Source organism: Paenibacillus sp. J14 (genome assembly GCF_000518465.1).
GTDB classification, from domain to species: domain Bacteria; phylum Bacillota; class Bacilli; order Paenibacillales; family Paenibacillaceae; genus Fontibacillus; species Fontibacillus barengoltzii.
On record NZ_JADQ01000011.1, the window covers coordinates 57,672 to 115,342 of the forward strand.

The 57,671-nt window shown below is 49.7% G+C and carries 48 protein-coding genes and 1 riboswitch (1 of these 49 only partly in view); of the genes, 3 read left to right on the forward strand and 45 right to left on the reverse strand.

Annotated elements, in window-relative coordinates; translation table 11 throughout:
• Positions 1-578: 578 nt before the first annotated feature.
• The 26 genes from M891_RS0105705 to M891_RS0105835 all read right to left on the reverse strand — a co-directional run bounded on the left by M891_RS0105705 (position 579) and on the right by M891_RS0105835 (position 38,743).
• On the reverse strand, positions 579-998 hold the full coding sequence (locus tag M891_RS0105705; RefSeq protein ID WP_028538150.1) for a hypothetical protein: 420 nt from the start codon (positions 996-998) through the stop codon (positions 579-581).
• A 343-nt stretch (positions 999-1,341) separates the two neighbouring features.
• Positions 1,342-2,070: a response regulator gene (locus tag M891_RS0105715; protein ID WP_028538151.1), complete on the reverse strand. Its 729-nt coding sequence runs from the start codon at positions 2,068-2,070 to the stop codon at positions 1,342-1,344.
• Positions 2,063-3,235, reverse strand: a complete 1,173-nt coding sequence (locus M891_RS0105720) for a sensor histidine kinase (protein WP_028538152.1) — start codon at positions 3,233-3,235, stop codon at positions 2,063-2,065. The genes M891_RS0105715 and M891_RS0105720 overlap by 8 nt, the downstream gene beginning before the upstream one ends.
• A gap of 47 nt (positions 3,236-3,282) precedes the next feature.
• Positions 3,283-6,075, reverse strand: coding sequence for a stalk domain-containing protein (locus M891_RS0105725; protein WP_084628825.1), 2,793 nt, complete (start codon positions 6,073-6,075; stop codon positions 3,283-3,285).
• Between the two features lie 647 nt (positions 6,076-6,722).
• Positions 6,723-10,028, reverse strand: coding sequence for a SwmB domain-containing protein (locus M891_RS23400; protein ID WP_051416854.1), 3,306 nt, complete (start codon positions 10,026-10,028; stop codon positions 6,723-6,725).
• A gap of 171 nt (positions 10,029-10,199) precedes the next feature.
• Positions 10,200-11,402, reverse strand: coding sequence for a methionine adenosyltransferase (gene metK, locus M891_RS0105735; RefSeq protein ID WP_028538154.1), 1,203 nt, complete (start codon positions 11,400-11,402; stop codon positions 10,200-10,202).
• A gap of 175 nt (positions 11,403-11,577) precedes the next feature.
• A complete protein-coding gene (locus M891_RS0105740; RefSeq protein WP_028538155.1) occupies positions 11,578-11,850 on the reverse strand; it encodes an alpha/beta-type small acid-soluble spore protein in 273 nt (90 codons plus the stop codon).
• A gap of 128 nt (positions 11,851-11,978) precedes the next feature.
• The gene (locus tag M891_RS0105745) at positions 11,979-12,485 is read right to left on the reverse strand and encodes a hypothetical protein (RefSeq protein ID WP_016314147.1); all 507 of its coding nucleotides are present in this window, start codon (positions 12,483-12,485) and stop codon (positions 11,979-11,981) included.
• Positions 12,486-12,583: 98 nt separating this feature from the next.
• The gene (locus M891_RS0105750; protein ID WP_232228295.1) at positions 12,584-15,100 is read right to left on the reverse strand and encodes a hypothetical protein; all 2,517 of its coding nucleotides are present in this window, start codon (positions 15,098-15,100) and stop codon (positions 12,584-12,586) included.
• A gap of 150 nt (positions 15,101-15,250) precedes the next feature.
• A complete protein-coding gene (locus tag M891_RS0105755) occupies positions 15,251-18,343 on the reverse strand; it encodes an S-layer homology domain-containing protein (protein ID WP_028538157.1) in 3,093 nt (1,030 codons plus the stop codon).
• 507 nt (positions 18,344-18,850) lie between these two features.
• A complete protein-coding gene (locus tag M891_RS0105760; protein ID WP_028538158.1) occupies positions 18,851-19,192 on the reverse strand; it encodes a hypothetical protein in 342 nt (113 codons plus the stop codon).
• Between the two features lie 140 nt (positions 19,193-19,332).
• Positions 19,333-23,298: an S-layer homology domain-containing protein gene (locus M891_RS0105765; RefSeq protein ID WP_028538159.1), complete on the reverse strand. Its 3,966-nt coding sequence runs from the start codon at positions 23,296-23,298 to the stop codon at positions 19,333-19,335.
• Positions 23,299-23,957: 659 nt separating this feature from the next.
• The gene (locus M891_RS0105770) at positions 23,958-25,079 is read right to left on the reverse strand and encodes a glycosyltransferase family 4 protein (RefSeq protein WP_028538160.1); all 1,122 of its coding nucleotides are present in this window, start codon (positions 25,077-25,079) and stop codon (positions 23,958-23,960) included.
• A 112-nt stretch (positions 25,080-25,191) separates the two neighbouring features.
• Entirely contained in the window at positions 25,192-25,953 is a 762-nt protein-coding gene (locus M891_RS0105775) for a WecB/TagA/CpsF family glycosyltransferase (RefSeq protein ID WP_028538161.1), read from the reverse strand.
• A 14-nt stretch (positions 25,954-25,967) separates the two neighbouring features.
• The gene (csaB, locus tag M891_RS0105780) at positions 25,968-27,113 is read right to left on the reverse strand and encodes a polysaccharide pyruvyl transferase CsaB (RefSeq protein ID WP_028538162.1); all 1,146 of its coding nucleotides are present in this window, start codon (positions 27,111-27,113) and stop codon (positions 25,968-25,970) included.
• Positions 27,086-29,104 (reverse strand): DUF5693 family protein, encoded by a 2,019-nt coding sequence (locus M891_RS0105785; RefSeq protein ID WP_028538163.1) that lies wholly within the window; start codon positions 29,102-29,104, stop codon positions 27,086-27,088. The genes csaB and M891_RS0105785 overlap by 28 nt, the downstream gene beginning before the upstream one ends.
• A 65-nt stretch (positions 29,105-29,169) precedes the next feature.
• Positions 29,170-30,888 carry a phospho-sugar mutase gene (locus M891_RS0105790; protein ID WP_028538164.1) on the reverse strand — a complete coding sequence of 573 codons (1,719 nt, stop codon included), beginning with the start codon at positions 30,886-30,888 and terminating at the stop codon, positions 29,170-29,172.
• A 40-nt stretch (positions 30,889-30,928) separates the two neighbouring features.
• Positions 30,929-31,351 (reverse strand): 3-hydroxyacyl-ACP dehydratase FabZ, encoded by a 423-nt coding sequence (gene fabZ, locus M891_RS0105795; RefSeq protein ID WP_016314156.1) that lies wholly within the window; start codon positions 31,349-31,351, stop codon positions 30,929-30,931.
• Between the two features lie 322 nt (positions 31,352-31,673).
• Positions 31,674-31,874, reverse strand: coding sequence for a DNA-directed RNA polymerase subunit beta (locus tag M891_RS0105800; RefSeq protein WP_028538165.1), 201 nt, complete (start codon positions 31,872-31,874; stop codon positions 31,674-31,676).
• 12 nt (positions 31,875-31,886) lie between these two features.
• Positions 31,887-32,708, reverse strand: a complete 822-nt coding sequence (locus M891_RS0105805) for a flagellar hook-basal body protein (protein ID WP_028538166.1) — start codon at positions 32,706-32,708, stop codon at positions 31,887-31,889.
• Positions 32,709-32,746: 38 nt separating this feature from the next.
• Positions 32,747-33,649 (reverse strand): flagellar hook-basal body protein, encoded by a 903-nt coding sequence (locus M891_RS0105810; RefSeq protein ID WP_016314159.1) that lies wholly within the window; start codon positions 33,647-33,649, stop codon positions 32,747-32,749.
• Positions 33,650-33,726: 77 nt separating this feature from the next.
• The gene (locus M891_RS0105815) at positions 33,727-34,725 is read right to left on the reverse strand and encodes a rod shape-determining protein (protein ID WP_016314160.1); all 999 of its coding nucleotides are present in this window, start codon (positions 34,723-34,725) and stop codon (positions 33,727-33,729) included.
• 246 nt (positions 34,726-34,971) lie between these two features.
• The gene (gene spoIIID, locus M891_RS0105820) at positions 34,972-35,256 is read right to left on the reverse strand and encodes a sporulation transcriptional regulator SpoIIID (RefSeq protein WP_016314161.1); all 285 of its coding nucleotides are present in this window, start codon (positions 35,254-35,256) and stop codon (positions 34,972-34,974) included.
• A 517-nt stretch (positions 35,257-35,773) separates the two neighbouring features.
• Complete coding sequence (locus M891_RS0105825) at positions 35,774-36,520, reverse strand: M23 family metallopeptidase (RefSeq protein ID WP_009223750.1); 747 nt, start codon at positions 36,518-36,520, stop codon at positions 35,774-35,776.
• 100 nt (positions 36,521-36,620) lie between these two features.
• Positions 36,621-37,673 (reverse strand): stage II sporulation protein D, encoded by a 1,053-nt coding sequence (gene spoIID, locus M891_RS23405; protein WP_232228296.1) that lies wholly within the window; start codon positions 37,671-37,673, stop codon positions 36,621-36,623.
• A gap of 695 nt (positions 37,674-38,368) precedes the next feature.
• Positions 38,369-38,743: a winged helix-turn-helix transcriptional regulator gene (locus M891_RS0105835; RefSeq protein WP_028538167.1), complete on the reverse strand. Its 375-nt coding sequence runs from the start codon at positions 38,741-38,743 to the stop codon at positions 38,369-38,371.
• 113 nt (positions 38,744-38,856) lie between these two features.
• On the opposite strand from M891_RS0105835, the gene M891_RS0105840 reads away from it, so the two are divergent.
• The gene (locus M891_RS0105840; protein ID WP_028538168.1) at positions 38,857-39,891 is read left to right on the forward strand and encodes a zinc-binding alcohol dehydrogenase family protein; all 1,035 of its coding nucleotides are present in this window, start codon (positions 38,857-38,859) and stop codon (positions 39,889-39,891) included.
• Positions 39,892-39,944: 53 nt separating this feature from the next.
• Here the strand turns inward: M891_RS0105840 and murA are convergent, their stop codons facing one another.
• The 14 genes from murA to upp form a co-directional block, all read right to left on the reverse strand.
• On the reverse strand, positions 39,945-41,288 hold the full coding sequence (murA, locus tag M891_RS0105845) for a UDP-N-acetylglucosamine 1-carboxyvinyltransferase (RefSeq protein ID WP_036699475.1): 1,344 nt from the start codon (positions 41,286-41,288) through the stop codon (positions 39,945-39,947).
• 312 nt (positions 41,289-41,600) lie between these two features.
• Positions 41,601-41,852 carry a DUF1146 family protein gene (locus M891_RS0105850; protein ID WP_016314167.1) on the reverse strand — a complete coding sequence of 84 codons (252 nt, stop codon included), beginning with the start codon at positions 41,850-41,852 and terminating at the stop codon, positions 41,601-41,603.
• 288 nt (positions 41,853-42,140) lie between these two features.
• Positions 42,141-42,557 (reverse strand): F0F1 ATP synthase subunit epsilon, encoded by a 417-nt coding sequence (locus M891_RS0105860; RefSeq protein ID WP_016314168.1) that lies wholly within the window; start codon positions 42,555-42,557, stop codon positions 42,141-42,143.
• 60 nt (positions 42,558-42,617) lie between these two features.
• Positions 42,618-44,009 (reverse strand): F0F1 ATP synthase subunit beta, encoded by a 1,392-nt coding sequence (atpD, locus tag M891_RS0105865; protein WP_016314169.1) that lies wholly within the window; start codon positions 44,007-44,009, stop codon positions 42,618-42,620.
• 35 nt (positions 44,010-44,044) lie between these two features.
• A complete protein-coding gene (gene atpG / locus M891_RS0105870; protein ID WP_028538170.1) occupies positions 44,045-44,905 on the reverse strand; it encodes an ATP synthase F1 subunit gamma in 861 nt (286 codons plus the stop codon).
• 224 nt (positions 44,906-45,129) lie between these two features.
• A complete protein-coding gene (gene atpA, locus M891_RS0105875; protein WP_016314171.1) occupies positions 45,130-46,644 on the reverse strand; it encodes a F0F1 ATP synthase subunit alpha in 1,515 nt (504 codons plus the stop codon).
• Between the two features lie 15 nt (positions 46,645-46,659).
• Entirely contained in the window at positions 46,660-47,205 is a 546-nt protein-coding gene (locus tag M891_RS0105880) for a F0F1 ATP synthase subunit delta (protein ID WP_009223741.1), read from the reverse strand.
• Entirely contained in the window at positions 47,202-47,690 is a 489-nt protein-coding gene (atpF, locus tag M891_RS0105885) for a F0F1 ATP synthase subunit B (RefSeq protein WP_009223740.1), read from the reverse strand. Before atpF ends, M891_RS0105880 begins: the two co-directional genes overlap by 4 nt.
• 115 nt (positions 47,691-47,805) lie before the next feature.
• Positions 47,806-48,030, reverse strand: a complete 225-nt coding sequence (gene atpE, locus M891_RS0105890; protein ID WP_009223739.1) for a F0F1 ATP synthase subunit C — start codon at positions 48,028-48,030, stop codon at positions 47,806-47,808.
• Positions 48,031-48,145: 115 nt separating this feature from the next.
• Entirely contained in the window at positions 48,146-48,964 is an 819-nt protein-coding gene (gene atpB / locus M891_RS0105895) for a F0F1 ATP synthase subunit A (protein WP_009223738.1), read from the reverse strand.
• A 40-nt stretch (positions 48,965-49,004) separates the two neighbouring features.
• Positions 49,005-49,379, reverse strand: a complete 375-nt coding sequence (locus M891_RS0105900; protein ID WP_009223737.1) for an ATP synthase subunit I — start codon at positions 49,377-49,379, stop codon at positions 49,005-49,007.
• Positions 49,372-49,617: an AtpZ/AtpI family protein gene (locus M891_RS0105905; protein WP_009223736.1), complete on the reverse strand. Its 246-nt coding sequence runs from the start codon at positions 49,615-49,617 to the stop codon at positions 49,372-49,374. The genes M891_RS0105900 and M891_RS0105905 overlap by 8 nt, the downstream gene beginning before the upstream one ends.
• Positions 49,618-49,799: 182 nt before the next feature.
• Entirely contained in the window at positions 49,800-50,954 is a 1,155-nt protein-coding gene (gene wecB, locus M891_RS0105910; RefSeq protein WP_028538171.1) for a non-hydrolyzing UDP-N-acetylglucosamine 2-epimerase, read from the reverse strand.
• 323 nt (positions 50,955-51,277) lie between these two features.
• Complete coding sequence (gene upp / locus M891_RS0105915; RefSeq protein ID WP_009223734.1) at positions 51,278-51,907, reverse strand: uracil phosphoribosyltransferase; 630 nt, start codon at positions 51,905-51,907, stop codon at positions 51,278-51,280.
• Between the two features lie 281 nt (positions 51,908-52,188).
• On the opposite strand from upp, the gene M891_RS0105920 reads away from it, so the two are divergent.
• Both M891_RS0105920 and M891_RS0105925 read left to right on the forward strand, forming a co-directional pair.
• A complete protein-coding gene (locus M891_RS0105920) occupies positions 52,189-52,680 on the forward strand; it encodes an RrF2 family transcriptional regulator (RefSeq protein WP_028538172.1) in 492 nt (163 codons plus the stop codon).
• Between the two features lie 59 nt (positions 52,681-52,739).
• Positions 52,740-53,645: an NAD(P)/FAD-dependent oxidoreductase gene (locus M891_RS0105925; RefSeq protein WP_028538173.1), complete on the forward strand. Its 906-nt coding sequence runs from the start codon at positions 52,740-52,742 to the stop codon at positions 53,643-53,645.
• Between the two features lie 85 nt (positions 53,646-53,730).
• On the opposite strand, the gene glyA is transcribed toward M891_RS0105925, so the two are convergent.
• The 5 genes from glyA to M891_RS0105950 form a co-directional block, all read right to left on the reverse strand.
• Complete coding sequence (gene glyA, locus M891_RS0105930; RefSeq protein WP_028538174.1) at positions 53,731-54,978, reverse strand: serine hydroxymethyltransferase; 1,248 nt, start codon at positions 54,976-54,978, stop codon at positions 53,731-53,733.
• Positions 54,979-55,011: 33 nt separating this feature from the next.
• Complete coding sequence (locus tag M891_RS0105935; RefSeq protein ID WP_016314174.1) at positions 55,012-55,596, reverse strand: TIGR01440 family protein; 585 nt, start codon at positions 55,594-55,596, stop codon at positions 55,012-55,014.
• A gap of 152 nt (positions 55,597-55,748) precedes the next feature.
• A riboswitch (ZMP/ZTP riboswitch) is annotated at positions 55,749-55,831 on the reverse strand.
• Between the two features lie 48 nt (positions 55,832-55,879).
• Entirely contained in the window at positions 55,880-56,464 is a 585-nt protein-coding gene (locus tag M891_RS0105940; RefSeq protein ID WP_016314175.1) for a low molecular weight protein arginine phosphatase, read from the reverse strand.
• 74 nt (positions 56,465-56,538) lie between these two features.
• Positions 56,539-57,099: a manganese efflux pump MntP gene (locus tag M891_RS0105945; protein WP_028538175.1), complete on the reverse strand. Its 561-nt coding sequence runs from the start codon at positions 57,097-57,099 to the stop codon at positions 56,539-56,541.
• A gap of 470 nt (positions 57,100-57,569) precedes the next feature.
• Positions 57,570-57,671, reverse strand: partial view of a DUF72 domain-containing protein gene (locus tag M891_RS0105950; protein ID WP_028538176.1) — the 3' end only. 762 nt of this gene lie beyond the right edge of the window; 102 of the gene's 864 nt are visible here — the last part of the coding sequence; its start codon lies off the right edge, out of view — the gene reads right to left on this strand; it ends in the stop codon at positions 57,570-57,572.

Sequence of the window (57,671 nt, forward strand, 5' to 3'; positions counted from 1 at the left end):
CGCATCTTGGGCCCTATCAAGTTCCCCTATTGAGTTGTCCTGATGACCCGGAGATCCCTTTTCATTCGTAACGGAACTGAGCGACCTTATTTGCCTATTTCCCCGCTATTTCCCGGGCTAACGGAACCAGCAGACCTTATCCGACCAAAAAGAGAACAAAACTCCCATGTATAGTGCAAATAAGACCTCCTCGTTCCGTTAAAATCCCTCGTCTTGTAATTCCAGGCTAATAACGCCCCTGTGTTCCGTTAGAACGGCTGTCCGCCTCACGCCAGGTGCTCTTTACCCTTTACCCACTACAAATTGCTCATGAATTCCACCGAATGGTGCCTAACATCATCCAGCAGTCATGCTCACTCCCTGCCCCATCCGCTTCACACCACTGATCACCCCCTATCACTTCCAATGTCACTTCTTGATGCTCCTTCTCCTGCGCACCCAATCCTCCTCCATGCACCATCGCCCCCATCTCACCCGTAAAAATGCAAAAAAGCACACTCCTCGGCTTCTCGCCATAAAAGAGTGTGCTTCACACTTTAACCTGCGCAGTGCTATGCGCCTGCCTAGTCATATGTTGTTTACACATGGACATATGGAATTTTGTCCGCCTCCCGCGGTACGCGAAGGTCGATGCAGATCGGCGCATCCTCAGCCACCGTGGCCGCATACGCTTCCACATCCTCTTGCCGTACCACAGCCAAATCGATAACGGTGAGTTCCATTCCGCCTTGCTTTTGGAGCTTCCGCAAGATTGCCAGCGTATCGTCCTGCGAGCTCTCGTCCAATACCGTCACCCGTAGTTCTAAACCGCGCAGCCGCGCATACCACGAGAGCGCTCGCAAATACCATTCCATTTGGTTCTCATGATTGCTCGTCACCAAAATATAATGAACCCTGCGATTTTTCCGATTTCCTTGCTGAACTATTCCATGCAAAACATGGACCAACGCCGCAGCCAAGCCGTAGCTGAGAAGGATCCAGCCAATATAAGAAACCACCGTACCCACCTCCCTTATAGCGACAATATATGCCGCCGCCAAGAGGTCGGTTACTGGGCTCGCATGGAAGGAGCCGCAGAGCAAGGTATATCAACAAATCCGTTAGCCTTCCACCCACTATGTATATTGGCCGGTGCCGTTCGTTCGAGAGGCGTTAATGATGCAACCGGGACACCAAATGCTGCCCAGACTCCGGATGTAACGGCAACATCGCCTCACTTTTCAAGATCATGAATAAAATGGTAACCCCGGCCACAAAGAGCCTCCCGCCCGAATCCCGCCAAGCCCTTCAAAACCAGCCACGGGACGGTTAGGCAATTTCGAGTGACCCAGCCCAGCTATCTTATAGGGTTACCCAGCCGAACTTAATCGCATTAATAACCGCTTGGGTGCGATCATCGACGTCCATTTTTTGCAAAATACTGCTGACATGATTCTTAACCGTCTTCTCACTAATAAACAAATGTTCGCCAATCATCTTGTTGCTGCGGCCTTCCGCCATCAAGCGAAGCACTTCGGCCTCCCGGCGGGTCAGCGGGTTGTCGTCACCAGCTACGAATTTCACGCCCGCTTCGCGGATCGCTGTATCCTCGGCTATCGCTCCTGTCTCGCTCAGGTATTCCATCCGGCGCAGCTGCTGAATCAATTTGCCCGTTACCTTCGGATGAATGAACGCATTGCCCTCCGCGACCGTACGAATCGCATTGATCAGGGACTCCGCCTCCATATCCTTGAGCAGGTAACCTGTCGCACCTTTGCGCAACGTTTCAAAAACATAACTCTCATCGTCATGAATCGACAGAATGATGACCTTCACGTCCGGCAGCGCCTCGCGCAACTCGGCCGTAGCGTCCACGCCGTTCAGCAACGGCATGTTAATGTCCATCAGTACAATTTCCGGCTGAAGCTGCAAGCAGCTTTCCAGCACCTGGGCGCCGTCGCCGCATTCGCCAACGACTTCGATGTCTTCCTCCATATTCAAAATCCGCTTCATACCCTCACGAAATAACTGGTGATCGTCCGCCAGGAGAACTTTAATCACTTGTCTGGTTCCACTAGTAAGACTATCCATCCTGGTACTCCTTTCTCTTATCTGAGTTGGTTGGGATATGAATGATGATTTTCGTGCCCAAGTTGGCCGCCGATTCAATTTCCATCCGGCCTTCGAGCAGCTCCACTCTCTCCCGCATGCCAATCAATCCAAAGTGCGTATGCTCTTTCGTCTTCTGTTCCAGTTGGTCCACTTTGAAGCCTAACCCGTTGTCGGTTACCACAATACGGATCATTTGTGCCTGGTACGTGATTTCAACGCCCACATAAGTTGGAAAAGCATGCTTCGCCGCATTGGTCAGCGCTTCCTGTACCAGCCGGAAGATCGCTGCCTCCATCGGAGAGGACAACCGGTGCTCTTTGCCCCGGGTTTCAAAGGTTGCTCTGATTTTCGTTTTTTCTTCGTAGTCATGTACATACTTCCGCAGCGTCGGAATCAATCCCAGATCATCCAAAGCCATCGGCCGCAGATTAAAAATAACCTTCCGCATCTCTTCCAAACTCGAGCGGACCTGCGCTTTCAAATCTACTATTTCGTCATGTACTAGTTTAAATTCCTGCTTAGCAAGCATTCTTTCTACAATTTCCGTCCTTAGCACTAGATTCGCCAGCAGCTGGGCAGGACCGTCGTGAATCTCGCGGGAGATCCGTTTGCGCTCCTCTTCCTGAGCCAAAATAATTTTCAATCCGATCAACTGACGGTTCTTCGCAGATTCCAAAATCCGGGTCACTTGTCCTAATTCACCGGAAAAATACTCCAGCACAACACTCATCTGCGAGCTGATCGTTTCGGCGCGCTCCACCGACTTCTCCACGTTGCGTGCACGCTTCTGCAGTTCGTCGCGGCGAGCCTTCAGATACATTTCCTTCTCCCGGTAAATGAGCAGGTCGAGCTGGAGCTGGGTTGCTTTTTCATAGGCTTGCTTAATATCTTCCTCGGTATAACGCACGAAGTCCCGGCTGACTTCCGTCAGCCGGATGCGGGATTTCCGGTAGTTGATCTCGAGCTGGTCTACCTTCTCTACCGTTTCCGCCGTTTCCTTCATGACATTTTGCAGCTCGTTGTTGAGCATCTTCAGCTCATTGCGGGCCGAATCTAGTATTTCCAGGATCTGCAGCTTGCTGTCTTTCAATACGCTTACGGCGTTATTAATAACGCGATCTATGGCATCTGCTTGAAAATCCACACAATCCTTCTCCGTTTCTTAGTCCGTATAGTCCCAGACTAATCATATCATGATTCGAGGGTAATGGATTTGGTTTTCTTCTCCCAATTTACGCCAATTCCAAGCTGTTCGGAGACCAAACGTAATGGGACTAAAGTCCTTCCGTTAACAATAATTGGAGAAACCTCCGCTTTGGAAGAGACCCCGTTAAGCAAAAATGTCTTCTGCCCCACCGTCAGCTCCAATACCGTAGCACCGCGGGTTACCGTGATTTTTTTGGCTGCCCCGTTCCAAGCTGCGTTCCCGCCAAAGACGTCCAACACGTACTTGATCGGCACGTAGGTCGTGTTGTCTTTGAGCAATGGCGCAACTTCCAGGTTTTGCTTCTTCCCGTTTACCGTCATCGACTTCTGGCCGATTACCATCACTGCCTTCGCGCTTGGGAAATCTTGGTTGCTGCCGCCGGATGCAGGAGCCGTAAACCGTACATTGTCAAAAGATACGCTGCCCGTCAGCGCCCGTTCGTCCTGGCCTTCTTCGACGTTTACGACATAAAGCCGCTTCAGCTTTGCCGGGAATTTGATGTTATTTGCGGTCAGATCCGCCGTCAGCGTCTTCCAGCCGGTGTAATCCATCGGACGCGCGAGGTCGATGTAAACTGGCTTGCCGTCCGCGTCAGACAACTCGGCGCGCACCCAGTTCAGACTCGCATCGCCTAGCACATCCACCGTCAAGGTCGTTGCGTTGTCCGGGATCGCTCTGCCGCTCGTGCCGTTAAATTGGGCATAAGCAAACTTGCTGCCGGAACCGCCGGTCAGATCGTAATCTAGCTTCAACACCTTGGAGTTGGCGCGCTCGCCGGTTCCTTGCACAATGCTTACCGATCCTTTCGCTTCAGCCGGAAGACCGGTGAAGGAAATCGGGTAGGCGACGTTTTCGAAGCTTTCCCAGATCGTTTCGGTGGAAGCAGACAGCACGACCGGTGTTCCGTTAAAGCCGTCATAGACGGGCGTCGCATACGCAAACTTCGCCCCATTGTTCACGGATTGGACTGTCAGCACGCCGCCTTGTACGCTGGCTTTCATACCGCTGAACGTCCATTTCACCGATTCCGCTGGAACGTCAACCGTACGTCCATCCTTCAGCTTGGCGGTTACGGCGACCGTTACGCTGGTTCCTGCTTGCAGCGGAGCAAACGTTGTGCCCGGCGTCAGGCTTTCCAGATCCGTGCCGCCCAGCACCTTCACGTCCATGCTGGTTTTCGCTTGCCCGCTGGTGGCGGTAATTTTGGCGGTGCCCGCCTTCACGCCTTTAAAGCCGCTGTCGGTCCATACCACGTTGCCGTTGCTGGCTTGCCACGAAGCTTGGATGCCGCTCGTATCGATCGGATTGTAGTACGTATCATATCCTTTCAAAGCGTACGGCACAGTTTGCCCGATGAACAACGTGGAGGAGCCGCTGACTTTGAGACCAAGCAGCGAACCTTGCGGTGCCGTCGTAAATACGCCAAGCCCGTTGGCAACCGCGCGCTGCCCCGCCGCCCCGTTGGACGTCGTAAAAGTGAGCTGCGGCGTCGTTTCCGCCAGCGGCCGCGTGACCATCGTTGTGGAGCCGCCGCCGTCCAGGTTCAAGCCTTTCCAGACACCGATTCCCGTCATGAAGCCTTGCAGCTCCTTCAAGGTGAGGCCGGTGCTGTTGCTGTTTTTCTCGGCGGTAATGATATAGGCCGTTTTCCCGTCTTTGGAGTAACCTACTGCGGTCCGTGCCACGGCGCTGCCTCCGCTGATCGATGTCGTTGAACGGGTAAACGCCGATGCTTTGCCTTGGTCGACCAATAGCGTGTGGCCGCCAATCATCATTTTCAGATCCGCCGGGTCTACGAGTTGCCCGTCAGTCAAAGATTGCAGCTGATAGACTGTATCCACGCGCTGACCGACTTGCAGGTGAGCGGCTACATAGTCCGCCGCCGTGCCATGCGCACGCAAAATATACCCATCCGCCGGCACCGGTCCCGGAATCGCCGCTTTGATGGAGATTTGCGTAATCACGCCACCTTGCACCAGCACTTCGGTTGGCGTTGTCGAGCTGGCTGCCGGACGTTCCTCCGATTTCCAGGCACTCGTATAAATAAACATTTTATTCACGTGGCTGTAGGCCTTATCTGGCTCGGTCATATAGGATTCCTGGTTGATGCCCGCAAGCGGGAACGTCGAACCGTCCTCGGCGAACACCGTACCGCTGAAGCCAAAACGGTCGATCAGCGGGGTCCCGTCATTGCGCACGGCAAAAGCATACATCCCCTGCAGCTGGGCTGGGCTGGTAACAACGGTCCCTTTCGACACCGCCGGTCCCATCGGAACGCCTTGGCCGCCGGTCGCAAAGAAATCACCGTTCACCCCGGCGACAGCCCCGGTTTCCTTGACCATCCCTTCCACGCTTTGTCTCGTCGTTACTTGTCCCCCTTTGCCGGTCATCACGTCCAGCTGGACGTAAGGATTCGTCAAATCCACCTCAATGACATCGGTCAGCACCTTCACCGGTTTGCCCGACCGGGTCACCGTGTACTCGTATTTCACGAGCTTGGCCCCCGACGTGATCATTTCTTCGCTAAGCTTCACCGTTTGGCTTGCTGCTGCTTCCGCAGTCAAAGCCGGTCCCGCGATCGGTCCAATGCCAATCACAGGCTGAATCCATATCAATCCCGCCAGCGTGACAAGTGCGATGCGTTTGCCGCTCTTTGCCACCAGGTGGGCCAACTTCGAGTTTTGACGTTCGACAACTTCCAGATCCGTATTCACTTGGGTTTGTTTCGTTCCGGTTTCGTCTCTTCTGACTACCATTTTGTTAGACAACTCTCCCATCTGTTCATGCTTCTAACGTGCTTCTATAAAGCTAGTCCCTTATTAATAGACTACTTTTATGCCGAAAAGTTACGAAATTTAGCAAGATTGTTAAAGGAACCTATCAACTTCTTTACTTTTGTGGAATAGAGATGTGAGTAATGTGGATATTGGGGATAAAATCTGTGGAAAACTAGGATAACTTTTGTTTGTTACTCCTATCGGATGTGCTTATCTTCTGTGGATAATGTGAATTCCGTGGATAACTTGTGAGCAAACATCCCCAAAAGGAGGTCTCACTCCGCCTTGCTCAACTCCGAATACCAAACTTATGCACTTATTCACTTATGCACTTGATCATTTACTCAATTGTCACTAAGTCACTAACCCGCTCAGCCGCTTACGCCTGTACGCCCCTTTTCACGACTCTTTTGCACGATGATCCCTTTCGTTCAGAACGATGGGGCCTTAATTTAGTTACCGTGCGGATCGCCCCTCAATGTAACGGTTGATAAGTCCTCTCTTACCGAACACCTTTTTAGCCCTTTTCCACAACCTGATGCAACGGGATAATCCTCGAAAGCGATCTGGCCATATGCATTCCCCTGCCACGTCAAAAAAAATCCCGACACCAGGGTTCGTCCCCTAGTGCCGGGAATCATTGTGGATTAAATGTAGTTCAGTTTATCCAATACACGCTTCAGCATGACCGCCGCTTGCGCACGTGTCGCATTGCCTTGCGGCTGGAACGTATTTGTCGTTATGCCCTGAATGATGCCTTCCTTCACGGCTTTAGCCACCGTGTCCTTGGACTGGATCTTCGCCGCATCCTTGAATTTCGTCAACGTTGCCGCACTGGCTCCGTTCATCGACGTATTGTAACCGGCGTATTCCATCGCCCGCACCATCATCAGCGCCATTTGCTCCCGCGTGATGTTGCTGTTCGGCTTAAACGTGCCGTCGGTATTGCCGTTAATAATCCCGGCCTTCGCCGCCGCCCCGATGTACGCCGCTGTCGTCCCAGAAGAAACGTCCGGGAAGCGACGGGCATAGGATTCATCTCCAGTCAGTCCGAGGCCTTTTGCAATGTAGACCGCAAATTCAGCACGGGTGATTTTTTTCTCCGGTTCAAACTTCGACCCCGAAGCAGCCGTTACGATCAAGCGACTGGCCAACTCATTAATGTCCGCACGAGCCCAATGCTTGGTCGTGTCAGAGAAGTAACTGTAGCCCACCGCCGGACCAACTACAGCATTGCCGTTAATCTTCCCATTAAAGATGATTGCACTGCCGCTAGTTGTTGTTTTAGACGGAACAAAAGATACGGTTTGTGTATTTACGTCATATTTCATAAGCAAAAATTGACCATTAGGCGAAGTATTTGTCGCTCGGAAGTAAAGTTGTCCGTTGTGGGACACCTCTACCGCGTTTTGCGAATTCACTCCGTTAAATGCTGACACATAGATTTGCACCGGGTCCGTCATCGGGGTTGTTGTGACTCCATTACTGTAGTTCGTCCCCGGTAATTGTGCTTTCGTGACCGTCTCCAGTTGAATGGTAAGATAAGCTGAGTTTAATGCACTGACATTAAGCAACCTGGAAATTTCGGTAAACGGAATCTTTTCCACCGGCAATTCATACATCACATGATTATATTTGACCATAAACGAAGCCGTTTTTCCTCGACTATAAACATCCATCAGTGCACTAAGTGGAACAACCACTTCTGCTGCTTTCTCGGTAGAAGGTACCTCAAATACCACTTTGCGGACTGAAGCGTTGCTGTCTACTAAATATCTAAAAGCCGTCTGCAGCTTGGTATTATCGATTGTATATTTTTTTGTTCCTGCGCCTAAACGCGACCGGCTGTCAGTAGCTTGGGCCGTATTCACGTTTAACAGATATCCACTAACTCCGAACTGAGCATTACTCATGACGGTCAGATAATCCGGTTGGACCCCGTTTGGCGTTGTAGACTGACCACCCATTAAGTTTTGTACCGATAAATTATTAAAGCTTTTTATCATGTTGCCCAGATTATCATATAAAGGTGCCGCACCTGTCAGATAGGACAATGTTACGACCTGCCCGGCTGTTACAGCAGAGCTCAGTTTCAGGATGACCGTATTGCCACTAATAGTCGCGGATTGAACCCCACGGTTCACGTTATCCACATTTACGTAGAATTGATTAACCGGAACATATGACGCCGACTTCAATGTAGAATTGAACGTTATCGTTAGCGTATCTCCCGTGACCGTGGCTGAACGCACCCCCTCAACTACGGTACTGTATGTTACCGGCTGCAGGTTGATGTAACCCGCCAGGTTTCCATTTAGATCCGCGATGCCACCTGTACCCGATACATAAGATAACGTTACGTTCTGATCTTTTGTAAATGACGAAGCCAAGGTTAGGATCACTTGGTTGGATACAATTTCAACACCTGTGACATATACCGGTGCATTATTAACCAGTATCGAAAATTGGCTTTTTAACGGTGTCGGGCTGGTACGCAATGCTTCATTATACGTTAAGATCACTTTGTTGCCAGAACCCTCAACCCCTTGAAATACAGGTGCCACTGAATCATATGTGTTGCGAACAAAGTAATCGGTGAAGCCCGCGATATCAAAACCGCGGTAATCCTGCAGTGGATAAGAACCTGGTGTATAGGATACTTTGACAACATCACCGTTCGAAATCAAGCTGGACAAATACAGCGTAATGGTTGAGCCGCTATGGGATAGACTACTTATCCCCCTGGAACTTCCATTAGCCGTAACCGTGAATTGTTGATAAGCATAACTCGAAGGGCTCTTAAGTGAATCACTAAAATACAACGTGACCGTGTTGCTAGTTGCATACCCGTCTTTTGGCTTCGGCATAACCGAGTCAATCCCGTTAGTAACTACTTTTCCGGTGAAGGCAGCCGCAGCATTTCCGGCCACATCCCGAATCCCCGAAGTGCTACCCGTATAACTGATTTTCACATCCTGCCCGACAGCTACACCAGTCTCTAGGTTTACATATACAGCATCCCCGGATACGGTAACATAACTAATCCGACGTGTTTCTCCATTCACTGTCACTGTGAAATAGGAAGTGGGCAAATTTGAAGTGGACAGCAATGGCTCATTGTACAATAACCGAATAGCTGTGTTGCTATACATCGTTGCGCTTTGGAGTACGGGTGCAGTTTTATCAGGAGCAGCAGTTTGGAAGCTCCAACGATTACTTCCACTTATTCCTGCATAATAAATTAATGTATTCTGAGCATCGTAAATCCCGTTCCCCGCAATTTCAATATAATAACTAGTACCCGCCTCCAGCGTTGAACTTGTTGGATAGATCGTCACAAGATTGGAACTCGCCGACACCGTAATAGGTACGATTGCATTGTTGCTAGATTTTTTAAGCGTAATTCCCCCATTTGCAACACCAGGATTCAATCTAATATTTCGGTTAAACGTAATCGTTGGTTTGGTGTTAATGCTGACATTCGTACTCCCATTGCTCGGACTAAAGGATGCAGATAGTGCCGTCGTTGAAGATTTGGCTGTCGTAAAAGACCAGCTATAGGCTGCCGTAGTTTCACCGCTTCCTTCGATAGTAAAAGCATCCTCAGGCAAAGAAACGGTGTACACTGTGTTATATTGCAATAAAGTTGGTGGCGTCAATATAATAGAATCTCTATAAGTAGATTCCGTAACGGTAATTTCTTTTTTATCTGTCACCCCGCCCAAACTTGTAGATATCGTATACATCTGCGTTCCGTTCGTCTTGATTCTCGCCCCAGGAACGCTGATCTGCAGTTTGGTATCGACTGGAACATTCGTAGAACCGTTCGCGGGAACCACAGTAGGTAATGGTGCAGTGGCACTTGCCGCGCTCGCAACGTCCTCTCCCCATACTCCTATGAACATATTAAATATCATCGCAATAACAATCCATAACGAGAGTTTCTTTTTCATTTCCTTTCCCCTTCCCCGGTTGCAATCATATATGTAAAGTAAAAAATGATACGAGTTCAAGACATACCTATAATTAATAACGGCAAAAGGTAGCAGCGAGTTTAGAATTCAGGGAATAAAAAAGGATACTCGCTCAAATAGATGAGTATCCTTGTCTTAAGCAATATACAATTACAGCCCTGCTTGTGCCTTTAACAACTCGGCCTTGTCCACTCTTTCCCAGGGCAGATCGATGTCCGTACGGCCAAAATGACCATAAGCAGCAGTTTGACGATAAATCGGGCGACGCAGATCCAGCATACGAATGATTCCCGCTGGGCGCAGGTCGAAGTTCTCCCGCACGAGCTCCACCAGCTTCTCTTCCGGTACTTTACCAGTTCCATACGTATCGACGTTGATGGAGACCGGGTTGGCAACGCCAATCGCATATGCCAATTGGATTTCCACTTTATCAGCCAGCCCTGCAGCAACCAGGTTTTTCGCTACGTAACGAGCGGCATACGCTGCAGATCGGTCTACCTTTGTCGGGTCTTTCCCCGAGAAAGCCCCGCCGCCATGACGAGCATAACCGCCATACGTATCTACAATGATTTTGCGTCCCGTTAGGCCGGCATCCCCTTGAGGTCCGCCAATAACAAAACGCCCTGTCGGGTTAATAAAATATTTCGTATCCCCGTCCAGCAGCTCCGCGGGAACGACAGGGAGGATAACATGCTGCTTAATATCTCTTTGAATTTGATCCAAAGTAATTTCCTCAGCATGCTGCGTAGATACGACAATCGTGTCTACACGTTTCGGCTTGCCGTCAATATATTCAATCGTCACCTGGGTTTTACCGTCGGGACGAAGATAATCTAGCGTTCCGTCTTTACGCACTTCGGAAAGGCGGCGTGCAATCCGATGCGAAAGGGCTATCGGTAACGGCATTAACTCCGGTGTTTCGTTTGTAGCAAACCCGAACATTAAGCCCTGGTCGCCAGCCCCGATATTTTCTGTCTCTTTATCGACCTGTGCCTGATCGCGACTTTCCAGAGCGGCGTTTACGCCTTGCGCGATATCCGCCGACTGTTCATTCAGCGATGTCAGAACGGCGCAGGTACTGTAGTCAAAACCATATTTAGCACGCGTATAGCCGATTTCCTTAACCGTCTTACGAACGATCGCTGGAATATCGACATACTCGGATTTCGTACTGATCTCCCCGATTACCAGCACCAACCCAGTGGCTACAGACACTTCGCAGGCTACCCGAGCATAAGGGTCATTTGCCAAAAAAGCATCAAGTACCGCATCGGAAATTTGGTCGCAAATTTTATCCGGGTGCCCTTCAGTGACAGACTCGGAAGTAAATAGGTGTCGCCCTTGTACGGACATAGTTTCAACCTCCCTTGGATAGTATGGCTATAGCCTGTCTATCCAATACAATATACTGCCCAATCAAAAAATGAACCTTTCCCAAATCGGAAAAGGTTGGATTAACATCCTCAAAGGAAATAGTATCGCATTTGCCAAGTCATGTCAAAATAATTCATGACTTTTGTGGAATAATTTATAGGATGAAGTTCTGTTCGGCATGCGCGATGAGGCGTTTCGTAATTTCCCCGCCGACAGAGCCGTTTTCGCGGGAAGTCAGATGTCCCCAGCCTCCACTATAGGTTTGCCCGCTGCCAATGGCCCCCAGTTCACCGGCAAATTCCGTATCCGCTCCAGCTCCTGTCGCGCCATACCCTACAGGCAAACCAAACTCAGCAGCAATTTCATATTTCCATTGCTGCAGTACTTGACGACTTTCCGGTACGATTTTCCGATTGCCTCTTGCCATAATCCAGACACCTCCTGAGAAATTGGTTTCAGGAGTAGCATAGCCTCACTTTACCTTCATTACGCTCAGGAAGTATTGTCTGTGCTGCCCATTCCTTCCAAGCAACCGCGCGTCCGGGCATTCTCGGGCTATTTAATTTGGTATCCGCCCCGTACCATGACCGTTAGGTTGTGGGTATCGCCTTCTTGAACTTGAATCCCCCGGCCTTCTCTTGGGAAAGATAACAGGTGATTATTCGTAACTGTGCCGCCATTCGGAATATCCTTACCGTCGGTAAGATCCGCAACCCCGTTGGCATCCGCGCTATAAACGACTGCTTTGCCGGCGCGAACAATAAACTCCGCCCCTGCAGAAGCAATGAGGATCTTGCCTGGTTTGACTTCCACGATTTTTATCTCATCACTGCTAGAACTGCTCCCAGTATCTCCAGTGGAAGGCGCGCTTGGTGAACTGGAGACTCCACCACCAAGAGCTTGCTGAATCGCTTGATCAACGTAGCTCTTCGTAACCACAGGGTCATCTGCGGTTCCTGGCGTCGTCCCTGCCCCTTCCGCTTGCATATTCAGCAGCGATCCTGCCCAAACACTGCCGCCAATCAATACCACGGCCGTTGCGATTTTCCAACCCGTCTTCATCATGTTCCTCCTCTATGACTCTGTTATTGTCTATGATAGAGGTTTTGGTAGAAAGGAACAAGCCCAAATCCGGAGGGATTTGGGCTTATACTGTTCACTTATTCTAAAGATGTTGTTGTATAGTAGAAGCTTTGGCTACCTAACTTCACTTTATGACCCTCAAACAGATCATAAACATTAAGCTGGAACGAACCTGATCTTCTATTCTCAAAAATGCTATCAGTAAAACTGAAGCTTGCACTTCCTCCATTAGTCACTCTAAGATCAGTTTCAGGCGCAAACTCCTTCTCAAACGTGTGACCACTACTATCGACAACTTCAAATAGATACTTATGACCGAACTCACCAATCGCATAATCCATGTTCCGTGTTTGATTATAATCAAATGTTAGCTGAACAGAGGAAGAACCTGATAGTGCAGCTCGAGCATTTTTCACCGTTAACTTATATGGGAACAAATCTAGGCTCTCTAAAGTTTTAGATACACTTGGAGAAATAGCCCCGCCTAATTCAAATGCAGCAGCATTCACATAGCCGTTGGGTTCTCCTTTAATCGGAGTCAGTTTATTATCAGTTATTCCTTCTCCCACAATAAGTTTTATGTCACTTGTTGAAATCGACTTTGGTATTTTAGCCCAGAGCGCAACAATACTCTTCTGGTCAGGCGCTGCTGAAGTATCAATTTGACTAGCACTCGCTTTATAGCTGTGTCCGTTCGAACTTTGATAAGCACCTATGAATTGAGAAAGATCAATTTGATGATCTTCAGTGTTTGTGACTTCTAATTCGGTATAAATCAAATCAGAAGAAGCACTACTATAAACCAATGACCGCAACACTTTTACTTCCTCTTGTCTACCCATAGTTTCAATAGAATAAGTTTCACCTTTAGCAACAGATTTGAGTTCAGGAATTGCTCCTGCATGTCCAAATTGAACCCAATTCGTCGTGGCGGTTTCCCCTAATTTTTCCAATATTGAAATTTGAAGTTGACTAAAATCTAAATAACTTGGGACTTTTGATACTACATATAAATCTGTAGACATACCTGCACCTAGTAAACCAACACTTTGGCTAGAGATTAATTTAGTTTCATTGGTCATCTTTGCTGAGTCCACTTTCAATTCCCCTGCTAATCCCGGCAAAAGAATGGTCTTATAGCCTGTATTTCTAATTGTAACCTTTGCCGAAACGATATCCCCATCGCTCCAAGGTAATCTTTGAATTGAGGATAAAGTAACCCCTAATATACCATTATTTGTTTGAACAAATTGCGTTTGACCAATCATATTCTGACTTGGTTGAACTTCAGGAACCAAAAAGATTCCAACAGGATAAGTGAAGGTATCCTTTGAATCGGCTACCGCAGGTAGACTCATAAACAATTGTGGTTTTGTTGCGTTAACATTTGCTGGTATATTCACATTAAGATTTATTACTCGCTCTTCAAGTGGTTGCAAAGATAAGTTGTCTGTAACCTGTGTTGTAATAGGCAACCGATACCCTTCCGATGTTTGTAACTCAAACTGATACTTAGGCAATGTAATTGTTGAGCCACTAGTATTTCTAATATTTAATCGAATAGATAGGTCGTGTTCATCAAAACTTTCTAACATCGAAGCACTGGTCAGTTTTACTGCAATCTTACCACTTCCAAGAGGAATGAATTTCTCGACATTCGATTCAGTTGCGAGTGATTTATTGGTAGCACTCGGCAATTGCATAGTTGCAATAGGCAAACTCAATTTTGATGTCTCATCATCTTGAATAATTTGCAACTCCATATTGGTTAATTTTATACTTTTGGGTATTGAACTCATCAAGTTTAATGTTTTACTATCTTGTGGTTGTATTTTGAAATCGGTACTTGCCGGATCAACTGACATTGGATAGCTTGCACCGTTTGAAGTCTTAATTACAAATTTTACTTTAGGATCTTCAAATATATTATTTCCAATGTTCTGCAAATCAAGCCCTAAACTTACAAAATTATAGTCTCCTGAAGCGTAGGTAGCTACTTGACTTATTTTGACTTTGACAGGTGTGTCAAAGATACGCAATGTTTTAGATTGATCTGCAGGTGTGGATGTTAAATAAGTCGCAGGAATCTTAAACTGCCCTTTCAGGCTTTCATAATTGGATTGGCTAAAATCCCATTTAATCACTTGAAATACAAGATCGCTAATTTTAGTGTTTTTGCCTATTTTTGAAACATAGGTGAGAGTAGTGGAAGAACCAGCGGATAATTTCTTTTTCTCTTTGTCTTTGGTAATCAAGGAAGTACTATAAGTGGTGCCACTTATTGTTTTCACTTTAGACCAATAATCCAACAAATCTAGTGTCTTATTATCACCATTTTGGATTGTTAACGTGTAAGTAAGTACATTTTCTTCGTCAAGATTCAGAATATTAACATCAGTCAAGCGCACTGTACTTTTGGTCGTGATCTTAATAGGATTTAAATTTGCTAAAGAATGTACAACCGACTTTGTTTGCTGATTTGTTGTTTTCGTGGTTTTTGCTTTATTTTCGGCTGCCATGACACCATTAGCACCACCACTAACCAGCAATGTTACACTAATCACAACTGCTGCTGTGAATGAGATTTTTCTCAACTCATTTCCTCCCATACAAGTTTGTTCTATAGCTTATAACGTTCTTGAAAGGAAAATGTTTCGTATTATCATTATTTTTCTTAACTACGAAAGCAAAAAAAGCCAGCATGGATAAATCCATGCTGGCTAATTCTTAATTCGAGAATGTTATTAACGCAAACGGTTAACAACACCGCTAAGCGTGAAGGAATCAACAGCATTTGTGCTTGCATCCGTTACTGCTTTAGCATCTCCATTGCTGGACAGCAATTCGATAGATACTACTGCATCGTTGGCCAATGCATTTTCAGTTACGAACGTTACGACCAGTTCGTCTGGATTTGTGCCAACAGCATAGGCAGTGGATACAAGGTCAGTACCTGTTACAGATACTTTAACTACACCAGTACCAGGAACAACATTGATAGCTTCATCAAATTTCACAGTTGCAGTGTATTCTTCACCAGTAGCAACGGTAGTAGGACCGCTCAATACAAACGGCTTACTATCCGAAGGTTTAACAACAGAAGGTTTAATCTTGTCATTAACCGTAATCGGAGCAGCAATAGCTACCACGTTGTTAAACGCATCCTTAGTATTTGCGATAGTTCCTTTCGCTACAAGCTTAACATCGGCTTTAGCAGCAATTTTCTCACCATCAACCAATGTGAAGTTGGCGATAGTATTACCACCATCGTAGCTATAGCCAGTCAGTTTCAAGCCATAGGTATCACTAGTTACTGTAGCGCTTTGGAGTTGGAACTCATTAGCATCTACGTTAATCAATTTACCTGCAAATTTTACAGTGATCTTGTCTTTTGCAGTTGCATTAACTTCGCTCACTGTGATATTAGCATAGTCAGTGCCAATTGCAGGAGAGATGCTACCAGAATCTTTATAGGCAAAGTTACCATCTTGGTCAGCAATCAAGGATACTTTCAACTGTACTGTATTGTAGTTGGAAGTTCTATTGATAGCTTTGTCTGTGTAAGGAACAATAATCTTAGCAACTTCAGGTGTAACCAATTCTACAGATGCATCCGAAGGAAGCGCTTCGAAGTCAGCACCTGTACCCCAATCGATGATGTACTTAGCAATCTCGGTTGCACTACCAACACCGGATGTTGCAACTGGTTTGCTGAACATTACATAGAAGTAAACATCACGTTTAGTAGTAGTAGTGTTTTGCTCTTCAACCCAGAATCTAGTTACAGTCAACGCGGAAGTGTCGCCAACTTCAAATGTTTTCGAAACAGGCAGAATTGTGTTTGGTACATATGCGTTGTCTTGAACACCAGAAACTTCCAAAGTATAAGTTCCTTTATCCAACTTGCCACTCAACTCAATTGTTGCTTCATCCTTGTCAGAGTTGAAAGTAATAGCTTTAACTGGGTGTCCGCTTGCATCCAAACCTTTGCCAACAACTACTTTACCGTCTTTGTCCTTAACGGTATAGTTAGCTTGTTTAGCGCCTGTAGTGTTAGTGTCGCCATCATAAACTGGTTCACTGTATTTTACTTTCAATACATGGTTACCAGCCGAGTTCACTTCAACACTCACGCCAGTAACTTCAGGGCGAGCGGTGTCAAGTTCAGGAGTGATTTTCACTTCTCTGTTTGCACTGTTGCCGCTGTAGTCAGTTACACCTTCGATGACGATAGTATTTTCACCTACGCTAAGCGCATTTGCTTTAGTGAATTTAACCGTCACCTTGTTACTAGCTTTATCCAAGGTAACATCGCCAGTTTTGGAAGAAATACCGTTATAGATTTTGCTTACGGATTTCACCGGCTCGTCAAATTCAATTGTAACTTTAGTGAGATCAGAAGACTCAGCCTTAACTACAGCAGGAGCTTCTTTATCTTCCGCTACCGAGAAAGAAGTTTCTACAGGAACTACTTTCAAACCGGAGAAATCTTGAACATTGCTAACAGTCAGTTTATGGTCGCCTACTTCAGTGTCAGTTGTAATAATTACACTGTTAGGGAACGCATATTCAACATAACCAGCAATGGATTTTCCGTCAATTTTGTAGTTCGAGCTAGCACTTGCAGTTGCACGATCGATTGGCTCGGAGAATACAACTTTAATTGCTTTCGTACCAAGACCTACAACTTCTTTAACAGCAGGAGTCGTAACGTCAACTGGAGTGAATTTAACTTCTTGTTTCAGAGTTCTAGTCTTATCGGAGCTCTTCACACCGTCAACAGTGATTTTGGTTTCTGTTTGGTTAACCAATTGGTTACCACCGTTAGCGGAGTAGTATTCACCTTCAAGCGTCAGAACAACACTGCGAGCATCAGAGGACAATTCAGCGCTCTTGATTTCTCTGTTCAGCTTGTAGTTAGAAATTGCTTCTGCACTAGCCTTATCCACTTCACCGTCAAACTTAACAGTGATTTGTTTCAGGTTGTCTGCAGACACACTTTCTACTTTCGTAGCTGCGGTTACAACATAAGTAACTTTAGCAGTGATTTCTTTGCCGTCAGCAGTTTTGAAAGTAACTTCAGTTTCTTTGTTAGCTTCCAATTCTTTTTCCAACGTTACTTTCACTACTTCGCCATTGGAGAGCGTGAACTCAACGTTCTTGCTGTCCAATACTTTGTAGGATTTAACAGTTGGAACTTGAGCAGCTTCGTAGATAGCGTATGCTGCTACAACTGCTTGAGAGCGAGTTGCTTGAGCTTGGTAGTTGATGCCGTCAGCCAGGTAACCAGCGTTAACAGCTGCTGCTACATAACCTTTAGCCCATTCGGACGCAGTGTTGTTAGCGTCAGCAGGAACTTCCAGTTTCAGAGCAGTTACCAGAACTTTAGCCAGTTCTTGTACAGTTACTGCGCCGTTCGGATCGAACAGTTTTTTAACTGCGTCTTTACCATTGAGGATGCCAGCTTGTGTAGCAGCTTCAATGTAAGGACGGCCCCAGTGGTTCGCATAGTTCTTATCGTTGTAAGAAGTAGCGTCAACTGGTTCCAGGCTCAGGGAGTTAACGATGATTTTCGCGAGTTCAGCGCGAGTCAGCGTTCTTTCCAAGTGGGACAGGCCGTCTGGGAAGCCAGATACGATACCTGCTTCTTTCAGAGCGTTAAATTGTTGCTCTGGAGTCAGTTTGGCATCAGCACCGAATGCTACGGAAGCAAACATGGAGAATGCCATTGCTGTAGACAAAGCTACGGACAAAATTTTCTTCATAACCTTTTTTTCTCCTCCTTGATTAACTATCACATGAGAGTTTTCTTTAAATGAATAGCTCGTGTTACTCATTAGCCATTGCACCCCCTTTCCAGAGCTTGAGCAGGTTTCCTATAAATTAGGTCTGCAGCAGAACTGCAGAAACTTGTAAACGAGAATGAATAGAATGTAGAAATAGACTAGTTTCCTAATCCTACCTAAACATTATACAATGGGTCCCCAGAGCCGTAAAGCTAATTTTTCTAATAGATAGACAAGTTTCCCTATGAGGGAGACCTTGCCATGTCTAAAACAGTCGCCATTGCCAATGCTCTACATCTTAAACGCAGCAGGTTTCAAAAAGTTGCGGGGGATTTAAAAAAAATTGCGAGATTGTAACTTTTTCTAAGATTCCCCTGTGTTACGCCTTTTTTACTCCCTTACCGCCTGACGGAAATTAGTATAACATGCCGAAATATGTCAGTCATTAAGCAACTTTTCCCATTTTCGCGCTATCTCCATTGTATGTGAGCGCACGACAAATAAGACGTCCAATTTTGGACGCCTTATGGGCATATCTCGTACCCAATTGGCCACAAGTTACCTTACTCTCATGGCCAATTGAATAATACGAGCCCGCATTTGCGGATCGGTATTCAGTTTCTCATACATCTCGTCGATGGCTTTTTTGTTATCTTTGTATGTCTTCTCATGCTTCATCGTGTTATGAGACCATTCAATCAGTTCGTTTTCGGCTGCACGCAGCTCGGTGAATGCGTCATGGAAGCCCGTCTCAATCACAAGACTCTCCATAACTTCCTGGGTTACTTCTTGAAGCTTAGCCGTTTCTTCAATGCGCTTCTCCAATACTTTGGATCTATCCTCAAATTTGCGCTTAGCTTTGGAATAACCCAACTGCGGTTTCGATAGGATCGGTTTCATCTGTTCAAGTTCACCCTTTTGCATATTGTCTATTACTCTGCTTATTTTAACGTAAAGCTCTGGAAAACACAAAAAGATGTAATTGGAAATAAAGAGACGGCCATGGTTAACCTTGGCCGCCTCCAGTCATTGAACGCCTATTAGCTTAGGTTTTTAGGGAAGATAGACGAGCTTTTCTTCAGAAGTTCAACCGCAACTTTCCCTGCCTCAGCTCTCGTCATGTTGTTTTTCGGATTGAAATTGACGGATGCTTTCTTGCTGCCTGCCGTCGTAACACTTTGTCCATCCATGATTTTCGCTTTGTAAACAGCTTGCACGGCTGGACGTGCATAAGGATCAATTCTTCCCGAATCCAGGAATTGCTTAGCCAACGTTGCATTCAACTTACTATCATTAGCCGGAAGCTTCAGTTTGAGTGCACGAGCAATCATCATGGCTGCCTGTTCTCTGGTGATCGGCTCCTCAACCCCAAAGTATCCTTCAGTAATACCTGTAATGATCCCTGCACGGGAGGCCGTTTCAATATACTTGAACTCCCAGGTATCTGTTTTGGCATTTGGTACAACGTCAAAATAAGTTTGAACTTTATTGTCATAATTCAATGGGATATTAAGGCCTTTGACCAGCAATGTAGCAAATTCCCCGCGAGTCGTCAGATCGTCGGCTCCGAACGTATTCGGCTGCAGATTTGCCATAATTCCCTTCGAATACAGAGCATTCAGCATATTCCGTGCCCATGGATGGTTCGTGATATCGCTGAATCCACGGCTTTGCTTCATGACAACATAGTAGCCAAAATCATCAAAAGGCACGGTAATGGTATTGTTCTTCGTATCGACAGTCCCGCCGATATTCTCCCATTCCGAATTTTCGGTGAATCGGAATACCGTTACCGTAGTTCCTGCCTCATCCACGACGCTCTTGTTGAAGGCTAGCTTCAACGTGCCGCGTTGGGAAGGTACAAGCTTTCTTTCTGGTTCTCGTAGCAAGAGATCCCGGAAGTTTTGGGAATCGGAGTACTGCGGCAAAATCGAATATGGCGGCAAACCATTTGTCGCCGGCTTATACGAATCTCCGCTTCCATACTCGCCGTAACCCCCGTTAATCCAGTAAACATCAGAAACTCTAGTGAAATTGCTTGTTTTGGCCGTTGAGTTGAACAACTCAGACAAGTCCTCTGGCAAAGTCAAGGTTGCTAAGCCATTTGGTGTTCTTTCGTCCTTATCAATGTTAAAGAAGTTTCCGTAATCGTTCCGGCGCTCCAAGATCCCGTTCTTAGGATCTGCAATCCCAAATAACAACTTATTGTCCGGATAAAATTTAGTTACGCCACCCTCAGGTACATTTGCTGTTTTTAATACGGTACCTTTAGGGAAAGTTAACTCCAACGCTTTATTAAACGCCGAATACTTCGTGGCCGGTTTCTCCGTCATATACTGCGAATCCACAGCAACAGCACTCGTATAATAAACCTCTATAGTGTCATTAAGCGTTTCGGTTCCACGTATAATTTGAATTTTGATCTTGGTCGTCTTATCCGGTTTGAGCCCTACAAAATCATAGATAAATCTTGCCGGTGCATTTTCAGGCAGGTCCGTACGACGAATGGCTTCCCCTTTATCAATAATGACTCGGGTTGCACCTTCAGCCTCAATATCGAACCGAACAAAGTTCTTGTTAACGATGATCTGATCGCCTACCGTCGGAACCGGAGATAGAATCCGATATGGTGCCAATACGCGAGAAATCTCCAGTCTTTGCAAAGTCCGGGCTCCCGTAGAATTGATAAGCTCCAGATTATATACCTGACTTCCTAACGAATCCAGTGCAATATCCTTAATTCTCAATACAAACTTGCCGTTAAATACAGCCATATCATAACCAACGTCCGGTTTACCGCTCCGAACAATGGTTCCTGTAAGAATTTGTGTGCTTGTCATCGCCGTTGAAGTCAGATCCGCAGTAGGTGCATCTGTTTGGGAATTAAAGACGCTCTCGGAGCCCCGCATTAAGTTAATAATTTTGGCTCCTGCCCCTTGAATGATCAGATCATAATTCTTGGCGCTAGTTTCATAAATCTCTCCAACCAACTTAAACTCAGGCGAGCCCGCAAGAATTTGGGTCAGCTGTGTGTTAGCTCCGCTCGTATCATTCAGATCCAGACCTGTAAACGTTACTGCTGGATCAAAAATCTTCGGACGGAAAACAGTAATGTTCGAGACATTTGTATCCAGAATGTACAGTCTCAACTCTTTAACAACCGTTCTGGAATTCCCCTTACCATCCATGGATACCCCGCTGAATTTAATACGGTTCTCACCATAATATAAGGGGCCGTTAACATCGATCGGCAGTTGAATCGAGAAAGTAGGCGCAGCCGTCGTTGGATTAAAGGCAATAGGAGGCGTCAACTTATCATTAGAAACCCCATTCACAAAAAACTGTGGATTTGACAGGTTTTCAAAGTCGCGATACTCCCCATTAATATCTACGTAAAGGTTCGCTTTACTTGAATCTACCGAAATCGTTTGACCATCGTACAAGCCTTCAACATAGATGTAGTTTTTCGTTGCATACGTAATAGTAGCAATTTTGGATGCACTGGAGGTACCAATGCTAAATTTCACTTGTTGCGTACCACTGGAAAATCCTGTGATTTGGAAAACATGCTGTGTTGCTGTCCCCGTAGTTACAGGAGTAATTGTTGGTCCAGTAGTCCCTCTTGGCAAGTAGACTGCTTTAAGATCACTGCTGTTAAACGCTTGGTCTGCCGTAACCAAAATGTAAAAATTATCTTTATCGGCTTGAGTACCATCCAAATCTGGAAGATCATTGATGTTGACTGGCGGCGTTGAACTGTCCTTCATATATTTCAATCCGGTAACACCAATCTCGCCTGGAAGGTATTTGAAGTTGATATTCAGAGATGTCGAATAAGTTCCATCATATTGCACACTAAGATTAAACTTTTGGTCTCCACTTCCAAAGGTGAATGGCACACTAACTTCAACTAATCTGTATGCACGGGATACACCGTCTGGTGCAGGAATTTCCGTTTCTGTGGCAGTAAATGCCGTGAACGGCGGATTTGTCGTGTTGAAGAAATCCGTCAGTGTCACATTGCCTTTTCCAGCACCTTGCGATGCACCAAAGGCATTACCAGTATCATTTAATAACATCGAGAACTTCAGTGTTCCAGACACAGGCAGTGCCGGTGTTGTGGCTTCTGTGATGGTTGCCACTTTATTGTTCACATCATATTCAGCACCGTTATACTGGACGGCAATCGTATCGAACGGTTTATTTTTATCAAAGTAATAAACGGAGCGCTCAATTGTAACAGAATCCGCGCCGCTTTTAACAGTAATCGTAATTTTGTTAAGGCCTGGTTTCAAATTAAGGGCCGGCGAAAAGAATTTGCCCGTTTGTGTTAATGTAGTGACTAAACCCGTGCCCCCATTCACACTAACGGTTACTTCCGTCGCGTTCTTCACTTCACCGGAGATCGAGACGTTTTCTTTATCTGCAACAACCTCCGAACCCTCGTTTAAGTAAATGGTTCCATAACTGGATCCTAACAATTTCAAATCTTGTACGTATGGAACTTGATCAAATAAAGCATAGAATGTCGATTCACGAGTTATCCCATTCTGGGAACCCGATAACGTAATTCGGTTAAACCCTGGGAATAACGGCAAGTTGGTAACTTTGAACTTATCCTGGAAAGATGACGAGGTATCCCTAGAGATATTCCCATTTTTAAATTGAGAACTATCTGTCTCCCAGACCCCCTCACCCGTAGCCTGATTTGTAACTTTAAAGGTCAAACGTTCAACTTTAACCTTTAGGGAGTCCTCAGTAACCTGAGAATAAGTACCGGTAAAAGTCATCGTAGGAAGCGTTGTTGTATACATTCGGCTATCCCGAGCGACTTGGTCTGGACCGGGAGTGAGTGTTAACGTAGTCGTATTTCTCAGAGTTAAGTCATCCGGAATAAAATAGTTGCCCTGAGCAGCATTGGCCGTAGGTACGAACCCCGATGGCAACAATGTGATGATTAATGCCGTGAGCATTAACCATATAAACGGCTTCTTCAAGCGTTGCATGGATTAATCTCTCCTTTGTCATGTAGTGTGTGTTGATTGTCCCCGTCAAAGTTCTGCAGGGACTGCCCAAAAGCGTCACTTACATATGTTATCGGTCGAAAGTTGGAAGAATTTTAGGAAAACTTGAAAGAGAATCCAACAGAAATCCTGGGATTAAAAAAACGCCGTCTCGGCGTGGTTTGCTCCTTGATTATCCCGTTCGCTCAGTTTCCTCCTCTACAGTAATAGTCCCTCTCCTCTCACCCCACCTCGGCAGCCCCCGTCGCCAGTCTCTTCAGTGACGCTAACGCAGTGACGCTAACGGACCGTAATGACCTTATTCGCCGATTTCCCACCCATTTCCCGATCTAAGGGACACCAGAGATCTTATAGGCCTTGTTCTGACGTGAAATTGGCAAAGTAGCGCGGAATAAAGTCTCCACTGTCCGTTAGACTGCGATCAGGAGCAACAAAGCGCAAATAACGGCTCTGGAGTCCGTTAGATCAGATCAGAGGGCTAGTGACTGGAGGCGTACAGAGCGGTCGAAGGTACTTCGGGCAGGAAGAGGGTACACAGCTGGAACAAGCACAAAAAAACAACCCCTGCGGCTCATCACCGTCAAGGGTTGTCCTATCATCAAGTAAAGAAATGCATAATTGCCCTGCATTTAGGAATGCTATTATTTCGTACCGCGCTCCTCCGACACCTTCATGCGAAGGCGGGCGAGGAAGTCGAGCACGGGGCGCTTCGTTTTGCCAATTAGGCCGATGACTTCGGCACCGATTTGCAGGAAGAAGACCATGACGCAGATGACGACAAACGTCACCCAGTTCGCGTTGTACATCGCAGCCGACGACTGGATCACAGCCAGTACGCCGAAGAAAGCGGCGATGCCGTAAATGATCAGCACCGTCTGACGGTGGCTGAATCCGAGCTCACGCAGGCAATGGTGCAAGTGCCCCTTGTCCGGCGAGAAGATCGGCTTCTTCTGCATCCAGCGGCGCACGATGGCGAACATCGTATCCGAGAGCGGCACACCGATCAGGATCAGCGGCGTCAGGAACGACACGATCGCAATCTGCTTAAAGCCGAGCAACGATAACAGCGCTAAGCTAAAGCCGAGAAATAAGGCGCCCGAGTCTCCCATGAAGATTTTCGCCGGGTGGAAGTTAAAGTACAGGAATCCAATAATGCTGCCCAGCAGCAACAGGCAAAGCAACGCCACCATCACATTGCCCATCAGGAATGCCATGACGGCAATTGTCCCGATCGCAATGGCAGAGACCCCAGCAGCCAACCCGTCCAATCCGTCAATGAGGTTAATGGCATTCGTCACACCAACAATCCACAGGATGGTGAATGGAATGGCCACCCACGTCTCCACTGCAGCGTAGGTGTGAAATGGAATATTCGCAAATTCAATCCGGATATCAAATACGAACACGACCACGCAGGCCGTTGCAATTTGAATTAAAAATTTCAATTTTGCCGGCAAATCGTAGCGATCGTCCAAAGCACCCAGCAGCACGGTAATCGTTCCGCCCACCAGGAAGGCTTTGATAAAGTTCACTTCGCGTACCGTGAATACGTCAGGTAAGAATGGAAGAATCAGAAAAAACGCGATGACAAAAGATAAAAATATCCCTAAACCACCGAGTCTCGGCATGATTCGTGTATGCACTTTGCGCGCATTGGGCACATCCACGGCGCCGACTTTAACAGCGAATTTTTTTACGAGCGGCGTTAGGCCCAAAGCCAAGCCAAGTGATACGATAAACCCGATGATATAGATCATCAACATTCAATTTCGACCTCCAATTGTTCTGCACCGGAATGATTATACTCCGATTAAAGAGAAACACCAACCCCTCATTTGCGCAAAAAATCACAGTAATTCATGGAAATCGAGACTTTTAGCCCATTTTCGTAAGGTTTTCTTTCTCCCGCAGCACGCGTACGGCGAATTTCGGCAACGCCAGCATTCTGCGGAAGCGGGTAGGTTCCTTTAACAACCGGTACAGCCATTCCAACCGAAGCTTCTGGAAGGCCACAGGGGCTCTTTTGGTTCGTCCGGAAATGACGTCAAAACTGCCGCCAACGCCCATCATGACAGGGACGCGCAGGACGTCTTTGTATTTGGCGATCCAAGGCTCCTGCGTGTCTGCCCCCCGGGCAACAAACAGCAGATCAGGCACGGCTTTGACGATTTCGTTGATCACTTCCGGGTCTTGGTCCGGACCGAAGTAGCCGTCACGATATCCCGCAATCGTCGTTCCAGGATATTGCAGAGCCAATCGGCGAGCCGTTTCCTTCACGACGTCTGGCGCTGCACCGAGCAGGTACACCTTCCAACCGCGGCGCTCCCCTTGCTTCATCAATTCGTGCAGCAGATCGTACCCCGGCACGCGTTCTGTCACCGGGTCGCCGCCTTTTTGCGCAGCCCAGACCAGCCCCGTTCCGTCCGGCACAATCAGTTCGGCGGTTTTCATCATCGCTTTATATTCCGGATTCTCAATCGCCGCCATCATCATGATCGGATTGGCCGTAATCACATGGTGCGGCGTCTTGGCGGCAACCACCTCCGTCAAATAAGCGACCGTCTCCTTCATCCCCCATTTGCAGACGGGAACGCCAAAGACCGAAACCGTCGGGATACCTTCCTTGATCATCGTCATCACCTGTTCACCCATCACTTTCGTAAAAATTCAACGATCCGCCGCGCGGGCACCCGTGCCTCCCGCTTCAGTTCGGCTATTTGCGCGGCGTGGGTTTTGCGCCACGTCCCGGCTTCCTGCAGGAGGCGCTCCCCTTCCGCGGCCAAGATCCGCGGATCCAGCTCCTCCGCGGTCCCCACCGGGACGCTTCCGATGCGACCTAAGAAATGGTCGATCTTCGGGTCATACGAGACGCCGAGCAGCGGGACGTTCTGCGAGGCGGCGTAGATCAAGCTGTGCAGCCGCATGCCGATCAGCAGGCTGCACTGGCTGACCTCCCGCAGCATATCCTGCGGGTGCTCCGCCTCTGGCGCAATGCTTACGGTGCAACCGCGTTCCGCTACATTTCCCAACCGTTCCATCACAAAGCGCGAAGCTTCGTCGTCACCTGGGAAATGGAAGGGCAGAAAGCGGATATGCACCGGCTTGCGGCGGCAGAGCAGCGAGAGCCCCTCGGCCAGCTGCGCAAGATCGGTTCGCGATGGGTTCCAGAAGCGAACCGATACGCCCACGACCGGCAGCTCGGAAGCGGACTCGCCTTCCTCGCCGCGCCCTTCCGAGGAGCCATTCGCAGGCTCCCGAAGTGTCAACCCCATCACCGGGTCAGGCACCACCTGGATGGCATCTTTGCCGCGCAGCCCCATGTCCCGGAGCAAGCTGGCCGATTCCGCATCGCGTACGGAAATATAGTCGCAGCGCCGGAACACCGAAGCGATCAAAGGCCGGAACAGCTTGCGGTTCACCGGTCCGATGCCTTGAGCATACACGAAGGTCGGCTTGCCGAGCCATTGCGCCAGCTTGATGATACCCAGATAATACGGAATCGACTTAATCCCCGTCGCATCCTGCAGCAAGCTGCCGCCCCCGCTGATCAATCCGTCGCTGCTCTTTATAGCCTTCCTTACCTCGCCGAGTTTCATCCGGTGCACAGCGTCCACCCCATATGTGCGGCTTGTCCATTCCGGATCGATGGACAGCACAACGGGCTTGATGTCCACGCCCGAGGTAAGGCCTTCTTCTTCCAACGCGGTCAGAATCGATTGAAGCACCGCTTCGTCCCCGCTGTTGCGAAATCCGTAATACCCTGATAGAACTATGGTTTTAGTAGCCGTGGCGACCATTTATCCCAGCACCTTTCAATGATTTGCCAAACGAGAACGGCAATCAAACCAATCACAAGACCAAGTCCGAGACCCAGAACATCGCGGATCAACGAAAGTACGGCCGGCGTGTGAATATGTGCGAACGTGTCAACCATCGACAACTGGCCCATCACCGCGATAATCATCGCGAACATCGCCCAGCGATAGCGGAATGCGGCAAACAGGCCAACGATAAAGAGCGGATGCGCCAGCAAAAATTCTTTGTTCCGCGGCCGAACACCAAAGGTATTCTCCAGGAAAGAACGGAAGGCCGCTTCACCCGGCAGCAATGTTCCCGCATTTCCGGTGCGGGACAGGTAGTACAGTGCCACCACGCCAAGTACAGCAGCAACGACAACCCATAGCACCGTAATCCGCATGCTAAGCCATTTGCGCAATTCCTCCCAAACCGAGTTGCCCCGGTATAAGAAGACATACACGGCGATCAGCAGAATCGGCGCCAAATGCAGCAGGCTGACGCCGCGGAATTGATTCAGCACCAGGCTGTACGTAATGTTGTTCAGAAGCGCGATCACAAACGGTACTGCAAATAGAGACAACAACGCGGTTTTGACATACAACACAATCGTATGCGTCAGCCGCCGTCCACCCGAGAGATTCGGATGCTTCTCCTGAAGCTCCTGCACCTTGCGAATCGCCAGCACCATTGCAATCGTCGGCGCACTGATGGCGACGAACAAGGCTAGTGCCTGTTCGAGCAATACCGGCTTCAGCACGTACAATCCAGCCGACCCCACCAGGCCGATCACAAAAGCAGCCAGCGCAAGCGACGGCAGGAAGCAGGATATCAGCAATGCGACAAACGCCACGCCTCCAAGGACAACCAGTGCTTTCAGATATCTTTGCCAGCTGGCATCGTGAATCGTGAAGGCTTCGGCTTGTCCCAGCTCAAATCCGTTGTTTTCGATCCGTTGCACCGCATTCCCCGGAGCTTGCAGCGCGTCGATCAGATTATCGATGGGATTCGTAATCGACGCTTTCGCCACATCTTTGGAAGCCGAAGCGTTCAGGTACACCATCCGGATGTTCCGGTCTTTGGTCGCCAGAACGAACCGGTCAGCCAGCGTCATTTTATCTTGCGAAGCCTCCGCATCCGACAAGGAATGCAGGCGCACAACGTTATAGTCAATCAGGTAAGCCAGTTTGTTGAAGCCTTTTTGCGGCGCCTTCAAATTCTCGATGGCCGCGATGCCGATGTTATATTTTTTCAGCAAATCCGCAAAACCTTGAAGACTATGCTTCGCTTCATCCTCGCTAAAGCCTTTCACCGCTTCGCCGTCGAACAGAATGCGATTTACCCCGTTTTCAGCGAAAAAGGCCAGCAGTTGATCCATCTCTTCCTGATCATAAGGGATATTGTCCGAAAGCCGCGGCAAAATCGTAAAGCCTTTCTCCCGCAGCATGTTAAACGCAATCGGATCTAGCGGCATCGGCTTCATCATCGCTTCTTCCATGCCCATACCGATCGCGAGACCGCCATGATCTTGATACTGCCAGCTTGCCACCGGCACGTCCAGCTTGCGGAATGCCGCTTCGATCATCGGCTTCAACTGCGCTTCGTTCTCCGCACTTGTAAACGCCAGGTAGGTGTAATTGCCGCTATTCGTCACGACAGTACTATTCAGCTTCGCAACTTCCAACGAACTAAACACCATAATCCGGCGCGCTTTCACCAATTCATCCAGCGTGCTTTCAAACATCGCCATGGTGCCCACGCCAGCTTCCTTCAGACGGTCCAGCTGCTCGTCCATATACGCCTGCGGATTCGCCTTATACGATGCGATATCCAGCAACCCTCGATAATTAAAGACGAACTCCACTTTGTTTGCGGAGGATTCCGTTTGAACCCGCTGCGCGATCACTGGCACAGAAGCCAGGATACCGACAATCACCAAAACCCACAACAATTTTCGGGAAGCGTTATTCCACCGCTGCCAACTTCGAATCACTAAGGTACCTCCTCAAAAATGCATGAATCCACATCTGTTATTTGTTTCCCCAACCTGCTTGCCGATTATTGATCGACGCGAGCAAGAACATCTTCCTGAATCCGATTCAGACGTGCCTTGGCATCTTCCGTCGATGTACCGCAAACGCCAAAATAGAATTTAATCTTCGGTTCCGTACCCGAAGGACGCAAGCAGAACCACGAACCATCATCCAGCAAAAACTTCAATACGTTCTCCTTCGGCAAACCGTCGAGACCTTGCGAATAATCCAGTACTTCGGATACACGCACGCCCCCAATTTCCTTCGGCGGATTGCTGCGGAAGGCTTCCATCAGCGCACCGATTTGGGCCAGCCCGTCTTTGCCTTTCAATGTACGGGAAGCCAGCGTTTCGCGGTAATAACCGAACTGTTGGTACAGTTCCTCCAATACGTCAATCAAGGTCTTGCCTTGGCGTTTGTAATATGCCGCCGCTTCACAGATCAACATGGAGGCCACAACGGCATCCTTGTCGCGCGCATAGTTGCCCGCCAGATATCCATAGCTTTCCTCATAACCAAACAAATAAGTATACTCACCGGAAGCTTCAAATTCGTTCATTTTCTCCCCGATATATTTGAAGCCGGTCAGCGTGTTAAACACCGTAGCCCCATAATGACGGGCAATCGCAGCGCCAAATTCGCTGGTTACGATCGTCTTCACGACCGCGCCATTGTTCGGAAGCGTTCCTCTTTCCTTCATTTGACTTAATACATAATGAACGAGCAAGGAGCCCGATTGGTTACCGGTAAGAATTTCATATTCCCCGTCCCGCGTGCGCACAACGGCACCCATCCGGTCCGCATCAGGGTCTGTACCGATCAAGATATCCGCGCCTACTTGTTTGCCGAGGTCGATTGCCATCGTGAATGCTTCCCGTTCTTCAGGGTTCGGAGACTTCACCGTTGGAAAATCACCATCCGGCAACTCCTGTTCCTTCACAATGTGTACTTGGGTAAAACCAAGCTTCTCCAAAGCACGGCGAACCGGAAGGTTCCCTGTTCCATGCAGCGGCGTATAGACCACCACCAGATCTTTCGCTGCTCCGGAAGCCATGAGCTCGCGATTAACACTGGTGTTCGCTACCGTATCCGCAAAGGCTTCATCCTCATCGGCACCCAGCCATACGAGCAATCCCTTCGCTTCCGCCTCTTCGCGGCTTAACCGTTTGACTTGGGCGAAAGAAGCCACTTTCTGAATCCGAGCAATAACCTGCTCCGCTTCATGTGGAACGAGCTGGCCGCCTGTCGAGTTATAGACTTTATAGCCGTTGTACTCGGGCGGGTTGTGACTTGCAGTGATGACGATGCCCCCGGTCGCCTTCTGAGCGCGTACAGAGTAGGAGAGCTGCGGCGTTGGACGCAGCGACGGGAACAGCTTGGCTACGATACCGTTGCCGGCCAGTACCAAAGCCGCTTCCAGCGCAAATTCCGGCGAGAAGTGACGGCAATCATGCGCGATGACAACGGAAGGCGCCCCGGCCTGACCCGCATGCGCTTCCAGAATATATTCGGCAAACCCTTGCGAAGCACGGGCTACCGTATAACGATTCATGCGGTTACTCCCGGCGCCGATCGTACCGCGCAACCCGCCTGTCCCAAACTCCAGGTCACGATAGAAACGGTCCTCGAGTTCTGCCGGGTTATTTTCCAAATCACGTAATTCCTGTTTGGTTGCTTCATCGATTGTAGGGTCCTGCAGCCAGCTCTCCAGCTTCTCACGGACAGCATTACTGATTTCAGTCATGGATAGGTTCTCCTCCTTAAGTAATCACGATGACGCCCCATTAAGACAAGGCGAACATGATGTCTCCCTCAGCAACAACTTTATCGTCCACTTTGGCAATGGCGTGGCCTTTACCAATGGAGCCCTTCATCCGGGTCACTTCGACTTCCAAGCGCAGTGTATCTCCCGGAACGACCTGCCCGCGGAAGCGGAATCCATCGAGTCCAGCCAAGAAGCCGATCTTCCCGCGGTTCTCCTCAACGTTAAGAATCGCAACAGCCCCAACCTGGGCCAGCGCTTCCGTAATCAATACGCCCGGCATGACAGGGTATCCCGGAAAATGCCCGGTAAAGAACGGCTCATTAATCGTGACATTCTTAATCCCAACGGCACGTTTGCCTTCCTCCAGCTCAATAATACGGTCCACCAGTAAGAACGGAGGACGGTGCGGCAAGATTTCCTGAATTTGGTTCGTGTTTAACATATGTACGTCTCCTTTCGGTTTAGGGCATGAGTTTCGGATTGGGCGCATCCCAACTTGAATAAAAATGCGGGTATCCGTTCACACTGTAGATATCCTTCGCCTCTGCAGAAGCGAAGGTTAAGATAAGGGGCTTATCCGCAATTGACCCCCCGGTCGATTACGGATACAGCCCTTTTGACGGTTTTTCTCACCTAAGTCCCCCATCATTATACATTTTTCGCCTACAAAAAGAAAACTCCCGTTAGCCGAGAGTTTGTGGACATTTTTGTTATTTTCGTTCGGTTTCTTCTATTATATATATATAGAGACGATTTGAATGGCCTTATGGAGCAAAGACCAAGTCAAATACATGCTTCCAAGTTGCCCAGTTCCAAATATCGGACAATTCTTGTTTGCCAAACACAACATACCCTACGACCATACCTGCCGCCAGAGCCGCAACAAGAACGAGCAACACAAGCACGATCTTCAGGATGACGATCCAGGCCGGCCGTTTGCTCACCGGTTGACTGTCTTCACTCATGAAGCATCCCACCTATCCGCGCAAGTTGTTGGCTAGACCCATCATCGTCTCACCTGAGGTTAGCGCACGAGCTGTCAATTGGTAGGCGCGCTGTACCTGAAGCATCTCTGCCATCGCTTCCGTCAAATCTACGTTAGAGGCTTCCAGCGCCCCTTGGCGCAAGCTGGCCCGTTGCTCCTGCGGAAGGGTAAGGGTATCTACCATCGCTTCAGCAGGGTCAACCCCCGCAGCCAGAACAAAGAGGTTTCCGTCTTTCTGAACGAGGACATCCGGCTTCTCCGCCGTCAACAACGCGATTCGTCCGACTTCCGTTGTGCCTTCTCCATTGGTAGCCAGGATATTTCCTTCTGCATCAATGCTAAGCTTGGCATCGGACGGGAACGTGATCGGCTCGCCTTCGGCGTTCAAAACGACATACCCGAGTTGATTGACCAAGAAGGCCGACTCGGCATCATCTGGATCCGGTTGAATGTGAAAATCCCCACCCCGGGTATAAGCAACGATCCCTTCCGGCGACAATACGCTAAACATCGCATTGCCTTGAATGGCCAAATCCGTCATATTGCCAGTCTCTTGAATCGAACCCTGAGCATAATTGACAGTGACCTGCGACATTCTAGAGCCAAAGCCCAGAGTGAATCCGGACGGTGTAGCCCGGCCCGGCAGATTCAGATCCGAAGTCTGGTTCTGCACCCGAGTCAGCGTGTCTTCAAAGTTAGCTTCTTTTCGTTTATACCCTACTGTGTTCGTGTTAGCGATATTATCGGCCAGCAAGTCCAACCGTTGCTGAATCCCGCTCATCGATACCATCGCGCTGATGACGGTGTTATTCATGCCGCACCTCCTGTATTAAGCAAAGCAACCAGACAGGATCACTGTACTTTGCCAATTTCATTAACTGCTTTATCCAAGCTTCTATCGTAATATTGAATAATTTTTTGGTTGGATTCATAAGCGCGTTGCGCGGCCAGCAAATCCACCATAGACTGGGCAGTATCGACGTTAGATACCTCAAGATAGCCTTGGCGCACCACAGCCCCATCCGTTCCAGGCACCAGTCCGCGGACTCCCGCCGCCTCTTCATCCGCCACCCGGAAGACGCCGTTGCCTTCACGGACAAGCTGGTAAGGCTGCTCTACCACGGTAATCCCCAAAGTCCCCAAGTTCACCAGGGCACCGGTATTATCCACGGCCGTTAAATTACCCGCTTCATCGCTGGACAATGTGTTCACAGACAAGCCCGCATCTAGAATAATCGGATTGCCGTCGGTGTCCAACACCCGATAACCGGTGGATGTTCTCAGTTCTCCCGCCGCATTCACCGCGAAGCTGCCATCCCGGGTATATCGTACATTCCCCTCGTTATCTTCCACGGCGAAGAAGGCTTGCGGTTGATAAATCACTTCGCCGTCCGCAGTCACGAATTTACCGGAGGCGTCAAACGCATAAGGCTCACCCGTTTCCGGGTTCTCCAAGCCAAGCTCCGAGATTAAGGCAAAATCGGTATTCTTCCCGGTTTCCTTCAAATCTCCTTGCGTAAACGCCGGCAAGCTCTCTTCCGCAAACACCCCGGTTACCAGCTTCCCGATTTGCTTATTGTTTCCTGACTGCTTGTCCCCCATCAAGGAAATCAACATTTCGGGAAAAGAGCGCGCTACGGTGTTCACCGATTTGTAGCCCGGTGTGTTGAGATTGGCAATATTCTGCGTAACTGTATCATGCCGCCGTTGTTCAGCGATCATGCCGGATGCTGCGGTATAGAGACCTCTTAGCATGACTTACCTCCAGACGCTATGTATTCGAAATGCCCTATTGTTCTGAGCAATTCATTCCTCTTTATTATATCGGACGATTAGAACTTTCTTCTTAGCACCTTGTCCAAATTATCGAGCATAATCCCCGTACCCTTAACCACACAGTGCATTGGATCTTCCGCAATCAGCACCGGTACGTGAAGCTCTTCGGCCAGCAGCTCGTCCAACCCGTTCAGCAGAGCGCCTCCCCCGGTCAAAATCACGCCGCGGTCAATGATGTCGGCGGACAATTCCGGCGGAGTGCGCTCCAGCACCGATTTAGCGGTGGTAACGATGGAGGATACCGGGTCAGCCAGCGCCTCCTGGATCTCATTCGCCGTGATCGTCACGGTCAGCGGCAATCCGGATACCATGTCCCGTCCGCGGATGTCCATCTCCGCCTGCCGTCCGTTCGGGTGCACCGTTCCGATTCCAATCTTGATATCCTCTGCCGTCCGTTCCCCGATCAACAGCTTGTACTTCGTTTTAATATATTTAATAATGGCAGCATCAAACTTGTCCCCAGCGACTTTAAGCGACGAGGCCGTGACGATGTCTCCCATGGAGAGCACCGCCACATCCGTCGTCCCGCCGCCGATATCGACAACCATGTTGCCGCTCGGTTCGAAAATATCCATGCCGGCCCCAATTGCGGCCGCTTTTGGTTCCTCTTCTAGATACACTTCTTTGGCACCGCTGTGTTCGGCGGCTTCGCGAATCGATTTCTGCTCAACCGACGTAATATTCGTTGGCGCGCAGATCAGAATTCTCGGATGGCTGTACCAACTGCGTCCACCCACCCGGTCGATAAAGTACTTCAACATCGTTTCCGTAATTTCAAAATCGGCGATAACTCCGTCCTTCAAGGGACGAATTGCAGTGATATTTCCAGGCGTACGTCCTACCATCCGCCTAGCTTCCTCACCAACGGCCAGTACTCGTTTCCCATCGCTGTCAATGGCGACGACGGAAGGTTCGTCAAGTACGACTCCCTTTCCCTTGATATGAATCAGCACATTGGCCGTGCCTAAATCAATCCCAATATCCTTGCCCATCATTCGATCCCCCAAAGCGTATTTTTGTAAATCACGGAAAGGACGTAGCGGTCCTACCTCATGTGATATGGCAGAAGTGTCCCGCTGACGAGGTGTTCTTAATCGACAAAAGTCGAAGAATATTGCGAAATTTCGGGATAAATGGATGAAAATCCACATCATCTTATACCATATTTAAAAATACCATACTTTAGGGGATTGATTCAATGATTATCGTTCGATGAGCGAACTAAATAAATTCATTACGCTTTAATTCACAGAGCTAATCACCTCGCGTTTGTTTTGGCCTTTTTTCTTATACTTGATCTTCGTTGCTTCACCGCCGCGCAAGTGTCTAATCGATTTGTGATATTCGAGAATGTGCTTCACCTGATCCGCTAAATCCGGATTAATCTCCGGCAAACGTTCGGTTAAATCCTTGTGCACCGTGCTTTTCGAAACGCCGAATTCCTTGGCGATCGTCCGAACTGTGTGCCGTGTCTCCACGATGCACCGTCCAATCTTTATCGTCCGTTCCTTGATGTAATCGTGCACGCTCCCGCCTCCCTCAACTCGAGATAGTTTGGTACATTATATGAGGGGCGGGCTTAGATATTCTTTGTTTCCAAGCGTGACAAGCCTTTGCGGGGCCTTTTATTTTACCGTTGGTTACTAAGGGAGTAGCTGCAGCTCGGTTGGACAAGTGAAGTGAAGTGCGTAAAACGGAGTAATGGAGTTACCATCTTCATGCTTCATAAAGGACTTTTTTGGCCTTATTTGGGCGTTCGAGCTTGATCTGCACGAGATAAGGACAAAATAGGCTCTTATTTGTCTCGATCCTCAGGAAAACAAGCCTTATGAGGCTTGGATCAAAAAAATAAGGCCAATATTTTCCCTTATTTACTCGGGAAGCCGGAATTTCCGGTAAATAAGGCCTTTTTGTACCCTTATTGCGAATGAGGACAAAAAAACGGAGAGCTCTTCGCTCTCCGTCAGGCCTGCTGCCGTAGTCCTCGATGTTTGGATCGGCTGGCAGTGCCTTCACATGGGATGGATGGGTTATTGCAAAACGTTAGTTTTTCGGAAGTACAGATTCCGGATTCACCAGCTCGCCATTTTCATAAATTGCAAAATGGACGTGGTTATCCAAATCCTTCTCCACTTCGTTGCGGCCAGCGCTGCCGATAATGTCGCCTTGCTTCACTTCGGCATCCTTCTTCACCTTAACTTCGCCTAAGCTTTCGTAGACCGTCTTCAAGTTATTGGCGTGCGTAATTTCCACCACATACCCGAGGAGCGGCACTTCTTCAACCCGCGTCACTTTCCCGCTCATCGCAGCCGTGACTTCGAAAGGTTTGCGGTCTTCACGCGCCAAGTCGATCCCGGTGTTTGGCGTAAACGTATCGTTGTACTGCACCAGGGCGGCTTGATGTTCTTCAGCCGTGCCGTCCTTCTCATAGAACGGCTTCACTACACTCACTTCGGCGGCATTTACTACCGGCCAAGCGAGATCCTCGGAGGAGGCGATGACTTCGGTTGCTTCTTCCTCTGTCGTTCCCTCTCCCGTTGCGGCTTCCTCTTCGCCAGACAGGTTCACGGTGTCGGTTACGCTGGCGGGGGTCGAGTCCATCGGCTTGTTGCTCGCATCCTGGTAGACCCACACTAAGGTTAGTATAATTGCCGCTGCCGCCACATACGCTGCCGGGTAAACCCATCTCTTAGACAATAATCTCTTCCACGCGGATACCGGCTTTACCGGTTCTCCCAGTCCCATTTTAGGAGATTCCTCGTGACTTGTTTTTTTCTGGTTTTCATTCATTTGCTCATCACCTCAGTAACCAGTGTTACCGGGGTGAACTCTTTTATACTTCGTCTATATACTTTTTTTCAGAAAAAAGAGAAACTTCGCCTTCCATCATCTACTTGAGAAAATGGGAGACCTGCTGAAACGAGATTCCCGTGTAGTAGTGTTTGAGGATTTGCGTGGTCGTATAACCCTCTTTCGCCATCCCGTTCGCTCCCCACTGACTCATGCCCACCCCGTGGCCGTAGCCGTAGGTGGTGATCTTCACCGTATCGCCCGTCACCGCCAGCGTAAACTGGCTGGAGCGAAGATCCAGCTTCTCCCGGACTTCCCGGCCAGTGTATACCTTGTCGCCAATGCGAATCTCTTTCACGCGATGCCCGGTCGTCCAAGAGAGAATCTTAAACAGCTTATCGGCACTTAGCTTCGATGCCGCCGCTTTCGCTTCGGTTTCTCCCTGGTCCAACGCAGCCAGCGCCGTCTGAACCGGCTCCGGCACTTTCTGGCCTAGCTTGGCGTAAAGCTGGGGGAGCGGCATTTCCACGGTTTCGCGGTTGTTCGGATTGATCGCGGCATCCCAAGGGCTTGGCACGCTGCGCAGATAAGGAATTTTCAGCGACCAATATTCCTCAGAGTTCTCTGTGTATCCGCCGCTGGAAGAGAAGAAAGAGGCCGTGATTGGCTGTCCGCGGAACGTCATCACGATTCCTGCCGTCTGCCGGACGGCTTCGCGCAGCTTCTTCAGCTCTGCACCCTTCCCCCGGTTCGGCCACTCTTCTAATTCGGAACGAGGGAGATAGACTTGATGTTCAATGGTGTCGTTAACATCCGCGGCTTTGTTCCCGGTGCCTGAGGTCTCTCCAGCCGCCAAGCGCTGGACGATAAAGGTACGCGCGGCGATGGCCTGCGCTTTAAGTGCCGCGAGCTCGAAATCCGCCGGCATCTCGGCGGCGAGGACGCCGGTGACATACTGCTCGAGCGGCACGGTCTCGACCACGCCGGTGCGCGTGAGATAGACGCGCACCGGCGGTCCGCCCGCCGCAGCCGCATCCGCAGCGTCCGGCTGCGCGGGCGGCGCCTCCGCGCGAGCCGCGTCCTCTGAGCGCGGCTCCGCGGCCGGCGGCACGGCGGCAGACGGCGTCTGCGCCGCCGCCGGGTCGTGGCGCACGGCGGGTGCCTGCGCCGTGCGCCACGCGATCAGCGCTGGCAGCAGCAGCGCCAGCGCGAGGAGCGCCGCCGCCACAGGGGCGGCGCCGGTGCCGCCGAACCATCTCCGCCCGAGGCGGGAGAGGGTTCGGCGCGGCCGCGTGCGGACGCTGACACGCACGCGGGTCTCCGGCGGCACCACTTGCAGCAGCGGTGCCGCCGGCGGCGCCCCGGGCCCTGCCGTAAATTTCGCCCTGGCCGTGCCTTCATGGACAGGCTTAGCAGTCCCCGCACTCCCGTGTTGTTCGCCTCCTCCTTTTCCACGCGCCTGACGTAACTCCGTCGCTTGTCCCGATTTCGGTTCAATCTTCATCATAGATACGGGCACGGACTTCGCCGTCGCTTTTGCCCCGTCATTCCTCAATGGCCGGCCCACGACCTGATGGTTTATGGGAAGATGCCTGCTTTCTTCTTGGCTTTGCTTAACCTCTCGGCGAGGTGCCACATTGACTTTGACTGCTTGAGATCGTTCCTGCATCGATGGATTCCCCCCGCCCTCATCATGCTGCCTTCCTAACGAGCTAGTAACCTAGCTTTCTGCCCTTATATCGTTTGTCCGCTATACTTATAGATATGAGTTTTGAGGGATTGCTAGAACAACAAAAAGACCCGATTTCTCGGGTCCCTTGCAAAAGCTTCTAGATTTTATAGAAACGATCAACCTTGGTCTTCCATCTTGTTCAGAAACGGAGCCGTCTTCTTATAGGTTTCGCCCCATTCCTTCATTTGGATAATGATCGGAATTAAGGTTTTGCCAAATTCCGTTAAGGAATACTCCACCTTTGGGGGTACCTGGTGATATACCTCGCGATGAACGACGCCATCCTCCTCCAGTTCGCGAAGCTGCAGCGTCAACATCCGTTGGGTAATCCCGGGGCAAATTCGGCGAAATTCGTTGAATCGAATCGGCCCGTTCATCAAATGATATAACAAGACCCCTTTCCATTTGCCGCCAATCACATCCAGCGTGAACTCTACCGGGCAGGCTTCATCGTTGGGACAAAAGCCATAACCGCTCTTGCGATTGCGCATTGCTGCATCCCTCCACAATAGTATACAAATGTGTACTACATAACATTAATGTGCGTACTTCCCATTTTAGTGCATTACATTTACATTAACAATAGAAAAGGAGGAGGTATACTATGGCGAATCAAACCATGAAAGCCGTTGGATTCTATAACTATTTGCCCATCGATCACCCGGAGAGCTTGTTGGATCTCGAGATGGACAGACCTGTTCCAACCGGTAGAGATTTGCTGGTCAAGGTTCATGCGATCTCCGTCAATCCTGTCGACACGAAGGTGCGAAAGCCCAAAAGTAAAGTGGAGTCTTCCCCCCGAGTAATCGGTTGGGACGTTGCAGGCATCGTTGAAGAAGTGGGGCCGGACGTGACCTTGTTTAAGCCGGGGGACGCCGTGTATTATGCCGGCAGCATCACCCGTCCTGGAGGGAACAGCGAATTCCACCTGGTTGACGAACGGATCGTTGGTCGTAAACCAACTTCGCTGGATTTCGCCGAGGCAGCCGCTCTCCCATTGACCGCAATTACCGCATGGGAAGCATTGTATGATCGCTTAGGCATCTCCAAAGACGCCAACCAGAATGCCGGAAAAACCATTCTGATCATAGGCGCTGCTGGAGGTGTAGGCTCTATCGCCACACAACTGGCCAAGCATGCCGGACTTACAGTGATCGGCACAGCTTCCCGTCCTGAATCGGTCAAATGGGTGAAAGAGCTGGGGGCGGATGATGTCATCAATCACTTTGACCCTTTTGTTCCTCAACTTCAAGCGCTGGGAGTTCAACATGTCGACTATATCTTTTGCTTGAATACCACCGAAAAACACTGGAAGAACATGGTCGATGCGATCGCTCCTCAAGGCAAAATCTGCTCGATCGTCGAAACGGATGAGCCGGTCAACATTTCCCTGTTGCAGCAGAAAAGCGTCACCTTCGTCTATGAGCTGATGTTCACTCGCCCGATGTTCCAAACGGAAGATATGATTGAGCAACATCATCTACTGAACGCTTTGTCCGATTTGATCGATCAAGGAGTGATTCGTTCGACCATTGCAGAGAAGCTATCTCCAATTAACGCGGCCAATCTCCGCAAAGCCCATGCGCTGCTCGAATCCGGAAGAACCATCGGCAAAGTAGTGCTGGAACACTTCAATTAAAGAAAAAAACCATGCCTTCGGCATGGTTTTTTCATACATCTATGAACTTCAGCTTAAGCCCAAGAGGGCTGAATTTTCAAAACGGGGATTTCCTCTTTGGCGCTAGCTGATACTTTCTCGGTTTCCGGAGCGGTCTCTTCGACCGAAATCCGCCAAATGTCCGCACCTAAGCCAGACAGCTTCTCGGCCAAATCCACGTATCCCCGGTCGATATGATGCGTCCCGCTGACTTCCGTCGTTCCGTCCGCTACCAATCCAGCTAAGATCAGTGCCGCTCCGGCACGAAGGTCGGTGGCGCATACCTTGGCTCCGCTGAGCTTGTTGCTCCCGGAAATAATTGCACTGCGTCCTTCCACCTTAATGTCGGCATTCATTAAACGGAACTGATCGACATGCATAAAGCGGTTTTCGAATACCGTTTCGGTAATGACACTCGCTCCTTCGGTTACGAGCAGCAGGGCCATCATTTGCGCTTGCATATCTGTTGGGAAGCCCGGATACGGTAATGTTTTTACATCCACTGCTTTTAGCGGTTTGTCTGCGATCACACGTACGCCGTTCTCCTGTACTTCTACGGTGACGCCCATTTCCTCCAGCTTGGAAATCACCGGTCCCAAGTGATCCGCGATCGCCCCTTCGACAAAGACGTTCCCGCCAGTAATTGCCGCAGCGACCATAAACGTTCCTGCCTCGATCCGGTCCGGGATCACCGTATGCTCGCAACCACGCAACCGTTCGACGCCTTCAATCCGAATCATACCCGTTCCCGCTCCGCGGACAACGGCTCCCATACTGTTCAAATAATTGGCCAGATCAACGATTTCCGGCTCTTTCGCTGCATTTTCAATAATGGTTGTGCCTTCCGCCAAGGTTGCCGCCATCATAATGTTCTCCGTTGCGCCTACACTGGCAACGTCCAAATAAATCTTAGCCCCGCGGAGGCGGCCGTTCGACTTGGCTTCGATAAACCCGTGGCCGATGGTGATTTCTGCACCCATCGCTTCGAAGCCTTTCAGATGCTGGTCAATCGGTCTGGTTCCGATCGCACAGCCACCCGGGAGGGAAATCCGGGTGAATCCCATTCTTGTTAACAATGGACCCATGACAAGAAAAGACGCCCGCATCTTTCGCACCCATTCATAAGGCGCCTCGCAAGAAGTGATTTGCCGCGCATCGACGGTAATGACCTCTCGGTCATACTTAACAGCTGCTCCTAGCGACTCCAACACTTTATTAATGGTCATTACATCGTCAAGAGGGGGTGCATCGCGAATGACGCTGACTCCTTCTTCACCCAGTAAAGACGCTGCAATGATCGGTAGCACTGAATTTTTAGCACCGCTGACTTTTACGTTCCCGGCCAAAACATTGCCACCGCGGACGATAAATTTGCTCATCATGGTTCCCTCCGCGCGTTCATTTTCACTTTTTTTCCCGATTTGGAAAAAGATTTACCTGGTTCAATCCCTAAATTTCATCATATCACCGGTCATTTAAGGCACACAAGGCTCCAATCTTGTCGAAAAAGCGTGTTTTGGCACAGAAATCGCTTCTTGCCCAGATTATGGACATGCTCTCGAGTTGTAGTCCTTATTCACCATTGTTGACACAATGAAATGATGTTATTCGACAATTTCCTTCCTGATCTGTCTGTAGACGAACTCCGCAAACACTAAGCTAAACACTCATACGAATGCTTAAAGTTAAGCTCAAAACATATACTTCAGCATTTGGGTATATTGCCAATAATCCATAATAAAAGCAGCTACGAATCGGCCTAGTACAATGGCGAGCAGCAGATGCAGCAGCTTGCCTTGCGGGCTCTTGGGGTGGCGAATGAATAGATCCAGCTTCAAATTCTGCAGGGCCAGCCACGACAGCACCACGCACGCCAAGGAGACGAGGATCGCTGTCAAGCCGTTTACCCCCACTGAAGACGCTACCTGATCGACGGGATTCATAATAAATCCTCCATCACGTTTATATTTATGCAGCAAGTACCTAAACGGTTAATTCTTCCCCATTAGACGCTGTCACATTGATCATAGTTGCGTTAGGTTCGTATTTATATATCGGTTTCGATCCTGTAAAAATATAGACCTTATATATCATACTTGGCATCGCCGCAATAATCCAGCTTTTCTTTGTCATGCAAAGGCTTCCAACGGCATCTATTACCAAAATATCATTCTGACGTCATTCTGTAAGAAAAAACAGGCACCCCAAAGAGGTGCCCGTTATTTTGCAGTCTATTGCTGTTTGCGGTTGGTGACCACGTTAATCCGGGTGACCGCCCGCTGCAACGCGAGCTCTGCACGGCGATGATCGATACGATCCTGGTTGCTGCGATTCGCCAAACGGCGTTCCGCACGCTCACGTGCCGCGATGGCCCGCTCCAGATCGATCTCCTCCGGCAGCTCTGCGCTCTCGGCAAGTACGATCACCTTATCGCCCTGTACTTCGATAAATCCACCGTGTACGGCGATGTACGTCTCTTCCTTGCCGATTTTCGCAACCACCGGGGCAACTTGCAGCGGGGTCACGAGCGGGATATGGCCCTTCAAAACGCCAAACTCCCCTTCAACGCCGCGGACCGTCAAGCTGTCAACCTCTTTCGAGAACACCACATGCTCCGGCGTAACGATTTCCAATAAAAAGGTGCTCAAGTGTTATCCCTCCTGTTCGTGGGACAGTTCATTTCTGAAGCATCCGGATTCGGCTTCAAATTACAGCGTTTTGGCCTTTTCGACAGCTTCTTCAATCGTTCCTACGAACAGGAACGCTGCTTCCGGAAGATCGTCATGCTTGCCTTCCAAGATTTCTTTGAAGCTGCGGACCGTCTCGGCGATCGGCACATATTTCCCTTTAATTCCCGTAAACTGCTCAGCCACGTGGAATGGCTGCGACAGGAAGCGTTCGATTTTCCGGGCACGGGCAACGAGCGTTTTATCGTCGTCGGACAATTCATCCATACCGAGGATCGCGATAATATCCTGCAGTTCTTTATAACGAGCCAAGATTTGTTTTACGCCTTGGGCTACGGCATAGTGCTCTTCGCCTACGATTTCCGGCGTCAAAATCCGCGAGCTGGAAGCCAGCGGGTCTACGGCCGGGAAAATCCCTTTCTCGGAAATTTTCCGTTCCAGGTTCGTCGTTGCGTCCAAGTGAGCAAACGTTGTAGCTGGAGCCGGGTCGGTATAGTCGTCCGCAGGAACGTAAATCGCTTGAATCGAAGTAACGGAACCTTTCTTCGTCGAAGTGATCCGTTCTTGCAATTGACCCATTTCCGTTGCCAGCGTCGGCTGGTAACCTACTGCGGAAGGCATCCGTCCGAGCAACGCGGAAACCTCAGAACCCGCTTGCGTAAACCGGAAGATGTTGTCGATGAAGAGCAATACGTCGCGGCCTTCTTGGTCGCGGAAGTATTCTGCCATCGTCAGACCCGTCAAGGCTACGCGAAGACGTGCACCTGGCGGTTCGTTCATTTGACCGAAGACCATCGCCGTTTTCTCGATAACGCCAGATTCCGTCATTTCCATGTAAAGGTCGTTCCCTTCACGGGTACGTTCCCCTACACCGGCAAATACGGAGATCCCGCCATGTTCGTGAGCGATGTTGTGGATCAATTCCTGAATCGTAACGGTTTTACCTACGCCGGCACCACCGAACAAGCCGATTTTACCGCCTTTGGCGTAAGGCGCCAGCAGGTCGATAACCTTGATCCCGGTTTCCAGCATTTCCGCTTGCGTCGACAGATCTTCAAACTTCGGCGGTTCGCGGTGGATTGGGTATCTCAATTCGCTGTTGGTTTCACCCTTGTTATCAATCGGCTCACCCAGCACGTTAAATACGCGGCTCAATGTCGCCGAACCGACTGGAACCGAAATCGGTGCTCCTAAGTCGATTGCTTCCGTACCGCGCACAAGGCCGTCTGTCGAGGCCATCGCGATACAACGAACGAGGTTATCGCCCAGATGATTGGAAGCTTCCAGAACCAAAGCAGACTGGCCGTCTTGCTTCTCAATTTTAATTGCGTTATAGATTTCCGGGAGTTGACCGCGCTCAAATTCGATGTCAACAACCGGACCCATTACGCTGACAACGCGTCCTTTGTTCATCTTCGTTTCCCTCCTAAAATTGCTGCCCGGAACGATCAGCCTTGTGCGTTAGCTCCGGCCACGATCTCCGTAATTTCTTGCGTAATCGCCGCTTGACGAGCGCGGTTGTACGTCAGGGTAAGTTCATTAATCATCTTCGTCGCGTTTTTGGTCGCGCTGCCCATTGCAGTCATTTTCGCACCAAGCTCACTGGCTTTACCGTCAAGAAGCGCACCAAAGATCAACGTTTCGGCATATTTCGGAAGAAGTACTTCTAATACGCCCTCCGGCGAAGGTTCATACTCATAGCTGCTGACCGGGCCCTCGCTCTCCACCGAATCAAAGGGGAGAAGACGCTCCACGGTTGGCAGTTGGGTAATCGCATTGATGAACCGGTTATAGCAAACGTAAATTTCGTCGAATCGTTCGGTTTCGAAGCCTTGCACCGCTGCATAGGTCAACGACTTAATATCCGCAAATCTCGGAGAGTCCGAAAGCTCAGTTACTTCATGAACAACCGGATAATTGCGGCGTTTGAAATAGTCTCTGCCTTTGCGGCCGATGACAAACAGTTCGTATTCCGAAGTCGAGGTGTGGCGAGAACGGATCAAATCCGTCACTTTCCGCAAAATATTCGCGTTATATCCGCCAACCAAACCGCCGTCGGACGTAATCACGATATACGCGGTCCGCTTGACCGGACGCGACACGAGCATCGGGTGACTAACGCCTTGAGAGGCAGCCGCGATGCTGGATACTACCTCTTTCAGCTTCTCTGAGTATGGCCGAGCCGCTTGCGCTCTCTCCTGCGCTTTACGCAGTTTCGCCGAGGCTACCATTTCCATCGCTTTGGTGATTTGCCGGGTGTTCTGAACGCTTTTAATCTGACGCTTGATTTCGCGCATCCCTTTTGCCATGATTTCACCACCTTAAAGTTTTGGCGAAGCCAAAACTAACTTCGTAAGCATGAGCCTAACTTTGGCAGAGCCAAAGTTACTTCGTAAGCATGTGCTTAGTTTTGGCGAAGCCAAAACTAACTTCGTAAGCATGAGCCTAACTTTGGCCTGACCAAAGTATTTTTTACACATAGGCGTAAACCGGCATTGCGCTTAGCCAAGGCCGGTTTGCCGCAAGAACATTCTTATGCCGTAGTCGCGAAACCGCGTTTGAATTGCTCGATTACTTCTTTCAGCTTCGTTTCGTTCTCTGGCGTCAGATCCTTGGTGTCGCGGATCGACTGCAGAACATCGTCATGCTGATTTTGGACAAAAGACAGGAATTCCGCTTCAAAGCGGCGCACGTCAGCTAGCGGGATATCATCCAGATACCCTTTGACTGCGGTATACAAGCTGATGACTTGTAGTTCAACCGCCAACGGTTGGTTAACGCCTTGCTTCAGGATTTCCATCATACGCGAACCACGGGTCAACCGAGCTTGCGTCGATTTGTCCAGATCAGAACCGAACTGGGAGAACGCTTGAAGCTCGCGGTATTGGGCCAGGTCCAGACGCAACGTACCGGCAACCTTCTTCATTGCCTTGATTTGCGCGGAACCGCCAACCCGGGATACGGAGATACCCACGTTAACCGCTGGACGTTGACCGGAGTAGAACAGGTCGGACTCCAGGAAGATCTGACCGTCGGTAATGGAAATAACGTTTGTTGGAATGTACGCCGATACGTCGGAAGCTTGCGTTTCGATAAACGGAAGCGCCGTGATCGAACCGCCGCCAAGCTCGTCGCTCAGTTTGGCTGCACGTTCCAGCAGACGGGAGTGCAAGTAGAAGACGTCACCCGGATACGCCTCACGGCCCGGAGGACGACGGAGCAGCAAGGAAAGTTCGCGGTAAGCAGCTGCTTGTTTCGACAAATCGTCATAAATAATCAGGACATGCTCGCCTTTGTACATGAAGTACTCAGCCATAGCTACCCCAGCATAAGGAGCAATGTACAGAAGCGGTGCCGGTTCCGAAGCGGAAGCCGATACCACGATCGTGTAATCCAGTGCACCGTGGCGACGAAGTGTTTCAACTACGCTAACAACGGTCGATTGCTTCTGACCGATCGCTACGTAAATACATTTCACGCCATTGCCTTTTTGGTTGATGATCGTATCGATGGCAATCGCCGTTTTACCGGTTTGACGGTCACCGATAATAAGCTCCCGTTGACCACGACCGATCGGAACCATCGAGTCGATCGCTTTAATCCCCGTTTGCATTGGTTCATGAACCGATTTCCGGTCGATAACGCCAGGAGCGTTATTTTCGACTGGACGGAATTCCGTCGTTTCAATCGGTCCTTTCCCGTCGATCGGTTGACCCAGCGGGTTCACAACGCGGCCCAGCATCGCTTCGCCGACAGGAACCTGCATGATTTGGCCGGTCCGTTTCACTTGATCGCCTTCGCGGATTTCGCTGTAAGGGCCGAGGATAACGACACCCACATTGCTCTCTTCCAGGTTCAGAGCAAGACCAAAAATGCCATTTTCAAACTCGAGCAGCTCGTTTGCCATCGCGTTCTCAAGTCCGTGAACACGGGCGATACCGTCACCAACTTGAATAACGGTGCCGACTTCAGCTACTTCGATTTCCGATTTATATTGTTCGATCTGACTTTTAATCAGTGTACTGATCTCTTCAGGTCTGATACTCAAGTGTTTCACCCCTATCTACAGTGCTTGTCTTCGAAAAGACTTTTCAAGCCGTTCCAATTTCCCGGCCAAGCTTCCATCGTACAACGTGTCGCCAATTCGTACTTTCATTCCGCCAAGCAACGATTTGTCGATCACGTTCTCGACGCGAATCTTCTTATTTAAGAGGGCGCCGAACTCCGCAGCAACCTGCTGCTTCTCCTCTTCGCTAAGCGGGTAAGTCGTTGTCACCAACGCATTGGCAAGTCCAAGCGCTTCGCTGGAAATGCTCACGTAAGCGTCTACCAGCTCCGGCAAGAGTCCGATTCTTCCGCGTTCTACCAGAAGCTTCACCGTCGAAACTACAGGTTTGGACAGTTTGCCTTCAATCGCATTGGAGATGGCTTCCCATTTCGCCGATTCCGTAATCTTCGGTGAGGCAAGAAAATGCTCAATATCCCCTGCCTGGAAAGCTGCCGCCAGTGCTTTCAACTCTTCTTCAACTTCCAGCGTCCGGCTTTCCGCCGCAGCGATCTCATACAATGCTTTGGCATACCGTTTTGCAGCTACGGTCTCGCGGCTCATGAGCGGCCACCGACCTCTTTAAGGTACTTGTCAACCAGTTCGCCTTGAACGCTGTCTTCGCTGACTTCTTTCTCGATCAGCTTGGATGCGATCTTCACCGACACAGCGCCCACTTCGCTGCGAAGTTGTTCCACCGCGCGGTTCTTCTCGTTCTGAATGTCGCGTACCGCTTCTTCCTTCAAGCGGGCCGCCTCGTTCTTGGCTTCCTCCAGCATTTGAGCGGCTTGCTTGCTGCTCGTCTGCTTGGATTGTTCAATAATTTCATACGCCTCTTTGCGTGCTTGCTGAAGGGCAGCTTTTTGCTCCTCCACATAAGCATTTGCCTGTTCACGTGTTTGCGCCGCTTCACTCAGCTGTTGCTGAACGAGTTCACGACGCTTCTCCATCACGGAAAACAGCGGACCAAATGCGTATTTGTTCAACAAGAAGTATAAAATCCCGATCGCAATCAATGCGAGGACGGTGTTTTCCCATACGAATTCCAAACTCAAGTCACTCCTTTCCGAAGCCTATCCGCATATCGCGTATCGCCCGCCCTGGGCTAAAAAGAAGGCGAGGACGTCTGTGGCCTTCCCCGCCATTTCTTTTCTAAAAATCTTATTAAGCCTGACCAAAGAACATAAATGCCAGGACCACGCCGATGATCGGAAGTACCTCGATCAAACCTACGCCGATAAACATCGTTGTTTGCAGAGTGGACTTCGCTTCAGGTTGACGAGCGATCCCTTCAACTGTTTTGCTGATAACCATACCGTTACCCAGCGCTGCGCCAAATGCGCCCAAACCTGCTACGATAGCTGCTGCTAATAATGCCATTGCTCCCATTTTGTATATCCTCCTTAAGTAAAATCAATTTTTATAGTTCAGTCAGGTTGAAGTCGTTCTCCAATCCGTAACTTGAAACTTAGACTAGCTTATGCGGGCTTCCAACACTGCCCGGTTAATGCTCTTCGTGACTTTCCAGGTTTTGCGAGATATAAACCATCATCAAGATGACAAAGACGAAAGCCTGGATAGCACCTACGAAAATACTGAATCCATCCCATACCATCAAGAGCGGAACGGAGAAGATCGCACCAACCACGCTTGCTTTGGCCAACGTCATAATGGTGGAGATCAGTACCTCGCCTGCGAAGATATTCGCGTAAAGACGAACGCCATGCGTTACCAGCTTCGAGAGCTGCTCAATCAAGTTAATTGGTAGAAACAAAGGATAGGGCTGAACGTAATGCTTAAAATAATTTCTCGTGTTTCTCACCATCCCCAAACCGTGGGACAATGTGAAGACGAGCAAGGCCAGACCCATCGTTACGCTGAGATCAGCTGTCGGCGATTTCCACCATGCCACCTCGGCGTGAGCTTCCTCACCCGGATGCTTCTCGTGCTCTTCCGCGAGCACCTTCGTAACCGAAGTGATTTCCTGACCGAAAATTTTCGCTTTCGCCGGATCATCATACTCCGTTACGACCCCAAACAGAAGCCCTAGCATGTTGGCGACAAAGATAAACATAATCATCGTCATGGCCAGGGAGAGAAAAGGTCTTCCCTTCTTCAGATCCATGGTGCTGGAGATCAAGTTCTGAACGAACTCAGCTGCCCACTCCATGAAATTCTGAAGCTTGCCGGGATTCTCTACGGATAGATTCCGAGTCGCTAGACGCGCGATGACGAACACGATGGTGCAGGTCACCACCAGCATCAAGATGATGGACAAGTCCAAATGCAGACCGCCCAACTCTATGACCGGAGCTTCATGCATGTTTTCTCACCCCCATTCCAAGTTGAAATGCTATCAAGCTTTAAGGCTTACGAGAAAAACGAATACCTATAAAAAGAAGAAAAAATTGCGCAAAAACCAGACTGCCGGCAACCGCATACACGTTAAAATACTGCGGATATTTCATTGCGGCAAAAACCGCTAGAACCGCCAGTGCTGCACGGGTTAGAAACCCCATGTTCAACCGCTTCGAACCACCGTTAACCGCGGCATCTAGCACTTGCCGGACTTTGCGACCTAAGTAAACCGCGTTAATCCAGCTGACCGCTGAGCCGAGCGCGATGCCGAGCATAATGCTTTGATACTGCGGCAATAAAGCGCCTCCCAGAAAACACAGGGCCAAGAAACCTAGGGTTCCGGCTGTTAGAGCGCGGTTGTATTTCGAGAGCTCATCCATCTTTTCCTCCCACAACCGACTTAATTAGAGCGACAATGCCGACAATACCCGCTGCAATGCCGATCAGAACCCCAAGGCCAATGCCCAGTCCATTCTTGAACCACAGCTTATCCAACCAGGCGCCAAGGAAGTAACCTCCCACAGCGCACACGGCAAAGTTCGTTCCTAAAGCGGTTACCACAGCGACAGCCTTCCATACGCTGTTGTTGTTTTTATCAGGTTTAATCGGGTCTTTCATCTCAAATCACCCTAATAATCCCAATTTATTTTACTAATTGTGAAGAGTTATTGTCAATTGAGGTTTTTTAGTGATTTAAAGCCATGAAATGCTAAATTTGCCCTTGCAATCCTGAATAAAACGCATACAGCGTACAGTAATACTGTATACTTTTTTGGGCTCGCGATCAAAACAAATTTTCGCTAGTTTGTGAACTTTCTGTGAAATTCCTCCGGACGATCCTTTAAAAATCCAAAATGGTGACAAATCGCATTGACAATTCTTTGAGATGCTTGTCCATCACCGTACGGATTCGCTGCCCGGCTCATCGATTCGTATAGCTTTTGATCGCTAAGCAACGCCTTTGTCCGTTCATAAACCATCTCCTCATTTGTGCCGACTAACTCCAGCGTCCCCGCTTCGATCCCTTCGGGCCGCTCCGTCGTATCACGAAGCACTAGCACCGGAACACCAAAGGATGGTGCCTCTTCCTGCAAACCGCCCGAATCCGTAAGTATCAAATGCGTATGAGGGTAGAAGTTGTGCAGATCCACCACATCTAATGGATCAATAAGTTTAATACGGGGATGATCGCCCAACGTTGCATAAGCCGGCTCCCTGACCGCAGGGCTTGGGTGAACCGGGTACACGATGGCTACATCCTCAAACTCATCGGCAATTCTTCTTACGGCGCGGAAGATATTCAGATGCGGTTCGCCTTGCGACTCGCGGCGGTGCGCCGTCATGAGAATAAGCCGCTTTCCAGCGGCCCAGTCCAGCACAGAATTCGTGTAATTCGGCTGTACTGTATATTGAAACACATCCGTTACCGTGTTGCCTGTGACATATATAGCTGACTCCGGTTTATTTTCCTTACGTAAATTTCCAGCTGACCATTCCGTCGGAGCAAAATGAAGATCAGCTAAAACGCCGGTCAACTGCCGGTTCATCTCTTCTGGATAAGGGGAGAGCTTGTTCCACGTCCGCAATCCGGCCTCGACATGCCCCACCTTGATCTGTTGCAGGAAAGCAGCATAACTTGCCAAGAAAGTCGTTAACGTATCACCGTGCACAAGCACAATGTCGGGTTTGGCCTCCTTCAGGACGCCCTCCAATCCTTGCAGCACACGAATCGTAATTTCGTTCAGCGTCTGGTTGGGCTTCATGACGTCCAGATCATAGTCCGGAACGATCTTAAAGACGTCCAGCACCTGATCAAGCATTTCACGGTGCTGGGCCGTTACACACACCACCGATTCGATTTTGTCGGGATGCTTCTGCAGCTCCAGAATCAGCGGCGCCATTTTAATCGCTTCGGGTCGAACGCCGAAGATCGTCATTACTTTAATCTTGCTCACCCTACTCAATTCCTTCCATATAGAGGTAATCAAAATAAGTTGTTGTCGTTTGGTATGCGGCAGCAATGAACTGTAAAAGATACCGTTAATTTCGGGTATCTGGCGTAATTGCCTCAATTAGCTGTAAAAGCTACCGTTAATTTGGGCGTAACCCGGATTTTTCACTAAGATCGACCAAATTAAAGGTAGCATTTACTGTTATTTCGCTTCAATTCGCAAATGGATCGAAAACTAACGGTATGATTCACCGTAAAGCAGTCTCTCGTCCCTACGCCTTTCCCCTAACTTCACAAGACCTTGGAGGCTTGATTCAGGCGTTTGGCTTACTTCGTGCCGTACAACCGATCACCGGCGTCGCCCAAGCCTGGAATGATATAGCCATGCTCATTCAGATGGCTGTCCAATGCCGCAACATAAATGTCTACATCCGGGTGCACGTCGTGAACGGCTTTGACCCCTTCCGGCGCGGCAATCAGGTTCATCATTTTGATCTGCGTGCAGCCGCGATTCTTCAACGCGGTAATCGCCGCAATAGCGGATCCCCCAGTAGCCAGCATCGGGTCGATCACGATCAGCTCACGCTCCTGAACATCCGTAGGAAGCTTGATGTAATACTCAACTGGCTGCAGCGTATCCGGATCACGGAACAAGCCGACATGTCCCACCTTCGCCGCAGGAAGCAGCTTCAACACTCCGTCCAGCATGCCCAGCCCGGCGCGGAGAATCGGAATCAGCCCCAGCATCCGCCCAGAGATGACCTTCGACTCGGCCTCAGCAACCGGCGTCTGCACTTTGATTGACTCGAGCGGAATGTCCCGCGTAATTTCATAAGCCATCAACGTCGCTACTTCATCTACCAGTTCACGAAAATCCTTAGTGTTCGTGCGCATGTCGCGGATAAAAGTCAGTTTGTGTTGAATCAAAGGGTGATCACATACCACCAGTTTTCTCATATTTCGTTCTTCCCTCCGGTTTTATTGCTAAGTCTTTACTTGCTTGTTCGTTCCCATTCTTCGAACGTCCACAAATCTTGTCTATTATATCACTCCAAGATGGCATTTTCACCCTCACGCCAACTTGTCAGAAAGCCGTCATAAAAACGTCACTCATCCTTTAAAAGATCCGTCGGGGCCGAAAAACACCGCACTCTCTCGCAGATCGTCTTGACAATGTGGAAAAGCCCTCGTTATTATGGATATATTAAGTCCATAATTAACAGAGGAGAGGAACTGCCATTCAGTATTCCAAAAGTACCGATTATGCGCTGCATGCTCTCATTCACTTGGCAAGCGTGGATCGTGGCCAGAACATTGGAATCAAACCATTGTCCGCTGCGCTTGGCGTTTCGGAGAGCTATCTTTCTAAAATTATGTCCAAGTTGCGGCAAGACGGCATCGTCCGGGCTGTTCCAGGTGTAAACGGCGGCTATGAACTGGCGAAGCCTGCAGATCAAATAACGTTTCTTGAAGTAATACAGGCAATCGAAGGCCGCCAGCACCTGTTCGAATGTTCCAACATATCATCCCAACAGCATCAGTTGCTTGCTGAACAAGATCAGGAGGAACGCGGACAATCCAACCTGAATCCTAACCGGAACGTCTGTCTCGTTAAACAGGTCATGGACGGTGCTGAACGTCAGCTCAATCAATACCTACAGGAGCATACGATACAGACGGTGGTGGATGCGGCAGTCGCAGCTGGGAGGTTCCCCGTCCACAAGAAGTGATTTAACGCTTCTTGTATTTTAATTATGGATATAATAGATCCATGGAGGTGTATTAAAGTATGCTTGATGCTGTCATTATCGGCGGCGGCCCTGCCGGCCTGAGTGCCGCCCTGATGCTGGGAAGGGCCCGAAAACACGCAGTGGTCCTCGATGAAGGACGCCCCCGCAACGCGGTGACCCGTGAGGCCCACGGATTCCTGACGCGCGACGGAATTCCCCCCGGGGAACTGCGGCGGTTAGCCAAGGAACAAATCTCACGTTATCCTGGCATCACTTTTATGGAAGATATAGCCCATCTCGTTACCGGCTCGAATGGCAATTTTCAAATCACGACCTCCCGAGGCGCAACCCTTCACAGTAAGAAGTTGCTGTTTGCCGTTGGCATGAAGGATCGTCCCTTGAATATTCCGGGGCTGGCTGAGGTTTATGGAAAAAGCGCCTTCGTTTGCCCTTATTGCGACGGCTGGGAACTACGCAACGAGCCTTGGGTAATCATATCAACCGGAGCAGATGCCATGCACTTCATCCCGCTGATTTCCGGCTGGACGGATCGCTTTACCTTGTGCACGAATGGTCCCGACGGATTGACCGAAGCGGATCGCGAGGATTTACGACGCCATGGAGTCCCTCTATATGACACTCCCATCCGTTCCATTGAATCGGAAGAAGGGATCGTGCAGCAGGTTGTTCTCGAGGACGGTACAGCCATTGCATGCAGGGGGATTTTTTTTAGACCGGATCTAAAGATCGGATCGGACCTCCCTGAAGCCTTAGGATGTGAGATGACCGAAGCGGGAACGATTGTCGTCGATGAATTCGGAAGAACTACCGTGCCAGGGGTATTTAGCGCTGGAGACGCAATTACGATGCGCCATCAAGCGATTGCAGCAGCTTCTTCTGGAGCCATGGCTGCTGCGGCACTTAACAATGAATTAAATATGGAGGCTTGGAGGGAAAACGGTTAAGCTTCGTCCAAGATGAGGAAAAATTCATGAAACGCCAAATAACCGGGAGCGAAGTGCTCCCGGTTTTGCTCTAGATAAATTCAAATTAATATTGAAGATTTGGATACAGCGGGTACCGATCCGTTAATGCCGACACCTGTTTACGCGCTTTATCCAACACCGCTTCGTCCTTCGGCGATTTCAGCACAGTAGCGATGATCTGCCCAATTTCCTTCATCGCTTCCTCATCCATGCCGCGGGAAGTCGCCGCCGGCGTACCGATGCGGATACCGCTGGTGATGAATGGGCTGGTTGGGTCGAACGGAATCGCATTTTTGTTCACCGTGATCCCGATCGAATCCAGAACATGCTCGGCGTCTTTCCCTGTGATGTTCAGGTTGCGCGTATCCACCAGCATCAGGTGGTTATCTGTGCCGCCGGATACGATGTTAAGGCCTTCGGACATCAGCGTTTCCGCCAGGACTTTAGCGTTCTTCACTACATTTTGGGCATAAGTTTTAAAAGAAGGCTGAAGCGCTTCGCCCAAGGCCACTGCTTTCGAAGCAATCACGTGCATCAGCGGGCCGCCTTGCGTACCAGGGAATACCGCTTTGTCAATCGCGGCTGCCCAAGGCTGCTTGCACAGAATCATCCCGCCGCGTGGTCCGCGCAGCGTCTTGTGGGTGGTGGTCGTCACAAAATGAGCATGTGGAACCGGGTTTGGATGCAAGCCCGCAGCCACAAGACCGGCAATATGCGCCATGTCGACCATAAACAACGCACCTACGTCGTTGGCGATCGAAGCCAGCTTCTCGAAATCGATGATCCGCGGATATGCGCTCGCTCCAGCCACGATCAGACGTGGACGATGCTTAAAAGCGGCTTTGCGCACTTCATCGTAATCGATCAAGAACGTATCTTCTTGTACCCCATAAGCCACGAAATTATAGTACAAACCGGAAGCGTTGACCGGGCTGCCGTGGGTCAAGTGACCGCCATGCGCCAGGTTCATCCCCAACACGGTGTCGCCAGTTTTGAGGGCAGCCAGGTAAACCGCAAGGTTCGCTTGTGCTCCGGAATGCGGTTGAACGTTGGCGTGGTCAGCGCCAAACAATTCCTTGGCCCGATCGCGGGCGATATTTTCCACGATGTCTACGCGTTCGCAGCCGCCGTAATACCGTTTGCCTGGATAACCTTCAGCGTATTTGTTTGTGAGCACGGATCCCATCGCTTCCATAACCGCCTCACTGACGATGTTCTCGGAAGCGATCAGCTCAATGTTGTTACGCTGACGCTTGAGCTCCAGATTCATAGCCTCCAGTACCGCTGGATCTTGCTTTCTCAAATTTTCCATCTTCCGTTGTCCTCCTTAGAATCTAATCTATACTTAATCGCAAAGCGTGGAATCCGAATCCGGCGGCAGCGTATAAACGGCTCGTTCCCCGCCGATCAGCTTCGGACGGGTCGTCGCTGCTGTAACGCGTGCTTGCCCAACCAGGCGCAGTGAAGGACGAAAAGGCACCGCCACCCGCCGCAAATGCATGCCGATCAGCGTTTCGCCGATATCGATCCCGGCATGGGCTTCAAGCGTCTCGGCCAGGCACGGGTCCGACAAACGCCGATAGGCTGCAGCGGCCATCGAACCGCCTGCCTTCGGCACGGGAACCGCAGCAACTTCCGTCAAGGAAAATCGCTCCAGCACCGCCCGTTCAACCACCAGCGCACGATTTAAGTGCTCGCAGCATTGAAAGGCGACGTCAAAGCCGTATTTGGCCCGAACCTGTTCAATTCCCGCCCACAGCTCAGCCGCGATGTCCTCAGCTCCGCTCGTGCCAATTCGTTTGCCCGCCACTTCACTCGTGCTGGCCCCGATGACCAGCAGCTTCCCCGGACCCAGATGAGCTGCAACGGCTACTTCCTCTGCAATTGTTGCTACCTGTGCCCGCAGGGTACCGAGCTCTTCCTGTTCCATGTGATGCCAGCTCCTTTCTCCGCAAACCAAACAACATGTCACAAAGACTGTCCTTATTATATCAGAGAAAGGCGAACCGCAAACGGATGTCCGTCCGCTTCGTTCAAACCCAACCAACAAAAAAAGAGCATAACGCAACTGACGTGCGTCGTGCTCTTTGCCCAGGCGACCGGCCGTATTCTCCGATGCTCCATCGTGGTTTGATCCACTCTTGTCGCCAGTTACATCGGAGCTAAAACTTCTGCTATTAGAATAAAGCATCCGCGCAGCAAATGCAACTGGTTTAATGCCCCTCGCCGCGCTCCAGCTTGGCGATCAGCTTCTCCAGCGCTGCGCTGATCTCCGCCGCCGTTCGGTCGTAGTCTGCTCGCGAACCGCCAAACGGATCGGAAATATCGAACGCGGGCAGCCGAAGATGCAGCTCATCCAGTCGCCGCTGCTGCTCCGCAGGCCACTCCTTCCCCAGCGCTCGCGCCAGCTCCCGATCCGCCGCAAGGCGTCGGAACTCCTCCAAGGTAGCTAATATGGAGGCGTCTTCTTCAACGTATTCTTTTAATGTAAATATTTTATCGGCTGTCTCCGGAAATGAATGGATCACCTGGCGCTTATGCCCTTGCGTCAGTGTCAGAATCAGATCAGCCCACTCCGCCAGTTCGGCATAAAGAGGGGTAGATTCGAAAGTCTCTTTAATCCCCCGGTCCCGCAACACCGCTTCCGCATGACGGGAAATGGAGGCCCCTTTCATGGCGGCTACGCCAGCCGAGCGGACTTCCACGTCCAGCCCCCGGTCCCGCGCCAGCTTGCGCAGCATCCCTTCGGCCATCGGGCTGCGGCAGGTATTTCCGGTACATACAAACAAGATGCGCATGCCCTTTCACCTCCATATTCAGCGGGAAAGCTTACCCGCGTTTGGACCTTATTTTATCACGAAAGGCCTCGGTTTCAAAAGATAAACAATAGTCCAAACGCCAGCAAGATTGCTCCGCCAGCCGCCTCCCCGTAATCGCCCAGCGAACGCCCCATGCCTCGTCCCATCGCCAGTCCAAACAAGGACATGATCCCGCCAAAAAATCCAAAGGCCAGCACCGTCAGGAGCCAGTCTCCATGAAACATGCCCAGCGACACCCCGACGGAAAACGAATCGATGCTGACGCTTAACGAAAATAGCAGCGCACCTAACCAAGTCCGATGGTTGATGGACTGTACGCCGCTGCCTTTGATCGAGCTGACGATCATATGCGTCCCAAGCAGGAATAGAAGTCCGCCTGCCACATACCGTGCCAAGCTTCCCAGCAGCGCACCGACATACTGTCCCGCTGCAATTCCCAACAGAGGCATTAACACGTGAAAGAGAGCCACCATCGTCCCGATGCGGAACGCATCTTTCCGCCGGACTCCCTTCATGCCGATGCCGACACCCAGCGATAAAGCATCCATGCCCAGCGCAATCGCCATCAGCAGGATCGTCACCAGCTCTCCCAGCCGCTCATAAGCCTCTGCCATAACCGTAAGTCCCCTTTGTCCGTCTTTTGTACAACCATATGCGGACAGGTCCCGGTTCATGACTTCACGCAGCCTTCTTTGTGCATTCCTATCAAGTGAGCCCCACCATTAACGGCGAGCTCCCAACAGCAGAGGATCTCCGATCAATGGAGGAACTCCCACCAACAATAGTGGAACTCCCCCAGCAATGTGAAATTAGCGGTAAAAGACGGCGTTATATTCTCAACACATGGGGAAAGTTGGACAAATAACGGTATTTTGTACCGCTAAATTGCCCTTTAGACGCCTGTAATCCCGAAATCCGTAAAAATAACACCATGATTTACCGCTATTTACTCAAAACATAACCTTACCTCTAATAATAACGTCACTTTTTACCGCTAAAAGCGGCAACCATCGTCGCACGTGCCTACACAGTACCAAGACACCTTAAGCTTCCCTTTAGTTCAGCAGGCGAAACGTTCATTCCACTAATCCTCCCAACCGCCGAACAAATCAATCTGATGCGGTGGAAGCTCCCGTGGCGATTGACCCAGCAGGCCCATCATATCCAAAGCGTTAGATGCTGCATC

Coding starts and splice junctions, on each gene's coding strand:
- fabZ (WP_016314156.1), bottom strand. CDS start 31,351: ATGTTAAACACGAACCAAATTCAGGAAATCTTGCCGCACCGTCCTCCG.
- M891_RS0105800 (WP_028538165.1), bottom strand. CDS start 31,874: ATGAGTGAAGACAGTCAACCGGTGAGCAAACGGCCGGCCTGGATCGTC.
- M891_RS0105805 (WP_028538166.1), bottom strand. CDS start 32,708: ATGAATAACACCGTCATCAGCGCGATGGTATCGATGAGCGGGATTCAG.
- M891_RS0105775 (WP_028538161.1), bottom strand. CDS start 25,953: ATGACGATGATCAAGGAAGGTATCCCGACGGTTTCGGTCTTTGGCGTT.
- M891_RS0105770 (WP_028538160.1), bottom strand. CDS start 25,079: ATGTTGATGATCTATATCATCGGGTTTATCGTATCACTTGGCTTGGCT.
- atpG (WP_028538170.1), bottom strand. CDS start 44,905: ATGGCAAAAGGGATGCGCGAAATCAAGCGTCAGATTAAAAGCGTTCAG.
- M891_RS0105765 (WP_028538159.1), bottom strand. CDS start 23,298: ATGCAACGCTTGAAGAAGCCGTTTATATGGTTAATGCTCACGGCATTA.
- M891_RS23400 (WP_051416854.1), bottom strand. CDS start 10,028: ATGAAAAAGAAACTCTCGTTATGGATTGTTATTGCGATGATATTTAAT.
- M891_RS0105810 (WP_016314159.1), bottom strand. CDS start 33,649: ATGCTAAGAGGTCTCTATACCGCAGCATCCGGCATGATCGCTGAACAA.
- M891_RS0105740 (WP_028538155.1), bottom strand. CDS start 11,850: ATGGCAAGAGGCAATCGGAAAATCGTACCGGAAAGTCGTCAAGTACTG.
- M891_RS0105900 (WP_009223737.1), bottom strand. CDS start 49,379: ATGGATGAGCTCTCGAAATACAACCGCGCTCTAACAGCCGGAACCCTA.
- M891_RS0105825 (WP_009223750.1), bottom strand. CDS start 36,520: ATGAATGAAAACCAGAAAAAAACAAGTCACGAGGAATCTCCTAAAATG.
- atpD (WP_016314169.1), bottom strand. CDS start 44,009: ATGAACAAAGGACGCGTTGTCAGCGTAATGGGTCCGGTTGTTGACATC.
- metK (WP_028538154.1), bottom strand. CDS start 11,402: ATGTCCGTACAAGGGCGACACCTATTTACTTCCGAGTCTGTCACTGAA.
- M891_RS0105850 (WP_016314167.1), bottom strand. CDS start 41,852: ATGAATCCCGTCGATCAGGTAGCGTCTTCAGTGGGGGTAAACGGCTTG.
- M891_RS0105880 (WP_009223741.1), bottom strand. CDS start 47,205: ATGAGCCGCGAGACCGTAGCTGCAAAACGGTATGCCAAAGCATTGTAT.
- M891_RS0105725 (WP_084628825.1), bottom strand. CDS start 6,075: ATGGGAGAGTTGTCTAACAAAATGGTAGTCAGAAGAGACGAAACCGGA.
- glyA (WP_028538174.1), bottom strand. CDS start 54,978: ATGGAAAATTTGAGAAAGCAAGATCCAGCGGTACTGGAGGCTATGAAT.
- murA (WP_036699475.1), bottom strand. CDS start 41,288: ATGAGCAAATTTATCGTCCGCGGTGGCAATGTTTTGGCCGGGAACGTA.
- M891_RS0105935 (WP_016314174.1), bottom strand. CDS start 55,596: ATGGAACAGGAAGAGCTCGGTACCCTGCGGGCACAGGTAGCAACAATT.
- M891_RS0105790 (WP_028538164.1), bottom strand. CDS start 30,888: ATGACTGAAATCAGTAATGCTGTCCGTGAGAAGCTGGAGAGCTGGCTG.
- M891_RS0105715 (WP_028538151.1), bottom strand. CDS start 2,070: ATGGATAGTCTTACTAGTGGAACCAGACAAGTGATTAAAGTTCTCCTG.
- M891_RS0105760 (WP_028538158.1), bottom strand. CDS start 19,192: ATGAAACCGATCCTATCGAAACCGCAGTTGGGTTATTCCAAAGCTAAG.
- atpB (WP_009223738.1), bottom strand. CDS start 48,964: ATGCATGAAGCTCCGGTCATAGAGTTGGGCGGTCTGCATTTGGACTTG.
- M891_RS0105755 (WP_028538157.1), bottom strand. CDS start 18,343: ATGAGTAACACGAGCTATTCATTTAAAGAAAACTCTCATGTGATAGTT.
- M891_RS0105945 (WP_028538175.1), bottom strand. CDS start 57,099: ATGGCAGAGGCTTATGAGCGGCTGGGAGAGCTGGTGACGATCCTGCTG.
- upp (WP_009223734.1), bottom strand. CDS start 51,907: ATGAGAAAACTGGTGGTATGTGATCACCCTTTGATTCAACACAAACTG.
- csaB (WP_028538162.1), bottom strand. CDS start 27,113: ATGGTCGCCACGGCTACTAAAACCATAGTTCTATCAGGGTATTACGGA.
- atpE (WP_009223739.1), bottom strand. CDS start 48,030: ATGGGAGCAATGGCATTATTAGCAGCAGCTATCGTAGCAGGTTTGGGC.
- M891_RS0105940 (WP_016314175.1), bottom strand. CDS start 56,464: ATGCGCATCTTGTTTGTATGTACCGGAAATACCTGCCGCAGCCCGATG.
- M891_RS0105835 (WP_028538167.1), bottom strand. CDS start 38,743: ATGCGCAATCGCAAGAGCGGTTATGGCTTTTGTCCCAACGATGAAGCC.
- M891_RS0105745 (WP_016314147.1), bottom strand. CDS start 12,485: ATGAAGACGGGTTGGAAAATCGCAACGGCCGTGGTATTGATTGGCGGC.
- M891_RS0105905 (WP_009223736.1), bottom strand. CDS start 49,617: ATGAAAGACCCGATTAAACCTGATAAAAACAACAACAGCGTATGGAAG.
- M891_RS0105925 (WP_028538173.1), top strand. CDS start 52,740: ATGCTTGATGCTGTCATTATCGGCGGCGGCCCTGCCGGCCTGAGTGCC.
- M891_RS0105840 (WP_028538168.1), top strand. CDS start 38,857: ATGGCGAATCAAACCATGAAAGCCGTTGGATTCTATAACTATTTGCCC.
- M891_RS0105815 (WP_016314160.1), bottom strand. CDS start 34,725: ATGATGGGCAAGGATATTGGGATTGATTTAGGCACGGCCAATGTGCTG.